50 protein-coding genes and 1 pseudogene (1 of these 51 only partly in view) are annotated in these 56,075 nt (G+C 70.9%); 27 read left to right on the top strand and 24 right to left on the bottom strand.

Features of this window, described 5'->3' with window-relative positions:
* The 4 genes from hpt to DEJ48_RS17540 all read left to right on the top strand — a co-directional run.
* Positions 1-374, top strand: the 3' portion of a protein-coding gene (gene hpt / locus DEJ48_RS17555) for a hypoxanthine phosphoribosyltransferase (protein WP_150175769.1). It extends 187 nt beyond the left edge of the window; the window shows 374 of its 561 coding nt (coding positions 188-561); its start codon lies beyond the left edge, outside the window; its stop codon occupies positions 372-374.
* A gap of 195 nt (positions 375-569) precedes the next feature.
* Complete coding sequence (ftsH, locus tag DEJ48_RS17550; protein WP_150217107.1) at positions 570-2,594, top strand: ATP-dependent zinc metalloprotease FtsH; 2,025 nt, start codon at positions 570-572, stop codon at positions 2,592-2,594.
* A 111-nt stretch (positions 2,595-2,705) separates the two neighbouring features.
* The gene (gene folE, locus DEJ48_RS17545) at positions 2,706-3,311 is read left to right on the top strand and encodes a GTP cyclohydrolase I FolE (protein WP_150217106.1); all 606 of its coding nucleotides are present in this window, start codon (positions 2,706-2,708) and stop codon (positions 3,309-3,311) included.
* Between the two features lie 146 nt (positions 3,312-3,457).
* A complete protein-coding gene (locus DEJ48_RS17540) occupies positions 3,458-4,462 on the top strand; it encodes an aldo/keto reductase (protein WP_150217105.1) in 1,005 nt (334 codons plus the stop codon).
* A 72-nt stretch (positions 4,463-4,534) separates the two neighbouring features.
* Here DEJ48_RS17540 and DEJ48_RS17535 read toward each other — a convergent pair whose 3' ends face one another.
* From DEJ48_RS17535 to DEJ48_RS17510, 6 genes are all read right to left on the bottom strand, one after another.
* Positions 4,535-5,020 (bottom strand): DUF3180 domain-containing protein, encoded by a 486-nt coding sequence (locus tag DEJ48_RS17535; RefSeq protein ID WP_150217104.1) that lies wholly within the window; start codon positions 5,018-5,020, stop codon positions 4,535-4,537.
* A 47-nt stretch (positions 5,021-5,067) separates the two neighbouring features.
* Positions 5,068-5,679 carry a 2-amino-4-hydroxy-6-hydroxymethyldihydropteridine diphosphokinase gene (gene folK / locus DEJ48_RS17530; RefSeq protein WP_150217103.1) on the bottom strand — a complete coding sequence of 204 codons (612 nt, stop codon included), beginning with the start codon at positions 5,677-5,679 and terminating at the stop codon, positions 5,068-5,070.
* Positions 5,676-6,035: a dihydroneopterin aldolase gene (folB, locus tag DEJ48_RS17525; RefSeq protein ID WP_150217102.1), complete on the bottom strand. Its 360-nt coding sequence runs from the start codon at positions 6,033-6,035 to the stop codon at positions 5,676-5,678. The genes folK and folB overlap by 4 nt, the downstream gene beginning before the upstream one ends.
* 155 nt (positions 6,036-6,190) lie before the next feature.
* A complete protein-coding gene (locus DEJ48_RS17520; RefSeq protein ID WP_150217101.1) occupies positions 6,191-6,718 on the bottom strand; it encodes a nuclear transport factor 2 family protein in 528 nt (175 codons plus the stop codon).
* Positions 6,715-7,587, bottom strand: a complete 873-nt coding sequence (folP, locus tag DEJ48_RS17515; protein WP_150217100.1) for a dihydropteroate synthase — start codon at positions 7,585-7,587, stop codon at positions 6,715-6,717. Before folP ends, DEJ48_RS17520 begins: the two co-directional genes overlap by 4 nt.
* 30 nt (positions 7,588-7,617) lie before the next feature.
* Positions 7,618-9,438 (bottom strand): phosphatidylglycerol lysyltransferase domain-containing protein, encoded by a 1,821-nt coding sequence (locus DEJ48_RS17510; protein WP_150217099.1) that lies wholly within the window; start codon positions 9,436-9,438, stop codon positions 7,618-7,620.
* Positions 9,439-9,698: 260 nt separating this feature from the next.
* On the opposite strand from DEJ48_RS17510, the gene DEJ48_RS17505 reads away from it, so the two are divergent.
* Positions 9,699-10,817 carry an alpha/beta hydrolase gene (locus DEJ48_RS17505; RefSeq protein WP_150217098.1) on the top strand — a complete coding sequence of 373 codons (1,119 nt, stop codon included), beginning with the start codon at positions 9,699-9,701 and terminating at the stop codon, positions 10,815-10,817.
* On the opposite strand, the gene DEJ48_RS17500 is transcribed toward DEJ48_RS17505, so the two are convergent.
* On the bottom strand, positions 10,814-11,968 hold the full coding sequence (locus DEJ48_RS17500) for an ABC transporter ATP-binding protein (RefSeq protein WP_150217097.1): 1,155 nt from the start codon (positions 11,966-11,968) through the stop codon (positions 10,814-10,816). The genes DEJ48_RS17505 and DEJ48_RS17500 overlap by 4 nt on opposite strands.
* A gap of 158 nt (positions 11,969-12,126) precedes the next feature.
* Here DEJ48_RS17500 and DEJ48_RS17495 point away from each other — a divergent pair, with 158 nt between their 5' ends.
* From DEJ48_RS17495 to DEJ48_RS17480, 4 genes are all read left to right on the top strand, one after another.
* Positions 12,127-12,855 (top strand): ABC transporter permease, encoded by a 729-nt coding sequence (locus DEJ48_RS17495; protein ID WP_150217096.1) that lies wholly within the window; start codon positions 12,127-12,129, stop codon positions 12,853-12,855.
* A complete protein-coding gene (locus DEJ48_RS17490) occupies positions 12,852-13,514 on the top strand; it encodes an ABC transporter permease (protein WP_150217095.1) in 663 nt (220 codons plus the stop codon). The genes DEJ48_RS17495 and DEJ48_RS17490 overlap by 4 nt, the downstream gene beginning before the upstream one ends.
* An 87-nt stretch (positions 13,515-13,601) precedes the next feature.
* A complete protein-coding gene (locus DEJ48_RS17485) occupies positions 13,602-14,573 on the top strand; it encodes an ABC transporter substrate-binding protein (protein WP_150217094.1) in 972 nt (323 codons plus the stop codon).
* Positions 14,574-14,736: 163 nt separating this feature from the next.
* Positions 14,737-15,855: a hypothetical protein gene (locus tag DEJ48_RS17480; RefSeq protein WP_150217093.1), complete on the top strand. Its 1,119-nt coding sequence runs from the start codon at positions 14,737-14,739 to the stop codon at positions 15,853-15,855.
* Positions 15,856-15,885: 30 nt separating this feature from the next.
* On the opposite strand, the gene DEJ48_RS17475 is transcribed toward DEJ48_RS17480, so the two are convergent.
* Positions 15,886-17,247, bottom strand: a complete 1,362-nt coding sequence (locus tag DEJ48_RS17475) for a PH domain-containing protein (RefSeq protein ID WP_223832485.1) — start codon at positions 17,245-17,247, stop codon at positions 15,886-15,888.
* Between the two features lie 32 nt (positions 17,248-17,279).
* A complete protein-coding gene (locus DEJ48_RS17470) occupies positions 17,280-17,789 on the bottom strand; it encodes a PH domain-containing protein (protein WP_150217091.1) in 510 nt (169 codons plus the stop codon).
* Between the two features lie 55 nt (positions 17,790-17,844).
* Here DEJ48_RS17470 and DEJ48_RS17465 point away from each other — a divergent pair, with 55 nt between their 5' ends.
* Positions 17,845-19,008: an NADH-quinone oxidoreductase subunit D gene (locus tag DEJ48_RS17465; protein ID WP_150217090.1), complete on the top strand. Its 1,164-nt coding sequence runs from the start codon at positions 17,845-17,847 to the stop codon at positions 19,006-19,008.
* Here DEJ48_RS17465 and DEJ48_RS17460 read toward each other — a convergent pair.
* Positions 18,973-20,040: an SAM-dependent methyltransferase gene (locus DEJ48_RS17460; RefSeq protein WP_190537460.1), complete on the bottom strand. Its 1,068-nt coding sequence runs from the start codon at positions 20,038-20,040 to the stop codon at positions 18,973-18,975. The two genes, DEJ48_RS17465 and DEJ48_RS17460, sit on opposite strands and share 36 nt — an antisense overlap.
* A 106-nt stretch (positions 20,041-20,146) precedes the next feature.
* Between DEJ48_RS17460 and DEJ48_RS17455 the strand changes: the two genes are divergently transcribed.
* Together DEJ48_RS17455 and DEJ48_RS17450 are read left to right on the top strand one after the other, a co-directional pair.
* The gene (locus DEJ48_RS17455) at positions 20,147-21,349 is read left to right on the top strand and encodes a sensor histidine kinase (RefSeq protein ID WP_150217088.1); all 1,203 of its coding nucleotides are present in this window, start codon (positions 20,147-20,149) and stop codon (positions 21,347-21,349) included.
* A gap of 35 nt (positions 21,350-21,384) precedes the next feature.
* Positions 21,385-22,056 carry a response regulator transcription factor gene (locus tag DEJ48_RS17450; protein WP_150217087.1) on the top strand — a complete coding sequence of 224 codons (672 nt, stop codon included), beginning with the start codon at positions 21,385-21,387 and terminating at the stop codon, positions 22,054-22,056.
* Positions 22,057-22,100: 44 nt separating this feature from the next.
* Here DEJ48_RS17450 and DEJ48_RS17445 read toward each other — a convergent pair whose 3' ends face one another.
* Positions 22,101-23,207 (bottom strand): DUF5937 family protein, encoded by a 1,107-nt coding sequence (locus DEJ48_RS17445; RefSeq protein WP_150217086.1) that lies wholly within the window; start codon positions 23,205-23,207, stop codon positions 22,101-22,103.
* Positions 23,208-23,451: 244 nt separating this feature from the next.
* Here DEJ48_RS17445 and DEJ48_RS17440 point away from each other — a divergent pair, with 244 nt between their 5' ends.
* Positions 23,452-23,679, top strand: coding sequence for a hypothetical protein (locus tag DEJ48_RS17440; protein ID WP_150217085.1), 228 nt, complete (start codon positions 23,452-23,454; stop codon positions 23,677-23,679).
* On the opposite strand, the gene DEJ48_RS17435 is transcribed toward DEJ48_RS17440, so the two are convergent.
* Positions 23,636-24,811: a threonine aldolase family protein gene (locus tag DEJ48_RS17435; protein WP_150217084.1), complete on the bottom strand. Its 1,176-nt coding sequence runs from the start codon at positions 24,809-24,811 to the stop codon at positions 23,636-23,638. The two genes, DEJ48_RS17440 and DEJ48_RS17435, sit on opposite strands and share 44 nt — an antisense overlap.
* Positions 24,812-24,958: 147 nt before the next feature.
* Here DEJ48_RS17435 and DEJ48_RS17430 point away from each other — a divergent pair, with 147 nt between their 5' ends.
* From DEJ48_RS17430 to DEJ48_RS17385, 10 genes are all read left to right on the top strand, one after another.
* Positions 24,959-25,906 carry a Rossmann-like and DUF2520 domain-containing protein gene (locus DEJ48_RS17430; protein WP_150217083.1) on the top strand — a complete coding sequence of 316 codons (948 nt, stop codon included), beginning with the start codon at positions 24,959-24,961 and terminating at the stop codon, positions 25,904-25,906.
* Positions 25,903-26,907 (top strand): pantoate--beta-alanine ligase, encoded by a 1,005-nt coding sequence (gene panC, locus DEJ48_RS17425; protein ID WP_150217082.1) that lies wholly within the window; start codon positions 25,903-25,905, stop codon positions 26,905-26,907. The genes DEJ48_RS17430 and panC overlap by 4 nt, the downstream gene beginning before the upstream one ends.
* Positions 26,908-26,962: 55 nt before the next feature.
* Entirely contained in the window at positions 26,963-28,678 is a 1,716-nt protein-coding gene (locus DEJ48_RS17420) for an L-aspartate oxidase (RefSeq protein WP_150217081.1), read from the top strand.
* A 2-nt stretch (positions 28,679-28,680) separates the two neighbouring features.
* Complete coding sequence (gene nadC / locus DEJ48_RS17415; protein ID WP_150217080.1) at positions 28,681-29,679, top strand: carboxylating nicotinate-nucleotide diphosphorylase; 999 nt, start codon at positions 28,681-28,683, stop codon at positions 29,677-29,679.
* Positions 29,679-30,485 carry a type III pantothenate kinase gene (locus tag DEJ48_RS17410; protein WP_150217079.1) on the top strand — a complete coding sequence of 269 codons (807 nt, stop codon included), beginning with the start codon at positions 29,679-29,681 and terminating at the stop codon, positions 30,483-30,485. Before nadC ends, DEJ48_RS17410 begins: the two co-directional genes overlap by 1 nt.
* Before the next feature lie 885 nt (positions 30,486-31,370).
* The gene (locus DEJ48_RS17405; RefSeq protein WP_223832082.1) at positions 31,371-32,078 is read left to right on the top strand and encodes a hypothetical protein; all 708 of its coding nucleotides are present in this window, start codon (positions 31,371-31,373) and stop codon (positions 32,076-32,078) included.
* A 14-nt stretch (positions 32,079-32,092) separates the two neighbouring features.
* Positions 32,093-32,272 carry a hypothetical protein gene (locus DEJ48_RS17400; RefSeq protein ID WP_150170627.1) on the top strand — a complete coding sequence of 60 codons (180 nt, stop codon included), beginning with the start codon at positions 32,093-32,095 and terminating at the stop codon, positions 32,270-32,272.
* Between the two features lie 212 nt (positions 32,273-32,484).
* On the top strand, positions 32,485-32,937 hold the full coding sequence (locus DEJ48_RS17395) for a BlaI/MecI/CopY family transcriptional regulator (RefSeq protein ID WP_411757463.1): 453 nt from the start codon (positions 32,485-32,487) through the stop codon (positions 32,935-32,937).
* 10 nt (positions 32,938-32,947) lie between these two features.
* Positions 32,948-33,499: an amino-acid N-acetyltransferase gene (locus DEJ48_RS17390; protein ID WP_150185473.1), complete on the top strand. Its 552-nt coding sequence runs from the start codon at positions 32,948-32,950 to the stop codon at positions 33,497-33,499.
* Between the two features lie 232 nt (positions 33,500-33,731).
* The gene (locus DEJ48_RS17385) at positions 33,732-34,070 is read left to right on the top strand and encodes a histone-like nucleoid-structuring protein Lsr2 (protein ID WP_150217077.1); all 339 of its coding nucleotides are present in this window, start codon (positions 33,732-33,734) and stop codon (positions 34,068-34,070) included.
* Here the strand turns inward: DEJ48_RS17385 and DEJ48_RS17380 are convergent.
* On the bottom strand, positions 34,049-34,639 hold the full coding sequence (locus DEJ48_RS17380; RefSeq protein ID WP_150217076.1) for an SCO3374 family protein: 591 nt from the start codon (positions 34,637-34,639) through the stop codon (positions 34,049-34,051). The genes DEJ48_RS17385 and DEJ48_RS17380 overlap by 22 nt on opposite strands.
* Positions 34,640-35,080: 441 nt before the next feature.
* Between DEJ48_RS17380 and DEJ48_RS17370 the strand changes: the two genes are divergently transcribed.
* Positions 35,081-37,609: an ATP-dependent Clp protease ATP-binding subunit gene (locus tag DEJ48_RS17370; protein ID WP_055564907.1), complete on the top strand. Its 2,529-nt coding sequence runs from the start codon at positions 35,081-35,083 to the stop codon at positions 37,607-37,609.
* 82 nt (positions 37,610-37,691) lie between these two features.
* On the opposite strand, the gene DEJ48_RS17365 is transcribed toward DEJ48_RS17370, so the two are convergent.
* From DEJ48_RS17365 to DEJ48_RS17350, 4 genes are read right to left on the bottom strand one after another with little or no spacing between them, the layout of a single operon-like run.
* Positions 37,692-40,271 carry an NACHT domain-containing protein gene (locus tag DEJ48_RS17365; protein WP_150217075.1) on the bottom strand — a complete coding sequence of 860 codons (2,580 nt, stop codon included), beginning with the start codon at positions 40,269-40,271 and terminating at the stop codon, positions 37,692-37,694.
* Between the two features lie 51 nt (positions 40,272-40,322).
* Positions 40,323-42,875, bottom strand: a complete 2,553-nt coding sequence (locus DEJ48_RS17360) for an NACHT domain-containing protein (protein ID WP_150217074.1) — start codon at positions 42,873-42,875, stop codon at positions 40,323-40,325.
* Positions 42,876-42,914: 39 nt separating this feature from the next.
* A complete protein-coding gene (locus DEJ48_RS17355; RefSeq protein ID WP_150217073.1) occupies positions 42,915-44,003 on the bottom strand; it encodes a YhcG family protein in 1,089 nt (362 codons plus the stop codon).
* Between the two features lie 51 nt (positions 44,004-44,054).
* Positions 44,055-44,255, bottom strand: coding sequence for a DUF397 domain-containing protein (locus tag DEJ48_RS17350; protein ID WP_150217072.1), 201 nt, complete (start codon positions 44,253-44,255; stop codon positions 44,055-44,057).
* Between the two features lie 14 nt (positions 44,256-44,269).
* On the opposite strand from DEJ48_RS17350, the pseudogene DEJ48_RS17345 reads away from it, so the two are divergent.
* A pseudogene (locus DEJ48_RS17345) lies at positions 44,270-44,476 on the top strand (ATP-binding protein); the annotation flags it as partial.
* Here the strand turns inward: DEJ48_RS17345 and DEJ48_RS17340 are convergent.
* Positions 44,466-47,576, bottom strand: a complete 3,111-nt coding sequence (locus DEJ48_RS17340) for an NACHT domain-containing protein (RefSeq protein WP_150217070.1) — start codon at positions 47,574-47,576, stop codon at positions 44,466-44,468. The pseudogene DEJ48_RS17345 and the gene DEJ48_RS17340 overlap by 11 nt on opposite strands.
* Positions 47,577-48,103: 527 nt before the next feature.
* Here DEJ48_RS17340 and DEJ48_RS17335 point away from each other — a divergent pair.
* Positions 48,104-48,760: a M23 family metallopeptidase gene (locus DEJ48_RS17335; protein WP_150217069.1), complete on the top strand. Its 657-nt coding sequence runs from the start codon at positions 48,104-48,106 to the stop codon at positions 48,758-48,760.
* Between the two features lie 22 nt (positions 48,761-48,782).
* Here the strand turns inward: DEJ48_RS17335 and DEJ48_RS17330 are convergent, their stop codons facing one another.
* Positions 48,783-49,376 (bottom strand): TetR/AcrR family transcriptional regulator, encoded by a 594-nt coding sequence (locus DEJ48_RS17330; protein ID WP_150217068.1) that lies wholly within the window; start codon positions 49,374-49,376, stop codon positions 48,783-48,785.
* A gap of 158 nt (positions 49,377-49,534) precedes the next feature.
* Between DEJ48_RS17330 and DEJ48_RS17325 the strand changes: the two genes are divergently transcribed.
* Positions 49,535-51,136: an MDR family MFS transporter gene (locus tag DEJ48_RS17325; RefSeq protein WP_150217067.1), complete on the top strand. Its 1,602-nt coding sequence runs from the start codon at positions 49,535-49,537 to the stop codon at positions 51,134-51,136.
* Between the two features lie 73 nt (positions 51,137-51,209).
* Here the strand turns inward: DEJ48_RS17325 and cseC are convergent, their stop codons facing one another.
* The 5 genes from cseC to DEJ48_RS17300 form a co-directional block, all read right to left on the bottom strand.
* Positions 51,210-52,841, bottom strand: a complete 1,632-nt coding sequence (gene cseC / locus DEJ48_RS17320) for a two-component system sensor histidine kinase CseC (RefSeq protein ID WP_223832081.1) — start codon at positions 52,839-52,841, stop codon at positions 51,210-51,212.
* Positions 52,842-52,854: 13 nt separating this feature from the next.
* Positions 52,855-53,568: a two-component system response regulator CseB gene (gene cseB / locus DEJ48_RS17315; RefSeq protein WP_150217066.1), complete on the bottom strand. Its 714-nt coding sequence runs from the start codon at positions 53,566-53,568 to the stop codon at positions 52,855-52,857.
* A gap of 91 nt (positions 53,569-53,659) precedes the next feature.
* On the bottom strand, positions 53,660-54,262 hold the full coding sequence (locus DEJ48_RS17310) for a hypothetical protein (RefSeq protein WP_223832080.1): 603 nt from the start codon (positions 54,260-54,262) through the stop codon (positions 53,660-53,662).
* 29 nt (positions 54,263-54,291) lie between these two features.
* Positions 54,292-54,831 carry a SigE family RNA polymerase sigma factor gene (locus DEJ48_RS17305; protein ID WP_055567865.1) on the bottom strand — a complete coding sequence of 180 codons (540 nt, stop codon included), beginning with the start codon at positions 54,829-54,831 and terminating at the stop codon, positions 54,292-54,294.
* A 239-nt stretch (positions 54,832-55,070) separates the two neighbouring features.
* Positions 55,071-56,006 carry an A/G-specific adenine glycosylase gene (locus DEJ48_RS17300; RefSeq protein WP_150217064.1) on the bottom strand — a complete coding sequence of 312 codons (936 nt, stop codon included), beginning with the start codon at positions 56,004-56,006 and terminating at the stop codon, positions 55,071-55,073.
* Between the last annotated feature and the right edge of the window lie 69 nt (positions 56,007-56,075).

Raw genomic sequence — 56,075 nt, 5'->3', positions numbered from 1 at the left:
CCACTCCCGTCACGATGGACTGGATGGCCGTGTCGTCGTACGGCGCGGGGACCCAGTCCTCCGGTGTCGTGCGGATCCTCAAGGACCTCGACACCGACATCAAGGGCAAGCACGTCCTGATCGTCGAGGACATCATCGACTCCGGTCTGACGCTGTCCTGGCTGCTCTCCAACCTCGGTTCGCGCGAGCCCGCCTCCCTCGAGGTGTGCACGCTGCTGCGCAAGCCGGAGGCGGCCAAGGTCGCGATCGACGTGAAGTGGATCGGCTTCGACATCCCGAACGAGTTCGTCGTGGGGTACGGCCTCGACTTCGCCGAGAAGTACCGCAACCTGCCGTTCGTCGGAACGCTCGCTCCACACGTCTACGGCGGCTGACGTCTCGCGGCGCGGTGTACGCACCGCGTATGACGCAGGGGAACCCTCACCCGTTTCCCGACGTTGGAGCATGCGAAGGCCGGATTGCCAGCAGTCCCGGGCAGCTTCGGGTCACAATGCTGGGGTACCGTCCGAAGAACAGTCTTTATCAAACTCACTATGGCAGGAGGGACGGGGCGTCATCGCTCCGTATGGATGGACGTGAAGCGATACTTCCGTGGGCCAGTCATGTGGATCGTGCTGGCCGTCCTTGCCGTGGTCGTGTTGATGCAGGTCGTCGGCTCGTCCGGTGGCTACAAGACGGTGGACACCGGCCAGGTCGTCCAGGCGATCAACGACAACAAGGTCGAATCCGCCAAGCTCACCACCGGTGACGAGCAGATCATCAAGGTCGAGCTCAAGGACGGCCAGAAGGTCAAGGACAGCAGCAAGATCCAGGCGAGCTACATCGGCGACCAGGGCGTCGACCTCGCCAAGACCCTGCAGTCCAAGTACCAGACCAAGGACATCCCGGACGGTTATACCGTCTCGCCGTCGAAGCAGAACCCGTTCGTCGGCATCCTGCTCTCCCTGCTCCCCTTCGTCCTCATCGTCGTCGTCTTCCTGTTCCTGATGAACCAGATGCAGGGCGGCGGCTCCCGGGTCATGAACTTCGGGAAGTCCAAGGCGAAGCTCATCACCAAGGACACCCCGAAGACGACGTTCGCCGACGTGGCGGGGTCCGACGAGGCGGTCGAGGAACTCCACGAGATCAAGGAGTTCCTGCAGGAGCCGGCGAAGTTCCAGGCCGTCGGCGCCAAGATCCCCAAGGGCGTGCTGCTCTACGGCCCGCCCGGTACGGGCAAGACGCTCCTCGCGCGCGCCGTCGCCGGTGAGGCCGGAGTCCCGTTCTACTCGATCTCCGGTTCCGACTTCGTCGAGATGTTCGTCGGTGTCGGTGCATCCCGTGTGCGTGACCTCTTCGAGCAGGCCAAGGCGAACGCCCCGGCGATCGTCTTCGTCGACGAGATCGACGCCGTCGGCCGTCACCGCGGTGCCGGTCTCGGCGGTGGCCACGACGAGCGCGAGCAGACGCTGAACCAGCTGCTCGTCGAGATGGACGGCTTCGACGTGAAGGGCGGCGTCATCCTGATCGCCGCCACGAACCGCCCCGACATCCTCGACCCGGCGCTGCTGCGCCCCGGCCGTTTCGACCGGCAGATCGCCGTCGACCGCCCGGACATGCAGGGCCGTCTGGAGATCCTCAAGGTTCACCAGAAGGGCAAGCCGGTCGCCCCGGACGTCGACCTCTCCGCGGTCGCCCGTCGTACGCCGGGCTTCACCGGTGCGGACCTGAGCAACGTCCTCAACGAGGCCGCCCTGCTCACCGCCCGCAGCGACAAGAAGCTGATCGACAACAGCATGCTCGACGAGGCGATCGACCGCGTCGTGGCGGGCCCGCAGAAGCGGACCCGGATCATGTCCGACAAGGAGAAGAAGATCACCGCGTACCACGAGGGCGGACACGCCCTCGTCGCGGCGGCCTCACCGAACTCGGACCCGGTCCACAAGATCACGATCCTGTCCCGCGGCAGAGCCCTGGGTTACACCATGGTCCTGCCCGAAGAGGACAAGTACTCGACCACGCGCAACGAAATGCTCGACCAGCTGGCGTACATGCTGGGTGGACGCGCGGCCGAGGAGCTCGTCTTCCACGACCCGACGACGGGCGCGGCGAACGACATCGAGAAGGCCACGGGCACGGCCCGCGCGATGGTCACGCAGTACGGCATGACCGAGCGGCTCGGCGCGATCAAGTTCGGTGGCGACAACACCGAGCCCTTCCTCGGCCGCGAGATGGGCCACCAGCGCGACTACTCGGAAGAGGTCGCGGCGCTGGTCGACGAAGAGGTCAAGAAGCTCATCGAGACCGCGCACAACGAAGCGTGGGAGATCCTCGTCGAGAACCGCGACGTGCTCGACAACCTGGTCCTCCAGCTCCTGGAGAAGGAGACCCTCGGCAAGGACGAGATCGCCGAGATCTTCTCGACCATCGTGAAGCGCCCGGCCCGCCCCGCGTGGACCGGCTCCTCGCGGCGCACGCCCTCGACCCGCCCGCCGGTGCTCTCCCCCAAGGAGCTGTCGCTGACGAACGGTGCGAACGGCGCGACCCCCGCGGTGACGTCGGGCAGCACGGAGCAGCCCATCGAGGTGGCCCCGGAGGACCGCCCCGAGAGCTGATCCCGCCCGCCTCAGCAGGCCCGGAATGGATGCCGTGCCCCCCTGGTTCTAGCCTGGGGGGCGCGGCTTATTTCGTACGCCCGCGTGAGACGCACAGGAACGAGGCACAAGATGACCGACCCGGTGACGCTGGACGGCGACGGCCTGATCGGCGAGTTCGACGAGAAGCGGGCCGAGAACGCCGTACGCGAGCTGCTTATCGCCGTGGGGGAGGACCCCGACCGGGAAGGGCTGCGGGAGACCCCGGGACGTGTGGCGCGGGCGTACAGGGAGATATTCGCCGGACTCTGGCAGAAGCCCGAGGACGTGCTGACGACGACGTTCGACCTCGGCCACGACGAGATGGTCCTGGTGAAGGACATCGAGGTCACCTCCTGCTGCGAGCACCACCTGGTGCCGTTCCGCGGTGTGGCGCACGTGGGGTACATCCCGGCCACCACCGGCAAGATCACGGGCCTGTCGAAGCTCGCCCGCCTCGTGGACGTGTACGCGCGGCGTCCGCAGGTGCAGGAGCGCATGACGACGCAGATAGCGGACTCGCTGATGGAGATCCTGGAGCCGCGCGGCGTCATCGTCGTCGTGGAGTGCGAGCACATGTGCATGTCGATGCGCGGCATCCGCAAGCCCGGCGCCAAGACCATCACGTCCGCGGTCCGCGGTCAGCTGCGCGACCCCGCGACGCGCAACGAGGCGATGAGCCTGATCATGGCCCGCTGAGCCGGTTGCCGGTTGCCGGTTGCCGGTTGCCGGTCGCCGGATCCGAGCGGGCCGGAGGCCCGCGTTCCGCTCAACTCGCGTGCTCTGTGCGGTTGTTGTGGCTCAAAGTGGTGGACGGTGGGGGCGGTGGCCGAAAGACTGCGTGTATGACGAATACGCACACGCGGTCCCTGCCCACCCGCAAACTCGGCGGCCTGGAGGTCTCCGCCCTCGGCTACGGCGCCATGGTGCTCTCCCCGGGGGTCTACGGAGAGGTCGACGACGAGCGCGGCGAGCGGGCTCTCCTCGCGGCGCTCGACGCGGGCGCCACGATCATCGACACCTCCGACGGGTACGGCGTCGACGGCCACAACGAACAGCTCATCGGCAAGGCCCTGAGAGGCCGCCGCGACCAGGTCGCGATAGCCACCAAGTTCGGCTTCCGGCTCCCGGAGGGCGTGGAGCCGCACCCCTTCCCCATCGGCTACGCCTTCGGCGAGCTGGCCGTCAACGGCGACCCGAAGCACGTACGCGGCTATGCCGAGGCGAGCCTGCGGGGCCTGGAGACGGACTACATCGACCTGTACTACCCGCACTTCCCCGACCCGCAGATCCCCATCGAGGACACCGTCGGGGCGGTCGCCGAGCTGATCAGGGAAGGGCTCGTCCGGCACCTGGGCCTCTCGAACGTGACGGCCGCCCAGCTGCGGGCCGCGCACGCCGTGCACCCGGTGTCGGCCGTGCAGATCGAGTGGTCGATGTGGAAGCCCGCCGAGCCGGAACTCCTCGCGGCGGCACGCGAGCTGGGCGTCGGGCTCGTGCCCTGGTCGCCGCTGGGCGCCGGCTTCCTCACGGGCACGGTCGGCCAGGTCACGGAGGGCGACTTCCGGCAGAACGCCCCGCGGTTCGACGCGGCGAACCTGAAGGCCAACAACGACCGCTTCGCGCCCGTGCGCGGTGTCGCGGAGGAGCTGGACATCACCCCGGCGCAGCTGGCGCTCGCCTGGCTGCTGCACCAGGACCCGAACGTCGTGCCGATCCCCGGCAGCCGTACGCCGAAGCACATCGAGGAGAACCTCGCGGCCGCGCACGTACGGCTGGACGCGGACGTCCTGGCGCGCCTGGAGCGCATCCTGGGCGAGACGGAGGTCGAGGGCGGCACCCTGCTGTAGCGGCCCGCGGAACGGGTGTCCGGGCGTTTCTGCGGGCGGGGCCCGGGCCCGGGGTGTTCCTGTGGGCGGGGCCTAGGCCGCCGCGGTCGTCTCGCCGTTCTCGTCGTCGTCCTCGGGGAGCTTGCAGACCCGCTCCATGAAGAAGGCGGCCGCTATCACCGCGATGCCCATCAGGACCGAAAGCCCCGCGTACACCGCCTGGTCGCGGCGGGGCGGGATGTCGAGGTACTCGAGCAGGAACGCGCCCGTCCCGCCGTACATCCCCGAGATCAGCGCCGCCACCAGGGCGCTCGCCTGGCCGAAGACGACGGCGCGGGCGGCCATCATCGGCTCGACGCCCTTCGCGCCGGGACGCCGCTCGCGCTGGGCCCGCAGCCGGGAACGCAGGGAGAGCGCCGTCGCGAGAAGGACGACGGCGATGACCGCGAGCACGATGGGCGCGGCCAGCGGAACGCGCGGCAGCGAGCCGACGGAGTCCCAGAGGCGGGCGCCCGACCAGGACAGCACTCCGGCCACGAGGAAGAGGCCGACCAGTGTCCTGATGCGCAGTTCCTTCACGGGTGACCCTTCATCGGCTTGCTTTCCTCGACCGCCCTCTCCAACGACTACTCCGGCAGTCGGAGTTCCAGGTCGGCGCGGGGAGCCACGCCGTCCCGGGTGACCGCGGCGAGCAGCTGCGCCACCGGGCCCCGGCCGCCCAGCTGGGCCTCCGGTTCCACATCGTGCCAGGGAGCGAGGACGAAGGCGCGCTCGTGGGCGCGCGGGTGGGGGAGCGTGAGGGTCGGGTCGTCGGAGACCACGTCCGCGTACGCCACGATGTCCACGTCGATGGTGCGCGGGCCCCAGCGCTCGTCCCGCACGCGGTGGAAGGCCTCCTCGACCGCCTGCGCGCGCTCCAGGAGCGAGGCGGGCGGCAGGGTCGTCTTCACCACGACGACCGCGTTGAAGTACGAGGGCTGGGTTCCGGGGTCGACGCCCCAGGGCTCGGTCTCGTACACCGGAGAGACCGCCTTGACCCGCAGGCCGGGGGTGTCCTCCAGGGCGTCGACGGCCCCCTGCAGCGTCTCCAGGCGGTTGCCGAGATTGCTGCCGAGGGAGATCACGGCGCGCTTGGGGTTGGACAGGGTCGAGTCCGCGGCGTCCACCTGCGCGACGACGGAGGTGGGCACCGGCTGGACGGTGGGGTCGCTCTGACCCGCTTTGAAGGGCGCAGTCATACTCGGCTCCGGGTGATGGTGACGGTCACGTCGTCGAACGGGACGGTGATCGGGGCGTCCGGCTTGTGCACGCAGACCTCGACCTCCAGAACTCCGTCGTGCTTGAGACACGCCTGGGCGATGCGCTCCGAGAGCGTCTCGATGAGGTCGACGGGTTCACCCTCGACGACGGCCACGACCTCTTCGGCCACGACTCCGTAGTGCACGGTCTTCGCCAGGTCGTCGTCGGCCGCGGCCGCTCGCGTGTCCAGACCAAGCACCAGGTCCACGATGAAGGTCTGGCCCTCTTCGCGCTCCCGCGGATAGACACCGTGGTGCCCGCGGGCCTTGAGGCCGCGCAGCGCGACACGATCCACGCGAATCACTCCTGCAATCGTCGGTATCGGCAGGCCTGCACCGAGTGCGGTCGGCACACCAGCCTCGATCGAATCTACCTGCGAGCACTGACAGCACTCGCCCGCGGGGCCCGTCGGGCACCACGGCACACACTCGTCGATGGGCGCCTACCCACTCAGGTGGGGGTCTCCTCACCCTCTTCGTCATCGGTTTCCGCGAGGACCGGCGACGCGTGGTGCGACCACAGCTTCCAGCCGTCGGGTGTGCGGCGAAACACATTCGTGGCGACCACGAGCTGGCCCACGAGCGGGCCGAGCTCGCCGCCGCCCTCCGGGGGCGGTCCGCCACTGAGGATGTTCTCCGTGCACGTCACCAGAGCGGTGTCGCCGGCGACACCGACCTTGAGGTCGGTGAGGAAGAACTGAATGTATTCAGTATTCGCCATGATCAAGGCGTAGGACCTGAGGACCTCGCCGCGGCCGGTCAGGACCGGCCAGCCGGGGTGGACGCAGGAGACGGCGTCCCCGGCCGTGTCACCGTCCTCCGAGCCCTCGGCGTCCTCGGCGTCCCCCGATTCCTCCGGGGTGTCCTCGGAGTCCAGCCAGAGGTCGGACACCTCGTCGAAGTCGCCGCGTTCGAGGGCTTCGTAGAAGGCGGTGTTGGCGAGTTGTACCTGCTCGATGTCGGTCCTCGCGGCGGTCACCGAGGGCCGCCAGCCGCGCCGGTCACGGCGCGGGCGACGCGGACCGCGTCGGCGGTCGCCCGCACCTCGTGCACGCGGACCGCCCAGGCGCCCTGGTGGGCGGCGATGGCGGAGACGGCGGCGGTGGCGGCGTCGCGCTCGCGGGCGGGCGGCGGGGCGCCCTCCGGGCCGGCGAGGACGCGGCCGAGGAAGCGCTTGCGGGAGGCGGCGACGAGGATCGGGTGGCCGAGTTCGCGCAGTCGCTCCAGGTGGGCGAGGAGCGACAGGTCGTGCTCGGCCTCCTTGGAGAAGCCGAGGCCCGGGTCGACGACGATGCGCTCGGGGGCGATGCCGCCCTCGATGGCGGCCTGCACGCGTGCGTGGAGCTCGTCGACGACTTCGGAGAGCACGTCCTCGTAGTGCGGCTTGGCGTGGATGTCGGTGAGGAAGCCGCGCCAGTGCATGACCACGAAGGGGGCGTGCGCGGCGGCGACCGCCGGAACCATGCGCGGGTCGGCGAGGCCGCCGCTGACGTCGTTGACGAGGACGGCGCCCGCCGCGAGCGCCTGCTCGGCGACGGTGGCGCGCATCGTGTCCACGGAGACCGTGACACCCTCCGCGGCAAGGCCCCGGACGACGGGCACGACGCGCTTGAGCTCCTCGTCCTCGTCCACGCGGGGTGCGCCGGGGCGGGTGGACTCGCCGCCGACGTCGACGAGGTCGGCGCCCTGCGCGACGAGGTCGATGCCGTGCTTGACGGCGGCCGTCGTGTCGAACCAGCGGCCACCGTCGGAGAAGGAGTCCGGCGTCACGTTCACCACGCCCATGACCGCACAGCGGTCCCACTCCGGCAGCCCCTGGACCGATCCCCGCCCGCGCAACGTACTCATACCACCAGCCTAGGCCCGAAAGCGGCGCGATTACGCCGCCTGGACCTCCCGTTCCGCGGCCCGGTGCGGGCAGGGGCGGCGCTGGGGCGCGCCCCGGCGCAGGAAGCGCGGCAGGGCGAGCGTGACGAAGCCCTCGGCCTGCATCGCGGCGAAGCCGATGCGGGGGAGGTCCTTGCTGGAGCGGTAGACGACGAAGCGGGGCTCCCAGCGGGGGCGGAACTTCGCGTTGAACTTGTACAGGGACTCGATCTGGAACCAGCGGGACAGGAAGACCAGCAGGCCGCGCCAGGCGCGCAGGACCGGGCCGGCGCCGATCTTCTCGCCGCGGGCGAGGGCCGCGCGGAACATGGCGAAGTTGAGGGACACGCGCGCGATGCCGAGCTTCGGGGCCGCCTGCAGGGCGGCGACGATGAGGAGTTCGTTCATGCCGGGGTCGGCCGCGCGGTCGCGGCGCATGAGGTCCAGGGAGACGCCGTCCTTGCCCCACGGGACGAAGTGGAGGACGGCCTTCAGGTCGCCGTAGGGGCCCGGCTCCTCGTCGGCCTTGTGGGCGGTGGCGATCAGACAGTCGCCGTCGCCCGGGTCGCCGATGCGCCCGAGGGCCATCGAGAAGCCGCGCTCGGTGTCGGTGCCGCGCCAGTCCTCGGCGGCCCGCTGGATTCGGGTGAGCTCCTGCTCGCCCAGGTCACGGATGCGCCGTACGCGCGTCTCGTAGCCATTGCGCTCGATCCGCTTGACCATCTGGCGTACGTTTCGCATCGCACGCCCGGACAGGGAGAAATCCGCGACGTCCACCACCGCCTCGTCACCCAGTTCGAGGGCGTCCAGACCGGTCTCCCGCGTCCAGACCTCGCCGCCTGTCTCGGAGCAGCCCATGACAGCCGGTGTCCAGGAGTGGGCCTTCGCCTCGTCCATGAAGCGCTCGATCGCGCCGGGCCAGGCCTCGACGTCGCCGATCGGGTCGCCGCTGGCGAGCATCACTCCGGAGACGACGCGGTAGGTGACGGCGGCCTTGCCGCTGGGGGAGAAGACGACGCCCTTGTCGCGGCGGAGCGCGAAGTGGCCGAGGGAGTCGCGGCCGCCGTGCTTGTCGAGCAGCGCGCGCAGCTTCGTCTCGTCGTCCTCGGTGAGACGCGCGGCCGGGTGCTCGGGGCGGAAGGCCAGGTAGATGGTGGTGAGGGCGGTGAGCATGCCGAGGGCGCCGAGGGAGAAACCGACCGTCCAGGACGTGCGTCCGTAGTAGTCGACCGGGCCTTCGAAGCCGAAGAGTCCGTAGAGGACGTGCTCCAGGCGATCCGTGATGCCGGGGTCACCGATGGTCTTGCCGGGGTGGACGCTGACGATCACCAGGCCCAGCAGAATCGATCCGGCACCGAGGAGGACGAAATTGGCCAGGGCACGCCAGCGGCTGCGCGGGTCGGGCAGCGCGGTGAACTCACTCCGATGGCGCAACAGCAGCGCCAGGAGCGCGACCGAGATCACGACGCCGATGATCGAGTGCCGGTACGCGAACTGCGCCACGGCACCCGCGGGCAGCAGCACCACGGCGGCCCGCCAGGCCCGCCGCTTGTGGCGCCGCAGGCCGTGCGCGAGCAGCAGCAGGAGGATGCCGGAGCTCAGGGCGAGGGCGGCGGCGAAGGGGCCGAGCGCGCCCGGCAGGACCTCGGCGATGGCATGCATGCGGCTGTGCCGGAAGCGGGGGAAGACTCCTGCCGCGACGTTCAGGAGGCCGACGAGGGCGCAGGCTCTGGCGACCAGGGTGGGCACCGCCTCGGGGCGTGGTCCGCGCAGCACTTTGTGCAGCCGACCGTCGCGGTGGCGCACCTCACTGTCCGGAACCCCGCCCGACATTTCCCCATCTATCCTGACAGACATCGCATCCCGTAGTTCTGCGAGAGAGCTTTAATCCGGTGCCAAAAGCGCATCCGGCTACATTGCGCCCTCTAGGACGGTCCTTCAGGGAGACGGGTTCATTCCCGACCGGAAACGGCTGGAAATGCTCTGGCAGGCCCCGACGGGCCCGCGGCACCTCCGCCGGCCGGGCCGTCCAGGGTCCGGTCAAGCCGAGGCACGCGCCCGGCACAGGTTAGAAAGCGCAGGCAGAACTCCCCATGGGTCTCACGAGCAACAAGGTCCTCGCCCTTGCGGTCTTGCTGGCGGTGCTGTTCTTCGTCGGCACGATCTGGCTCTGGCCGCGGCTCGCCCGCCGCAGCTGGAAGGCGATCACGGGCCGTGTCGGGCTGCTCCTCGCCACCCAGGTCGCGGTCTTCGCCTCGGTGGGTCTCGCGGCCAACCAGGCCTTCGGCTTCTACGCCACGTGGGCGGACCTCTTCGGCCAGGAGACGGCTCCCGGAGTGGTGGTGGACCACGACCCGGCCAAAGGAGCGGGACCCGTCAGGGTCGTCGACACCCAGACCGTGAACGTGCCGGGCGGCGGCCGGCCCTCCGTCGGGGGCCAGATCCAGAAGGTCGAGATCGGCGGGCAGGTGTCCGACATCGGCAGCCCCGCCTATGTCTACCTGCCGCCCGAGTACTTCCAGCCGCAGTACAAGGACCGCAAGTTCCCCGCGGCCGTGGTGCTCACCGGCTACCCCGGCACCGCGGAAGCCCTCATCAAGGGCCTGCACTACCCGCAGACCGCGCACAAGCAGGCGGCCGACGGCAAGATGCAGCCGATGATCCTCGTCATGATGCGGCCGACCGTCGCGCCGCCGCGCGACACCGAGTGCGTGGACGTGCCGGGCGGCCCGCAGACCGAGACGTTCTTCGCCAAGGACCTGCCCCAAGCGATATCCGGCCACTACAGGGTGGGCAGCAAGGGACAGAACCTCGGCATCATCGGCGACTCCACCGGCGGCTACTGCGCGCTGAAGCTCGCCATGCACCACCCGGGCACGTACGGCGCCGGAGCGGGCCTGTCCGCGTACTACAAGGCGCCCATCGACGTCACCACGGGAGACCTGTTCCACGGCGACAAGGAGCTCAAGCAGCGCGCCGACCTGGACTGGTACCTCGACCACATGCCGCCGCCCAAGACGTCCCTCCTCGTGACCACCAGCAAGAAGGGCGAGGGCAACTACCACGACACCCTCAAGTTCATCGACAAGGTGAAGGCGCCCACGCGCGTCTCGTCGATCACGCTCGAGAGCGGCGGGCACAACTTCAACACCTGGCGCCGGGAGATCCCGGCGACGCTGGAGTGGATCAGCGGGCGGCTGAGCGCCGACTAGCCGTCTATCGCCGCCACCGTCTCCAACTCGACCTCCGCGCGGGCGATGTCCCGCGCGTCCGCCGCCGTCGAGCGCCGCAGCGCCTCGTGCAGCCGGGCCGGTGTCAGCACGCCCAGGAAGCGGCCCTCGCTGTCCTTGTCGATGACCGCGATCCAGCCCGCGTCGTGCTGCAGCATCGTCGCGAACGCCTGCTTCAGACTCGCGCCGACCGGGAGCCACGCCTCCATGCGGCGGGCGTGCTCGCGCACCGTGCCGCTCCCCGCGCGCGCGTGCTCGGCCGAGAGCCAGCCGTGCAGGTTGTTCTCGGCGTCCAGGACGACGGCCCAGCGCGCGTCGAGCTCCTTGGGCAGCGCGTCGTCGAGATGCACCACGGGCGGCTGTTCCAGGTCGCCCTCCTCGATCGGCGTCACGGAGAGCCGCTTCAGGCCGCGGTCCGCGCCGACGAAGTCCGCCACGTAGTCGTTCGCGGGCGCCCCGAGGACCGTCGACGGAGAGTCGAACTGCTCGATGCGGCCCTCTCCGTAGACCGCGATGCGATCCCCGAGACGGACCGCCTCCTCGATGTCGTGCGTGACGAAGAGCACCGTCTTGCGCACGGCCTGCTGGAGCCGGAGGAACTCGTTCTGCAAGTGCTCGCGTACGACCGGGTCGACCGCCCCGAAGGGCTCGTCCATCAGCAGCACCGGCGGGTCGGCGGCCAGGGCGCGGGCCACGCCGACGCGTTGGCGCTGGCCGCCCGAGAGCTGCTCGGGGTAGCGGTCGCCGAAGACGGCGGGGTCGAGGCCGACCAGGTCGAGGAGTTCGGCGGCGCGCTCGCGGGCCTTGCCGCGCTTGACGCCGAGGAGGTGCGGGACGGTCGCCGTGTTCTCCAGCACCGTCTTGTGCGGGAAGAGGCCGACCTGCTGGATCACATAGCCGATACGGCGCCGCAGTTGCACGGGATCGATTCCGGATATGTCGTCGCCGTCGACGAATATGCGGCCCTCGCTCGGTTCGATGAGCCGGTTCACCATTTTCATCGTCGTCGTCTTGCCGCAGCCGGACGGGCCGACGAGCGTGACCAGTTCGCCCTCGTTGACCTCGAAGGACAGATCGTCGACGGCCGTGGTGCCGTCCGCGTACCGCTTGGTGACGTGCTCGAACCGGATCATGGTTCCCCATTGTGGAGGGCGGCGAGGGGCTTTGCGTGACGGCCGTGTTGCGGCCGTACAACGACTCACTGCGATTGTCGGTGCCTCGCGTTAGGGTCGCCAGACACGGGGGGACGTGTGTACGGCATACGTTCGGGAATTCGGGGGAGGTGGGGCGCGTGGCCGAGCAGAACTGTCTGGTGACGAACGACTGGATCTGCGGGGAATATCTCCGCACCCGCAGCCAGGAGTTGATCGACGCGACCCTTGAGCACGTCGGGATCACCGTCGTCTCCGTGGTGATCGGGGTCGCCGTCGCCCTGCCGCTCGCGCTGCTCGCACGGCGCTTCCGCTTCCTCGCGGGCCCGATCCTCGGCGTGACGACCGTGCTCTACTCGGTCCCTTCGCTGGCCATGTTCTCGCTGCTCCTGCCCTTCTTCGGGCTCTCCGTCTCCCTGGTCGTCACCGGCCTCGTCCTGTACTCGCTGACGGTCCTCGTGCGGAACATCCTGGCCGGCCTCCAGGCCGTCCCCGAGGAGGCCAGGGACGCCGCCAAGGGCATGGGGTACGGCCCGTTGAGGCTGTTGTGGGAGGTGGAGCTGCCGCTCGCGCTGCCCGCGCTGCTCGCCGGTGTGCGCATCGCCACGGTCTCCACGGTCGCCCTGACCACCGTCGGCGCGATCGTGGACTACGGAGGCCTGGGCACCCTCATCCTCGACGGCCTCGACACGACCTTCAAGGCGCAGGTCCTGACGGCGTCGGTGCTCTGCGTGCTCCTCGCCGTGGTCGCCGACCTGCTGCTGCTCGGGCTTCAAAGATGGCTGACCCCGTGGACGAGAGCCCGTCGCACACGGACGAGCCGGGCGTCGCGCGAGGCGGCCGTGACGAAGGTGGCTGAGCCCGCATGAACGCGATCACGGGAGCCTGGGACTGGCTGACCACAGCCGCCAACTGGGAGGGCGAGAGGGGCGTCTGGCACCGCCTCGCCGAGCACCTGTACTTCAGTGGGGTCTGCCTCGCCGTGGCCTGCGCCATCGCGTTGCCCCTTGCGCTGTATCTCGGGCACATAGGCAAGGGCGGCGCTCTGGCCGTCAACATCTCCAACGTCGGCCGCGCGGTGCCCACGCTGGCCCTGCTGATCCTGCTCACGCTCACGCCCCTCGGCGAGCACGGTGACGCGCCGACGCTGATCGCGCTGGTGCTCTTCGCCGTGCCGCCGCTGCTGACCAACGCCTATCTCGGGATGCGGGAGGTCGACCGCGCGGTGGTGGAGGCCGCGCGCGGGATGGGGATGAGCGGCGGCCAGCTGTTCGCGCGGGTCGAGCTGCCGCTCGCGTACCCGCTGATCATGACCGGCATACGGTCCGCGGGGGTGCAGGTCGTCGCGACGGCCACGCTCGCCGCGATGGCGGGCGAGGGCGGTCTCGGCCGGATCATCACGGCCGGGTTCAACCTGCAGAACACCCCGCAAGTGGTGGCGGGCGCCGTCCTCGTGGCGCTGCTCGCGCTCCTCGTGGAGGGGGTCCTTGTGGTGGCGGGGCGGCTCTTCGACCCGATGCGGCGCTGAGGCGCCTTCGGCGGTGGTGGCCGGCGCCGGCGGTCGGCGGCCGTGAGTTCTGGTTCCTTTCTTTCCTTTCGAAATGGTGGTTCACCCATGAACAGCACAACGCGTCGCGCGCGACGGATGGCAGGGGCGGCCGCGGCCGTCGTGGCGCTGACCGCGGGTCTCGCCGCGTGCGGCGGGGACAGCCTGGAGGACGACGGCAAGGGGTCGGACAAGGCGGGCGGTGACAAGAAGGGCTCGCTCGTGGTGGGTTCCGCGCGGTTCACCGAACAGAAGGTGCTCGCCGAGCTCTATGTGGGCGTCCTGGAGAAGGCCGGTTACGACGCGCAGGTCAAGACCGTGCAGAACCGCGAGATCTACAAGCCCGAACTGGAGAAGGGCTCGATCGACGTCGCTCCCGAATACGCGGCGACGCTCACGGAATTCCTCAACCGGGAGAAGAACGGCCCGAAGGCCGAGATGCTCGCCTCCAGTGATACGGATGCCACGGTGGGCGAGCTGAAGAAGCTCGCGGAGCCGAAGGGCCTGAAGGTGCTTCCGGCCGGTGAGGCGGTCGACCAGAACGCGTTCGCGGTCTCCAAGGAATACGCGAAGGAGCACAAGCTCAAGACGCTCTCGGATCTCGGCAAGTCGGGGGAGAAGGTCAAGATCGCGGCGGGCGACGAATGCGAGTCCCGCCCGTTCTGCGCGCCGGGTCTGAAGACGAAGTACGGCATCGACGTCACCGGAATCGACCCCAAGGGCGTCGGCACCACCCAGTCGAAGCAGGCCGTCAAGAACGGCACGGACCAACTGGTGCTGACCACGACGACCGACGCGACCCTGAAGAACTACGACCTCGTCATCCTCGAGGACGACAAGAAGCTGCAGAACGCGGACAACATCCTTCCGGTGGTGAACGCGAAGGACGCCGGCAGCAAGGAGATAGCCGACGCGCTCGGCAAGCTCACCGAGACGCTCACCACGGACGACCTCATCGAACTCAACCGGAAGGTCGACGAGGAGCGTCAGAAGGAAGCGGATGTCGCCACGGAGTATCTGAAGTCGAAGGGCCTCATCTGAAGATGATCAAGAAAAGCGCCGAGAAGTTCCGTGGTCGCGGTGGAAGTTGACCACTGAATCAGAGTGAGGGAGGGGCGGCGGGTTGAGACGAGTTACGGCCGCGATGACTGCTTTTTGCCGGGCGGGGCACCACACTTCGCCTACGCGCGGTAAGTTTCTGGCCATGCCACGTGGACGCCACCGCCATTCCCCACCCCTGCACAGGCTGCTTCCTCCCTCGACGGTCGCAGGCGTTTCGATTCTCAGCGCCGGCGGCGCCTGGATGTTCGCGGAACCGGTCGTGCTCCGCGGGCTCGTCGCGGCCGCGGCCGCCGCTGCCGTCGTCGGCTCGGTCGTCATGCGCCGCTGGGACCAGACGGCCGGCAAGCGCGTCGCCGAGCTCACCCGCGCCCGGGCGAGCGACGAATGGCGCTACGAGGAACGGATAGCCGAGGCCGAATCCGACCTCGACGAGTCCCGCGAGCTGCGGGGCAGGCTCGAGACGAAGCTGCGGGCCAAGCGCGCGGAGCTCGCGGCCCTGCGCAACGAACACGCCGCGCTCCTGCGGCGGTACGCCACCGCGGAGACGGAGCGGGCCAGCGCCCTGGAGGGGCGGCGGCTGCTCGCCATCGAGGCGACGTCTCCGGCGCCGCCCGCGCTGCCGGCCTCCGGTTCCAGTTCCGGTTCCGGTGCCGAGGACCTCGTTCCCGCGGTGCGGGCGGGGGCGCCGGTGCCGTCCGCGCGCAAGGAATCCCCCGCGCCTACGGAGTCTTCCGCGCGTGCGGAATCCGCCCGTACGGAGTCTCCGCGTCCGGAACCGGCCGTACGTAGAGAGGCCCCCGCTGCGCGTGCGCAGGCCTCAGCCAGGCCGGGGGCGTCTCCCACGCCCTCGCTGTTCCTTCGGGCCAACGCCGCGCTCGACCGCATGACTCCTGCCGCGCCGGAAGCGGAGGACGAGTCGCGGGGGAAGCCCGGGGCGGCCGATGGATACGCCGGGCACGAGCGCGCGGTCGCCGTCGCGCCGCCCGCGCAGTCGCGACGGCAGGCTCCCCAGGGCGGATTCGACTTCTTCGGCACGAAGAACGTCGCTCCGGCCGCGCTGGAGTCCGTGCAGAACGAGGACCTCGCCGATGTCGTGGGCGAGGAGGCCCTCGCGGTCCACAAGGCGGAGACCGAGGGCGAGTTCAAGCCCGCGCCCGAGGGCGACGCGGCGCGTGGTGCCGGGCAGGTCATCGACCTGACGGCCCATGACGAGACGGAGCAGATCGACGTGGGGGAGCTGCGCACGGCCCTCCGGGCGTAGCGCTCCGCCCCGAGGGCGGGTCCCTAGGTCTCAGGCCATCCAGCGGTCAGGGATGGCCTCTCTGCGGCCCGTTCGGGAGCGGTCCGCCTGCGCGTGGAGGAGTGCCGCCGCCTCGTCCGAGGGGCGCAGGCGGGCCGCAACCGTCTTGTTGGCCCCCGTGTCCACCCGTACGTCCGCGACGCCCTTGAACCGCTCCCAGGGGCCCTGGGAGAGCCGTACGCTCTGGACCTTCGCGTGCGGGACGAGGGACAGCCGGCGTTTGAGCAGGCCGTGCCGGGCCGCGAAGACCTCGTCGGTGACCGCGAGGCCGTACCCCTTCCACCAGAGCGGCATGCACCACGCCGCACGCGCGGGTGGCCGCACGAGGTCCGTGGCCTCCGGCACGCGCACACCGGGAAGCACCCGCCCGATCACCTCTCCGGCGAGCTCGCGCGGCGCGACCGGCACCAGCACGCTGTTCGCCGAGCCCGCCACGTCCAGCTCCACCCGCACCCAGCCGCGCCGCCGCCACAGCAGCGGCTGCACCACGTGCACCGTCTGCACCCGGCCGGGCGGCACCGTCTCATGGGCCTTGTCGAGCAGCCCGTGGTCGATGCGGATGCCGTCGGGGGATTCACCCACCGTCCAGTCGTACTCCTTGATGAAGCGGCCGCCGCTGCTCGCGAACGCGCCGCCCAGCATGGGGACCGCGGCGCCAAGGACCGTCCACGGACTGTGCGTGCCGAACCAGATGAAGGCGGGCACCACGCTCGCGGCGAGAAGCATCCCCCAGGGAGCGCCGGTGAGCAGCACGGAGAGGGCGAGCATGCGCGGCGGTACGTGCAGCAGGCCCCGCACCGGCGCCTCGCCGACCTCGCGCGCCTCCTCGGGGACGAAACCGGCCGCCCGGGCGAGGAGTTCGGCCCGCAGCTCGGTCGCCTCGCGCTCGCCTAGGTAGGCCAGCTCGTCCTTCTTCTCCGCCCCGACGACGTCCAGCTTGAGCTTGGCGACTCCGGCGATGCGTGCGAGCAGTGGCCGTGTCACGTCGACGGCCTGGAGCCGGTCGAGGCGGATGTGGGCGGTGCGCCGGAAGAACAGCCCGGTACGGATGCGCAGCTCCGTGTCGGTGACCGAGAAGTGCGTGAACCACCAGCTCAGGAAGCCGTACAGCGCGCCGCCGACGACCACGGCGGCGCTGCCGAGGAGCAGGGTGGTGGCGGTCAGCGCGGAGAGTCGCTGCTGCGTGCCGTTCGGGTCGTGGACCGCCCAGCCCACCAGGACGGCGAAGGGCGCCCACGCGCGGCGCAGCGGCGTGACGGGGTGCAGGCGCCGCTCGGGCGCCGCGCCGTCCGTCCCGGGACGGACTTCGCCCGCCGCTTCCCGTACGCCCTCCGCGGCCCCCTCCGCGGGCACGCCCTCCACGGCCCCGTCTCCCCGTACGCCCTTCACAACCCCGCCGATCGGGCCTCGCCGAGCTCCGTCAGCCGGTCGCGCAGCCGCTCGGCCTCCTCGGGGAGCAGCCCCGGGATGCGCGCGTCGGTGGCCGCCGCCGCGGTGTGCAGTTGGACGCTCGCGAGTCCGAAGCGGCGCTCCACGGGGCCCGACGTCACCTCGACGAGCTGCATCCGGCCGTACGGGACGACCGTCTCCTCGCGCCAGAGCACGCCCCGGCTGATGAGCAGGTCGTCGGCCCGCTCCGCGTACCGCCACGAGCGCCAGTTCCGGCCGAGCACCAGCCAGCCCCAGACGACGACGGCGAGCGGCACCAGCGCGAACGTGGCCCAGACAGGGCCCGCGAACAGGCCGAGCAGGATCCCGACGGCCGCCGCGAGCGGCACGAGCCAGACCACCAGCAGGAGCCGCCGCAGCTTCAGCAGCCCCCGCGGCAGTCCGGTCCACACCGGCTCGGTCCGCTCCTGTGCCGGTCCTGCCGGCCCCGCTGTCCCCGTGTCCATGGCTCAAGCGTACGTAGGGCCGCTGACACGGCGGCGCGTGCGAGAGACTGTGGCCATGAGTCCCACGACGGAGACCACCACGGAGACCACGCTCGGCATCGGCGGAGCGGCCGAGAGCACCGACATGGTGCTCAACATCGGCCCTCAGCACCCGTCCACGCACGGCGTGCTCCGCCTCCGCCTGGTCCTGGACGGCGAGCGCATCCAGCACGCGGAGCCGGTGATCGGCTACATGCACCGCGGTGCGGAGAAGCTCTTCGAGGCGCGGGACTACCGGCAGATCGTGATGCTGGCCAACCGCCACGACTGGCTCTCGGCGTTCTCGAACGAGCTGGGCGTCGTCCTGGCCGTGGAGCGGATGCTCGGCATGGAGGTCCCGGAGCGCGCCGTGTGGATGCGCACGCTGCTCGCCGAGCTGAACCGCGTGCTGAACCACCTGATGTTCCTCGGGTCCTACCCGCTCGAACTGGGCGGCATCACCCCGGTGTTCCACGCGTTCCGCGAGCGCGAGGAGCTCCAGAACGTGATGGAGGAGATCTCCGGCGGCCGGATGCACTACATGTTCAACCGCGTGGGCGGTCTCAAGGAGGACCTGCCCGCGGGATGGACCTCCCGCGCGCGGGAGGCGGTCGCGTCGGTGCGGTCGCGCATGGACGTGTACGACCGTCTGGTGCTCGGCAACGAGATCTTCCGGGGACGTACGCGCGGCGTAGGCGTCCTCAGTCCGGAGGCGGTGCACGCCTACGGAGTGAGCGGTCCCATCGCCCGCGCCTCCGGAGTCGACTTCGACCTGCGCCGCGACGAGCCGTACCTGGCGTACGGCGAGCTCCAGGACACGCTGAAGGTCGTCACGCGCGAGGAGGGCGACTGTCTGGCCCGCTTCGAGTGCCTCCTGGAGCAGACCCACAACGCCCTCGCGCTCGCGGACGCCTGCCTGGACCGGATCGCCGAGCTGCCGCAGGGGCCGGTCAACCAGCGGCTGCCGAAGGTCCTCAAGGCCCCGGAGGGGCACACCTACGCGTGGACCGAGAACCCCCTCGGCATCAACGGCTACTACCTCGTCAGCAAGGGCGAGAAGACCCCGTACCGCCTCAAGCTGCGCTCGGCCTCGTACAACAACATCCAGGCGCTGGCCGAGCTGCTTCCGGGCCAGCTGGTCGCGGACATGGTGGCGATCCTGGGGTCACTGTTCTTCGTGGTCGGCGACATCGACAAGTAGGGCGCTGTCGGCCGGCGGGACGTCGTCGGTGAACAGCGTGTCCAGGGCGACGTCCACGGGCTGCAGCAGCCATCCGAAGTCGCCGAGGCCGCCGGGCGCGGTGAGTTCGGCGGCCTCTCCCGCGCGCGTGAGGGCGCGTACGTACGCCGCCGGGTCGCTGGAGGCGAGCGCCAGCGGTGGGCGGCCGCCGCTCACTCCCAGCGCGCCGAGTACGGCCCGCTGGGTGAGCAGCACGGCGCCGTCCGCCGCGCAGGCGTCCAGCGCCACATGCGCCGTGATGTCGCAGCTGCCGTCCGGCACTGGTGCTGTCTCGCGGCCCTCTCTGAAGCCCGTCAGCGTCCCGAAGGGCGGGCGTGTGCCCTTGGTGTGGGCGTAGTCGACGGCGACGGCGAGACCGCGCTTCAGGGTCGCCGCGGCGGCCGCCCACGCCTCGTCCCGGGGGCGCCCGATCTCCGCGCGCAGACCCGGCTCGGGGGCCGGCGGCCACCAGCGTGCCAGCCAGTCCGCGTCCGGCCCCGTCACGGGCCCGCCCGCCGTCTCGGTGCCGTCAGAGTCCACGAGCATCCGGCGGGGCACTCCGTCGGCAGCCACCTCGACGACGTCCAGGGGGACGTTGTCCAGCCACTCGTTGGCGAACAGAAGGCCCGTGACACCCGCCGGGGGAGTGTTCCGCCACTCGATGCGCGGGTCGAGGTCCGCCGGGCGCTCGGCGACGTCCACCGCGTATGCACGCACGCGTGCCGCCACATCGGCGGGGAGTGCGGCGAGGACGGCCGTGGTGAGTTCGCCGCGTCCCGCCCCCATGTCCACGAAGGCCACCTCGTACGGGTGACCGAGTTCCGCGTCCAGGAGGGTCAGCAGACGCGCCACGGCGTCCGCGTAGAGGGGCGAGGCGTGCACGGACGTCCGGAAGTGGGCGGCGGGGCCCTCGGGGCGGCGGTAGAAGCCCTGAGGGCCGTACAGGGCGGCCTCCGTGGCCTCGCGCCAGCCGCGCGGGGCGGCCGTTCCTAGCACTTCCTTGTCGTTCGTCACAGACCGCAGGCTAAGCGGGCCTCCACCTTGGGGAGTACATGTACCTGCTACGGATCGGACCTTCGGTTGACCCGAGGGCGCCGATGGCCTGCCTACGCTGGGTTACGTGCAGCGCCTCTATGACTTCCTCCGCAGACACCCGACATGGGTCGACGGCTTCTGGGCCTTCGTCCTGCTCGGGATCTCCGGGATCGGTCTGGTGTCCATGTCCGAGGGCGGCGGCCGCGGGCCGCGGATCCTCTCGATCCCCATCGCCATCGGGCTCTCCCTGGTCGTGACGCTGCGCCGACGCGCCACCGAGAAGATGCTGGTGCTCACCGCGGTCATCGGTTTCCTGCAGCTCGTCCTCGACGTGGAGACGATGCCCGCGAACTTCGCGATGCTGGTGATCGTCTACACCGCCGCGGCCGACGGACCGCGCTGGGCCTCGCGCTTCGCGCTGATCGGCGGCCTGTGCGCGGCCCCGCTGGCGATGATGCGCTGGCCCACGCAGGACACCACCACCTTCGGGCTCGTCTTCTTCACGATGTTCCAGATCGTGCCCTTCGTGCTCGCCTGGGTCCTCGGCGACTCCATCCGCACCCGCCGGGCGTACTTCGCACAGCTGGAGGAGCGCGCCGACCGGCTGGAGAAGGAGCGCGAGGCGCAGGCGAAGGTCGCCGTGGCGGCCGAGCGGGCCCGCATCGCCCGCGAGCTGCACGACGTCGTGGCGCACAACGTCTCGGTGATGGTGGTCCAGGCCGACGGCGCCGCGTACGTCCTTGACGCCGCCCCCGACCAGGCGAGGAAGGCCCTGGAGACCATCTCCGGCACCGGCCGCCAGGCGCTGGCGGAGATGCGCAGGCTGCTCGGTGTGCTGCGCACCGGGGAGCCCGAGGAGAGCGGCGAGTACGTCCCGCAGCCCGACGTCGAGCAGCTCGACGAACTCATCGAGCAGGTCCGCACGGCCGGCCTGCCCGTCGACTACAAGGTGGAGGGCACCCCGCGCCCGCTGCCCAGCGGCGTGGAGCTCACCGCGTACCGCATCGTGCAGGAGGCCCTCACCAACACCCGCAAGCACGGCGGTGAGAACGCCGGGGCGAGCGTGCGCCTGGTGTACTTCGACGACGGCCTGGGGCTGCTGGTCGAGGACGACGGCAAGGGCGCCCCGCACGAGCTGTACGAGGACGGCGGGGCCGACGGCAGCGGGCACGGCCTGATCGGCATGCGCGAGCGGGTCGGCATGGTCGGCGGCACGCTCGACGCGGGGCCGCGTCCCGGCGGCGGCTTCCGGATCAGTGCGCTGCTGCCGCTGAAACCCGCACACTGAGCACGTCACCCCACAGCCCTTTGGAAGGACCCTTGATGTCGATCCGCGTGATGCTCGTCGACGACCAGGTGCTGCTGCGCACCGGGTTCCGGATGGTGCTCGCCGCCCAGCCGGACATGGAGGTCGTCGCGGAGGCGGGCGACGGCGTGGAGGCCCTGGAGGTGCTGCGCGGGACCGAGGTCGACGTGGTGCTGATGGACGTCCGCATGCCGAAGCTGGACGGCGTGGAGACGACCCGGCGCATCTGCCAGGACGAGAACCCGCCGAAGGTGCTGATCCTGACCACGTTCGACCTCGACGAGTACGCCTTCTCGGGGCTGAAGGCCGGGGCGTCCGGCTTCATGCTCAAGGACGTGCCCCCGGGGGAGCTGCTCGCCGCGATCCGTTCCGTGCACAGCGGTGACGCGGTGGTCGCGCCGTCCACCACGCGCCGGCTCCTCGACCGCTTCGCGCCGATGCTGCCGAACGCCGGCGGCCAGCCGCAGCACAAGCACCTGGAGCGCCTCACGGACCGCGAGCGCGAGGTCATGGTGCTGGTCGCCCAGGGCCTTTCGAACGGCGAGATCGCGGCGCGGCTCGTCCTGTCGGAGGCGACCGTGAAGACACACGTCGGGCGCATCCTGACCAAGCTGGACCTGCGGGACCGGGTGCAGGTGGTGGTCCTCGCGTACGAGACGGGGCTCGTGCGGGCCGGGGGCGCTTCCTAGGGCCTACGAGCCCCGAGACGGGGGGACGAGCCCCGAGACGGGGCCTAGCGCAGCACGCCCTCGATGAAGTCGCTGCCCAGGCGGGACACGACGCCGATGTCCAGCTGGTGCTGGACATAGCGACCCCGGCGGCGCGTGGTGATCAGGTCCGCCTTCTTCAGGACGCTCAGGTGCCGGGATATCTCCGGCGCCGTCATGCCATGCGCGTCGGCCAGCTCACTCGTGGTGTACGCCCCGCGCGCGAGGTGGCGGCACAGGCGCATCCGCACCGGGTGGGCGAGCGCGGACATGCGGCGGGTCAGCTGCTCCACGGTGGGCGGGGAGGTGAGGCCGGGAGCGCTGATCGGGTACGTGATCGACGCCTGCCAGCCCCTGCGGTGCAGCACCCACAGGTGCGGCCAGCCGAGGCTGGTCGGGACGATCGCCAGGCCGCCGGAGCCGGTGGTGGTCCGGCCGTCGGCCATCTTGTCCACGGTGATGACCTGACCGCTCTCGTCCAGGGACACCGCTCCGGAGATGGCCTTCAGGGCCTCCGCGAGCCCCTTGCGCCGCAGCAGCTCGGTCTTGTGCCGGGCGTCGGCGGCCAGTTGGTGGTGCACGCGGGCCCAGGTGTCGGCGAAGAAGGCCTCGTCGCAGTCCTCCAGGAGTGTGCGGAACCACGCGCGGACGACCGGCGGGTCCTCCAGGAGGCGCTTGGTGAAGCGCACCTGGTGCGGGCCGCGCGCGGCCGCCAGGTCCAGGGCGCGCCGCTGGACGACGGGGTCGGAGAGGAGCTTGCGGTTCGGCTCCGAGTACGTCGACTGGCAGGTGAACTCCAGGGCGGCGTCCACGAACTGTTCATCGCTCAGCTTGTCCAGCTGGTCGAGCTCCTCGGCGAGCGTGGCTCCCGGCAGCGCGCTCTGCCCCGGCAGTGCAGCGAACGGCGCGAAGACGTCGGAGAACGTCGTGCGCCACAGGAAGTCGGCCTCGCAGAGGCGGTCCGCGAGGCAGGGGTCCAGACGCGTGGACACGGCCGTCACCCAGCCCTGCAGCCCCGGGTGGTGGCCCGGCTCGGACAGGGCGTGCAGCGACATGCCCAGTTCGGACAGGGGCGAGGGCACGACGTGGATCCGCTCCTGGGCAAGGCCGCTGATGTCGATGCTCACGCTCATGGCCCCATGGTGCACCTCCCCACTGACAGCGCGGCCGTCGATTGACGAGCGCCGTCAATCGGCGCGACGCGGGCGGTGCGGCGGGAGCAGGCTTGTGGTCATCGGGAGGCACGGCAGCGCCGCCGTCGCCGAGCCCGCCCCTCACCCCACCCGTCCCTGTCGACTCCCCGTCGACGACCGAGCCGAGGCACGACCGGCCCAACAATGTCCGTTAAGTACTATTTACACCGAGAGGGTATTCGTCATGAGCGTCACCCAGCAGTTCCTCCTCGACTCCTACCGCGCCGCACAGCACGGCGGACCGACGCCGCCCGCGCCCGGACAGCACGACTGGCAGGCCGTCCGCGAGGTCCGCGACTACGGCCGCTTCCGCGCGGTCCTCGCGGAACGCCCGGCCCGTGGCAGGGTCCGCGCCGCCCTGGCCCGCCTCACGCGGGGATCCGGCGTACGAACTCCGCGACCGCTTCCCTGACGTCATGGGCCGTCCACTTGAGGCCCTCCTCGGTCACGGTGACCTCCGTGACCGAGAGGCCGGGCGGCCCGTCAGGGAACCAGCGACCGAAGAGCAGCGTGCCGGTCTCCTCGGCCTGCCCGAGGCAGGCCTCGTTCAGTACGTCGGGGGCGTACGGCAGCCACACCTGGAACTGGTGGGTGTGCGGGGGCTCCGGGTGCACGCGCGACCAGGGCACGCCCGCGGCCGCGAACCCCTCGCGCAGCGCGTCGGCGACCACGCGCGCGTGGGCGACGTACTCCGGCAGCCGGGGCAGCGTGTGCTTCAGGCCGAGGAGGGCCGAGACCGCGACGGGGAACTGCTGGAACAGCTGCCCTCCGTAGCGGTGGCGCCACACCCTCGCCTCCTCGACGAGCGTGCGCGGGCCGGCCAGCGCGGCGCCGCTCAGCCCCTCCAGGGACTTGTAGAACGACACGTACACGGAGTCGGCGAGGCCGGCGATCTCCGCGAGACCGCGGCCGAATCGTGGTGTGCACTCCCACAGGCGGGCGCCGTCGAAGTGCACCACCGCGTCCCTCTCGCGGGCCGCCGCCACGACCGCCTCCAGCTCCTCCCACTCCGGCAGGACGAAACCGGCGTCCCGGAGCGGCAGTTCGAGCATCAGCGTCCCGAACGGCTCCTCGAAGTCCCGTACCTCGTCCGCCGTCGGCAGCCGCGGCCCGTCCGTCGGATGCACCGTCCGCAATCCGCTGACCACGGAGAACGCGGACCCTTCGTGCACTTCGGGATGCGCCTTGGGGTGCAGCGCCACGGTCGCGTTCCCCGTACGGCCCGCCCAGCAGCGCAACGCCACCTGCTGCGCCATCGTGCCGGTAGGGAAGAACGCGGCGTCCTCCTTGCCGAGCAGCCGCGCGACCTCGCCCTCCAGGGCGGCGACGACGGCGTTGCCGTACACATCGGTGGGGTCCTCGGGGCCGACCACCTCGGGAGCCGCGGCCGCCAGCGCCGACAGGCGCTCGGTGAGGGGGATGCTCAGGACGGAACGGTGCAGGGTCCGGGCGGCTCCCGCGGCGGCGGCACGGCGGCGGGCCGACTGGATCTCCTCCGCGTCCCGCGGCTCCGGCTGCTCTTCTACTGCGCTTTCAGAGGGCATCCTCCGAGCATGGCCCGTTCACCGTTCACCGGTCATATGAATAACCACAGGCTGTGGACAGCGGAGGACGCGGCGCCAACCGATCGCGTTAACATGACGAGAAATCGTCCGGTACCCCGAGCGGACTGGAACGGAAGGCGCCGCCGCGTGAACGCATCGCATCAGCCAGACCCGCGGGACCGCCCCGCGAGGCTCACCGTGGGAGTCGTGGGAGCGGGCCGGGTGGGACCCGCGCTCGCCGCGTCGTTGCAGCTCGCGGGGCACCGTCCGGTGGCCGCGTCCGGCGTGTCCGACACGTCGGTGCGGCGGGCCGCCGCCCTGCTCCCCGACGTCCCCCTCGTCCCGCCCGCCGAGGTACTCGAACGGGCCGACCTGGTGCTCCTGACCGTCCCCGACGACGCCCTTCCCGGCCTCGTCGAGGGCCTCGCCGAGACCGGCGCGGTGCGCCCGGGCCAGCTGCTCGTCCACACCTCCGGGCGGTACGGCACACAGGTCCTCGAACCCGCCCTGCGCGCCGGGGCCCTGCCGCTCGCGCTGCACCCCGCCATGACGTTCACCGGCACCGCCGTCGACGTGCAGCGCCTCGCGGGATGCTCCTTCGGAGTGACCGCACCCGAGGAGCTGCGGCTCGCCGCCGAGGCCCTGGTCATCGAGATGGGCGGCGAGCCCGAGTGGATCGCCGAGGAGAACCGCCCGCTCTACCACGCGGCCCTCGCCCTGGGCGCGAACCACCTGGTCACGCTGGTCGCCGAGTCCATGGAGCTGCTCCGCGACGCGGGCGTCGCGGCCCCCGACCGCATGCTCGGCCCGCTGCTCGGCGCCGCCCTGGACAACGCGCTCCGCTCGGGCGACGCGGCGCTCACCGGGCCCGTCGCGCGCGGCGACGCGGGCACCGTCGCCGCCCATGTCGCCGAGTTGCGCAAGCACGCCCCGCAGACCGTCGCGGGGTACCTCGCGATGGCCCGCGCCACCGCCGACCGCGCCCTCGCCCACGGCCTGCTCAAGCCGGAGCTCGCCGAGGACCTCCTCGGCGTGCTGGCCAACGGCGCGCAGGGCACCACAGGATCCGGCGGCGCCGAAGGGGGCACCCGATGAGCGCCACGCTCCTGCACACCGCCGAACCGCTCCGCACGCGCGTGCGTGCGGGCCGCCGGGCCGTCGTCATGACCATGGGCGCCCTGCACGACGGGCACGCCTCCCTGGTCCGCGCCGCACGCCGCGTCGCAGGACCGGAGGGCGAGGTCGTCGTCACGGTCTTCGTGAACCCGCTCCAGTTCGGCGCGGGCGAGGACCTCGACCGCTACCCGCGCACCCTCGAAGCGGACATCAAGATCGCCGAACAGGCCGGTGCGGACATCGTGTTCGCCCCCTCCGTGGACGAGGTCTACCCCGGCGGCGAACCCCAGGTCCGCGTCGGAGCGGGCCCCATGGGCACCGTTCTCGAAGGCGCCACCCGCCCCGGGCACTTCGACGGCATGCTCACCGTCGTCGCCAAGCTGCTGCATCTCACCGCGCCCGACGTGGCCCTCTTCGGGCAGAAGGATGCCCAGCAGCTCGCCCTGATCCGCCGCATGGTCCGCGACCTCGACTTCCCCGTGGAGATCGTCGGCGTCCCCACCGTCCGCGAGGACGACGGCCTGGCCCTCTCCAGCCGCAACCGCTACCTCGCCCCGGCCGAACGGCGCACCGCCCTCGCCCTCTCCCAGGCCCTCTTCGCCGGCCGCGACCGGCACGCCGCCCAGGAGGCGCTGCGCGCCCGCGCCGCCAGCGCCCCCGCCTCACGCGCGCGTGCCGTCGCCCTGAGCGAGATCGGCGAGTCCCGCGCGGCGGCCGACGCGCACGCCGTGGCGGAGTCCGCGGCGCCCTCCGCGACCGGCGGACCCGCCGCCGTCGTCGCCGCGGCCCGCCTCGTCCTCGACGAGGCCGCCCGCCTCGTCCCCCCGCTGGAGCTGGACTACGTGACGCTGGTGGACCCCGCCGACTTCACCGAGGTCCGCCCCGGCCACCACGGCGAGGCCGTCCTCGCCGTGGCCGCCAGGGTCGGCTCGACGCGGCTCATCGACAACATCCCGCTGACGTTCGGAGCCTCCGTATGAGCGCGCACCGTACGGCCCCGACCGCAGCAGCCGTCCACGCGAACGGAGTCCCCGCATGAGCGCCACCGGCATACGGCTGCACGCGCCCGCCCCCGGCTGGTCCCTCGACGCCGACATCGTGGTCGTCGGCTCCGGAGTGGCCGGACTGACGGCCGCCCTGCGCGGCGCGGCAGCCGGCCTCAGGACCGTCGTGGTGACCAAGGCCCGCCTGGACGCGGGCTCCACCCGCTGGGCGCAGGGCGGCGTCGCCGCGGCGCTCGGCGAGGGCGACACCCCCGAACAGCACCTGGACGACACGCTCGTGGCGGGCGTGGGGCTCTGCGACGAGGAGGCCGTGCGCACCCTCGTCACCGAGGGCCCCGGGGCCGTACGCCGCCTCATCGAGACCGGCGCCCTCTTCGACAAGGACGCCGATGGCGTCATCGAGCTGGCCCGCGAGGGCGGCCACCACCGCCGCCGCATCGTGCACGCGGGCGGCGACGCGACCGGTGCGGAGATCTCCCGCGCCCTCGTCGACGCGGTCCGCGCACGCGGCATCCCGACGGTCGAGAACGCGCTGGTCCTCGACCTCCTCACCGACGCCGACGGCCACACCGCGGGTGTCTCCCTGCACGTCATGGGGGAGGGCCAGCACGACGGCGTGGGCGCCGTCCACGCCCCCGCGGTCGTCCTCGCCACCGGCGGCATGGGTCAGGTCTTCGCCGCGACCACGAACCCGTCCGTCTCCACGGGAGACGGCGTCGCACTCGCCCTGCGCGCGGGCGCCGAGGTCTCCGACCTCGAATTCGTGCAGTTCCACCCCACGGTGCTCTTCCTCGGCGCGGACGCCGAGGGTCAGCAGCCGCTGGTCTCCGAGGCCGTACGGGGCGAGGGCGCGCACCTCGTGGACGCCGACGGCGTGCGCTTCATGGTCGGGCAGCACGAGCTGGCCGAGCTGGCGCCCCGCGACATCGTCGCCAAGGGCATCACGCGCCGCATGCAGGAAAAGGGCACCGACCACATGTTCCTGGACGCCAGGCACTTCGGCGCCGACATGTGGGAGAACCGCTTCCCGACGATCCTCGCGGCCTGCCGCGCGCACGGCATCGACCCGGTCACCGAGCCCATCCCGATCGCCCCCGCCGCGCACTACGCCTCCGGGGGCGTCCGCACCGACCCGCACGGCCGCACCACCGTCCCGGGGCTCTACGCCTGCGGGGAGGTCGCCTGCACCGGTGTGCACGGAGCCAACCGCCTGGCCTCCAACTCCCTCCTCGAAGGCCTCGTCTACGCCGAGCGCATCGCCGACGACATCGTGGCCCGCCACGCGGAAAACACCCTCCACGCGCGCGTGCCCGCCCCCGTCACCCGGCCCGGAACCCCGACGCACCCCCTCCTGCCTGCCGAGGCCCGCTTCGCCATCCAGCGCGTCATGAGCGAAGGCGCCGGAGTCCTGCGCTCCGCCTCCTCCCTCACCGAGGCCGCCGCGCGCCTCGCCCGCATCCACGCCGAGGCGGCGGGCGCGCTCGCCGAGCACGGCAAGACGGCCGAGCCCGGCGTCGACACCTGGGAGACCACCAACCTCCTGTGCGTCGCCCGCGTCCTGGTGGCCGCCGCCCAGCGCCGCGAGGAGACCCGCGGCTGCCACTGGCGCGAGGACCACGCCGACCGCGACGACGCGGCCTGGCGGCGCCACATCGTCGTACGCCTCAATCCGGACAGGACCCTGGCGGCGCGCACGACCGAGACCCACGACTTCCCTCCGACCCGTCCCAGTCCCCAGGAGCAGTGACCGTGAGCACCCCCGACGACCTCCCCCTCGCCGCCCCCTCAGCCGCAGACGGTGGCTGCGGCGACGCCTGCGGCTGCGGCGGTGACGACGCCTACGACCCCATGGAGTGCGGCCTCGACCCCGCGCTCGTACAGCTCCTCGCCGAGGCCGGACTCGATCCCGTGCAGATCGAGGACATCGCGCACATGGCCATCGAGGAGGACCTGGCGGGCGGGGTGGACGTCACCACGGCCGCCACCATCCCCGAGGACGCCGTCGCCACCGCGGACTTCGCGGCGCGCGAGGCGGGCACCGTCGCGGGTCTCCGCGTCGCCGAAGCCATCATCTCCGTGGTGTGCGAGGAGGAGTTCGAGGTCGAGCGGCACGTCGAGGACGGCGACCGCGTCGCGGCCGGTGACGTCCTGCTCAGCGTCACGACCCGCACCCGCGACCTGCTCACCGCCGAGCGCAGCGCGCTCAACATCCTGTGCCGCCTCTCCGGCATCGCGACCGCCACGCGCGCGTGGGCGGACGTTCTGGAGGGCACCAAGGCGAAGGTCCGCGACACCCGCAAGACGACGCCGGGGTACCGCGCCCTTGAGAAGTACGCGGTCCGCATGGGCGGCGGCGTCAACCACCGCATGTCGCTCGCCGACGCGGCCCTGGTCAAGGACAACCACGTGGTCGCCGCGGGCGGCGTCGCGCAGGCCTTCAAGGCCGTACGCGAGCAGTTCCCCGGCCTGGCCATCGAGGTCGAGGTCGACACGCTCCACCAGCTGCGCGAGGTCGTCGACGCGGGCGCCGACCTGATCCTCCTGGACAACTTCACGCCCGGCGAGACGGCGGAGGCCGTCGCCCTCGTCGACGGCCGCGCGTTCCTGGAGTCCTCGGGCCGCCTCACCCTGGAGAACGCCCGGGCGTACGCGGAGACGGGCGTCGACTACCTCGCGGTGGGCGCCCTCACCCACTCGTCCCCGATCCTCGACATCGGACTCGACCTGCGAGAAGCGGTGCGCGACTGATGCTGCTGACCATCGACGTAGGCAACACGCACACCGTCCTCGGCCTCTTCGACGGCGAGGACATCGTCGAGCACTGGCGCATCTCCACGGACGCGCGCCGCACCGCCGACGAACTGGCCGTGCTCCTGCACGGCCTGATGGGCATGCACCCCCTGCTCGGCGACGAGCTCGGCGACGGCATCGACGGCATCGCCATCTGCTCGACCGTCCCCTCGGTCCTGCACGAGCTGCGGGAGGTCACCCGCCGCTACTACGGAGACGTCCCCGCCGTCCTCGTCGAGCCCGGCATCAAGACCGGCGTCCCGATCCTCATGGACAACCCCAAGGAGGTCGGCGCCGACCGCATCATCAACGCGGTGGCGGCGGTCGAGCTCTACGGGGGCCCGGCGATCGTCGTCGACTTCGGCACCGCCACGACCTTCGACGCGGTGTCCGCGCGGGGGGAGTACGCGGGCGGGGTCATCGCTCCCGGCATCGAGATCTCCGTGGAGGCTCTCGGCGTACGAGGCGCTCAGCTCCGGAAGATCGAACTGGCCCGGCCCCGCAGCGTCATCGGCAAGAACACGGTGGAGGCCATGCAGGCGGGCATCCTGTACGGGTTCGCGGGGCAGGTCGACGGGGTCGTGAACCGGATGGCCCGCGAACTGGCGGGCGCGGGCGGCGACCCCGACGACGTCACGGTTATCGCCACGGGTGGGCTCGCGCCGATGGTCCTCGGCGAGGCCTCCGTCATCGACGAGCACGAACCGTGGCTGACGCTGATCGGGCTTCGGCTCGTCTACGAGCGGAACGTTGCCCGTAGCTGACCGATTGCCGCCGATTGGCGACCGGCCTGTGTGCACTGTGCCTCCGCTTCTGCAAGAGTCTGCGCTGGACGGGGACTTGAGTGGGTGTGGGGTGGGCTGGGGCGGATGAGGCACGTGAAACGACTGTCGGTGGGCGTTGTGGCGCTGGGGGCGGTGCTTGTGGGCTCCGCGCCGGTGGCCCACGCGGCGGCGCCGTCCTCGGCCTCCCTTGCGGGGGCCGGGGCGGGGGTTCTTCCCTGGCTCGCGGTCGTGGCGGTTGCTGCGCTCGGCATCGGTGCGGTCGCCTATGCGCTGGCTCGTCGCCGCGCGGATTGACCTCCGGTCGGGTGGGTGTGCGCCCGGCACCGTCCTGCCTGGGTAGGAGCACCGACCCCGCCGCTGCGCGGCGGATCACTCCCACCCGCCCACCCGTTCGCCCCGCACCGTCCTTTCCGGGTAGGGGCGCCGAACCCGCCGCTTCGCGGCGGATGGTCCCCACCCGCCCACCCGTTTGCCCCGCACCGTCCTGCGGGAGTAGGGGCCCGGGGGCCTCAGTGCCTCGTGCGGAGGTGGGCGGTGGAACTTCCAGCGCCCGCCGGGCAAGAGGGGTGCTGTGGGGGCGGGAGTGGGCGGGTTGTGCCCCCACCGGGGCGAGGGTGGTTTGGGCCCGTCCCCGCCGGGCCGCAGCCGCGTACGAGACGGGAGGGGACGTGGGGGTATGTGCGCACGGAGCACCGAGCGGACCGAGGCGGTCGGAGACATTCCACGTGGCGCAGGGATGGCGAGTACGGACATACCCCCGCGGCCCCGCACCCAAGAACGAGCAACAGGCGCAGACCCCCACAAGGCGACCCGCCCGGATTGGCGTTAAGCCGATTTTGTCCGGTTGGCGCGTATCGTCAGTCCATGCCCACGCCATACGGATCCCGGGGCGGCATGGCCTTCAGTGCGGACGAGCTTCGTGTGCTCCGTCGTGCCCTGGGCCTCGCCCTGCACCCCAGCCCCGTCCGCGACGAGGACGTCCAGGACTGCCTCCGGCTCGCCGAATCGGTCGACGAGGCGGTGCGCGAGGGCGCCAGGCTGCGCGCCTTCCTCGTGGCCGACCTCGCCCGCTACCGCGCCGCCCTCCCCGGCACCGCCTCCGGCTACCTCGCACTCCTCGACGACGTCCTGAGCGCCGGCTACCAGCCGACCGCCGACGACCTCGCCTCTCTGCGCGCCCTGCGTGGCAACCCCACCGCGGCCGCCCTGCTCGACCGCTGCCGCGCCATCGCCGAGCGAGCCGTACGCGCCCGCCTCGCGGGCCGAGCCGTCCCCGCGGCCCCCGCGTCCCCCCTCTCCATCCCGGCCTCACGCACCCACCTCCTCGCCCTACCGGGAGGGCGCGACGGCACGGGAGTCACGGAAGTCACGGAAGTCACGGGAGCCATGGGAGTCACGGGCGCCGCGCCCTCTCCTCGGCAGCCCGCCGAACGTCCGGCCGCCGCCCCACCGCCCCGCCCCGTCCCCACCCCGGCCGAGGTGTTCCCGCCCAAGCGGAGGCCCGAGACGCCCGGGACGCCCGGAGCACCCGCCGCACCCGCGGACCCGCCGCACCAGCTCGTCGCGGGCTAGCTACTCTGGAGGGCATGGACTACGTTTCCGCGCTCGTGCCCCCCGTAGTGATGGCCGTGTTCTTCACTGGGCTCATCGTGACGATCGTGAAGACCCAGGGCGGCGCCAACAAGGCCAAGGAGGACGCGGCCGTCGACGCCGCGATCTCCCGCGCCGAAGCCGTCCGGCAGACCCCGAAGACCGGCAGCGCCTGACCCGCACCGCAGCCCGGCAGCACCTCGCCCCGCCCCGGGGCCACGGCGTACGACTCACGCGCTCACGCGCGTTTCGAGTCGTACGCCCTTTTTGTTGCAGAAGTTGTGGAAATTGGGGGTACGCCACGTCCCTCACGCATCACGCCAATAGTGACGTCTCCCACTATTGTTCTGCTGTGCCTCGTCCATTGGGAGAACTCGAAGACTCAGTCATGACGCGGGTGTGGAAGTGGAACCGCCCCGTGACCGTTCGAGAAGTCCTGGAAGACCTTCAGGAGGAACGGTCCATCGCGTACACCACCGTGATGACCGTTTTGGACAATCTCCATCAGAAGGGCTGGGTGCGACGCGAAGCGGAAGGCCGCGCCTATCGATATGAGGCGGTCTCCACTCGTGCCGCCTACGCAGCCGCACTGATGAACGAAGCCTGGTCGCAGAGCGACAACCCCGCCGCCGCGCTCGTCGCCTTCTTCGGGATGATGTCGGCGGAACAGCGGGAAGCGCTGAGCGACGCCATGCGTATCGTCCAAGGCCCGGAAGTCGTACAACGCCCCGAAGTCGTACAACGCCCCGAAGTCGCGCAACGCTCCGAAGTCGCGCAACGCCCCGAAGTAGTCTCGCCCCCCGAGAACCCCGCCTCCGTCGAGCGCGGCGCAGAGCGATAGCGTCCGCTTCATGCCAGCAGAGGTCCCCGAACGCAACGAACTCAGCGAACTCAGCGCAAAAGCAGTCTCCGTCCGGAGGGCTCGAACCTCCGATGTGCCGGGCGTCCGCCGCCTCCTCGACTCCTACGTCCGCGAGCGGATCCTCCTGGACAAAGCGACGGTGACGCTTTACGAGGACATCCAGGAGTTCTGGGTGGCGGAACGCGACGACAACGCGGAGTTGGTCGGCTGCGGCGCCCTGCACGTCATGTGGGAAGACCTCGCGGAAGTGCGCACACTGGCAGTGAATCCCGAGGTCAGGGGTGCCGGAGTGGGGCATCAGCTGTTGGGCAAGTTGCTGCAGACCGCCGGGTGGCTCGGCGTCCGCAAGGTTTTCTGTCTCACCTTCGAAGTCGACTTCTTCGCGAAGCACGGCTTCGTGGAGATCGGCGAGACTCCGGTCGACGGAGATGTCTACAGCGAGCTCCTGCGTTCCTATGACGAGGGCGTCGCCGAGTTCCTCGGCCTCGAACGAGTGAAACCGAACACCTTGGGCAACAGCCGGATGCTTCTGCATCTGTGATCGTCACGCGGTATTCCCGACCGTCCCCTGCCCAGGTGGGCTATGTCCGAAACGCGCACGTTTCCAGGGTTCTAGGGGTGCCTGGTCTCTCCCAGGGGTTTGTGTTTTTCCAGCAAAAGCGGTTTGCTTTCCGACGTACTGCAGTACTGCATATAACAGGGGCCGGTGAATCGACGGCGCGTGTCGTGCGGCTTGCGGCCCGGTCTCACAGTTATCGATGAAAGGAAATCCGGTGGCACAGAAGGTTCAGGTCCTTCTTGTCGATGACCTCGACGGTGGCGAGGCAGACGAGACCGTGACGTTTGCGCTGGACGGCAAGTCCTACGAGATCGACCTCACCACGGCCAACGCGGACAAGCTCCGTGGCGCCCTTGAGGACTTCGTCAAGGCCGGCCGGCGTACCGGTGGCCGCGGTTCGGGCGGTCGCGGCAAGGCGCGTGCCGCCTCGACCGGCGGCGGCCAGGACACGGCCGCGATCCGTGCCTGGGCGAAGGAGAACGGTTTCGAGGTCAACGACCGCGGCCGCGTTCCCGCGTCCATTCGCGAGGCCTACGAAAAGGCCAACGGCTGACGGCTGCGTCGCCGCAGCCGGACCCGGTGGCACTGCGTCGCCGCCGTGTCCACGAGACGTACGAGACCGGAGCCCACGGCGGGATCGCTGTGGTGCGCAGTCCCTCCGCCCCCCACCCCGGGCAGGGACGGGAGCGCGGGCAGCGTCGGCTCCACCTCACAGCCGGGCTCCGGGGGTCGCAGCCAGACGGCGGCCCCCCGCGAGCCGGACCATCCCGGGGGCGTCGGTGCGACGATCCGCCCGCCCGCCCCGACCGCGGTGAGCCCGAGGGGGATGTGTCCCCACTCCAGCCAGTCGAGCAGACCGGGCAGCTCGTCCGCGCTGCCGGCGCTGACCAGGAGGCGCATCGTTTCCCCGCGCAGTGCCACCGGAGCCTTCGGCCCGAGGTGGCGCAGCACCGCGAAACCCGCCTCCGCGGGAAGTTCCAGGACGTCGAAGCGCAGCCCCGTCAGGAGCCGCGTGGGTCCGGGCTCGGGGGCGGTCGCCCAGCCGAGCTCGTTCTCGTACCACTGCCGCACCGGGTCGCTCTGCTCGACCGGTACCCGGGGCTGAGGAACTGTGGGGGCCATGTCGGGGCAACAGCCGGGACGGCGCATGGGTTACGCACTGTGGTGGCATGAATGCGGTGCGTGCCCGGAAAGAGGGCGTAAGGGCGTGTTCCGCGGCGCAAGGGTGTTCGCCCGTAGCTGAGGGAACCGGGGCGCGCCGCATGGAGTGTCAGTCCTTACGGGTAAGACATCCCTAGTGGGGAGGGGCGACACGCGGTCCCGGGCGCCACACGTTCGCCATCGGCGTAGTGCTGGTGGGGGTAACTGCCTGGCCTGCGGGAACATCGTCTCGCACCATCGGGTTGGAGCAGTTGTCGGCGTTCGGGGTCAGGAGATCCTCCGAGTTGGGGTCCGGGTGTCGGCAGTTGGAATGAGCGGTCCCCGCTTGCGGGACTAAGCTGCGGAAGGACAGGGAGGGGACCGACCCCTTTACTGCCTGACCGCTCTGAGGAGCGATTAACGATGTTCGAGAGGTTCACCGACCGCGCGCGGCGGGTTGTCGTCCTGGCTCAGGAAGAAGCCCGGATGCTCAACCACAACTACATCGGCACCGAGCACATCCTCCTGGGCTTGATCCACGAGGGCGAGGGTGTCGCCGCTAAGGCCCTGGAGAGCCTCGGGATTTCGCTCGAGGCGGTCCGCCAGCAGGTGGAGGAGATCATCGGGCAGGGCCAGCAGGCTCCGTCCGGTCACATTCCCTTCACCCCCCGTGCCAAGAAGGTCCTGGAGCTTTCGCTCCGCGAGGCCCTTCAGCTGGGCCACAACTACATCGGCACGGAGCACATCCTGCTCGGCCTGATCCGTGAGGGCGAGGGCGTCGCCGCCCAGGTCCTGGTCAAGCTGGGCGCCGATCTCAACCGGGTGCGGCAGCAGGTCATCCAGCTGCTCTCCGGATACCAGGGCAAGGAGACCGCCACCGCCGGCGGTCCTGCCGAGGGCACGCCCTCCACGTCCCTGGTCCTCGACCAGTTCGGCCGGAACCTCACCCAGGCCGCTCGTGAGTCCAAGCTCGACCCGGTCATCGGGCGCGAGAAGGAGATCGAGCGGGTCATGCAGGTGCTGTCCCGCCGTACGAAGAACAACCCGGTCCTGATCGGTGAGCCCGGCGTCGGCAAGACCGCCGTCGTCGAGGGGCTCGCCCAGGCCATCGTCAAGGGCGAGGTGCCCGAGACCCTCAAGGACAAGCACCTCTACACCCTGGACCTCGGCGCGCTGGTCGCAGGCTCCCGCTACCGCGGTGACTTCGAGGAGCGCCTGAAGAAGGTCCTCAAGGAGATCCGCACCCGCGGCGACATCATCCTGTTCATCGACGAGCTCCACACCCTGGTGGGTGCGGGTGCCGCCGAGGGCGCGATCGACGCCGCCAGCATCCTCAAGCCGATGCTGGCCCGCGGTGAGCTGCAGACCATCGGTGCGACGACGCTCGACGAGTACCGCAAGCACCTGGAGAAGGACGCCGCGCTCGAGCGCCGCTTCCAGCCCATCCAGGTCGCGGAGCCGTCGCTGCCGCACACCATCGAGATCCTCAAGGGCCTCCGCGACCGGTACGAGGCGCACCACCGCGTCTCCATCACGGACGAGGCGCTGGTGCAGGCCGCCACGCTGGCCGACCGGTACATCTCGGACCGCTTCCTGCCGGACAAGGCGATCGACCTGATCGACGAGGCCGGTTCCCGGATGCGCATCCGCCGGATGACCGCGCCGCCGGACCTCCGCGAGTTCGACGAGAAGATCGCGGGCGTCCGCCGCGACAAGGAGTCCGCGATCGACTCGCAGGACTTCGAGAAGGCCGCCTCCCTCCGCGACAAGGAGAAGCAGCTCCTGGCCGCCAAGGCCAAGCGGGAGAAGGAGTGGAAGGCCGGCGACATGGACGTCGTCGCCGAGGTCGACGGCGAGCTGATCGCCGAGGTCCTGGCCACGGCGACCGGCATTCCGGTCTTCAAGCTCACGGAGGAGGAGTCCTCCCGCCTGCTGCGCATGGAGGACGAGCTCCACAAGCGCGTCATCGGCCAGAAGGACGCCGTCAAGGCGCTCTCGAAGGCGATCCGGCGTACGCGTGCGGGTCTGAAGGACCCGAAGCGTCCCGGTGGCTCGTTCATCTTCGCCGGCCCGTCCGGTGTCGGTAAGACCGAGCTGTCCAAGGCGCTCGCCGAGTTCCTCTTCGGCGACGAGGACGCGCTGATCTCCCTCGACATGTCGGAGTTCAGCGAGAAGCACACGGTCTCGCGTCTCTTCGGTTCGCCCCCCGGCTACGTGGGCTACGAAGAGGGCGGCCAGCTGACCGAGAAGGTCCGTCGCAAGCCGTTCTCCGTCGTCCTCTTCGACGAGGTCGAGAAGGCCCACCCGGACATCTTCAACTCGCTCCTGCAGATCCTGGAGGACGGTCGCCTGACCGACTCCCAGGGCCGCGTCGTGGACTTCAAGAACACGGTCATCATCATGACGACCAACCTTGGAACCCGTGACATCTCGAAGGGCTTCAACCTGGGCTTCGCGGCCCAGGGCGACACGAAGTCCAACTACGAGCGGATGAAGAACAAGGTCAGCGACGAGCTGAAGCAGCACTTCCGCCCGGAGTTCCTGAACCGCGTGGACGACGTCGTCGTCTTCCCGCAGCTCAGCCAGGACGACATCCTCCAGATCGTCGACCTGATGATCACCAAGGTGGACGAGCGCCTGAAGGACCGGGACATGGGCATCGAGCTCTCCCAGTCCGCGAAGGAGCTCCTCTCGAAGAAGGGCTACGACCCGGTGCTCGGCGCGCGTCCGCTGCGACGCACGATCCAGCGCGAGGTCGAGGACACCCTCTCCGAGAAGATCCTCTTCGGCGAGCTGCGCCCCGGCCACATCGTGGTCGTCGACACGGAGGGCGAGGGCGACAACGCCACGTTCACCTTCCGCGGCGAGGAGAAGGCGGCGCTGCCCGACGTGCCGCCGATCGAGTCGGCCGCCGGTGGCGGCGCGGGCCCGAACCTGAGCAAGGACGCGTGACGCTCGCGCCGGGCTGAACGTTCGAAGGGGCTGCCCCGAACCGTTTCGTACGGTTCGGGGCAGCCCCTTTCGCGTACGGCGGTCAGGCCGTGATCGTCACGCCCTCCGGTACGTTCCGTACGCGCGGCAGGCGCGGGTTGACGCGCAGGACGCGCAGGCCGGGGAAGCGGGACAGCCACGACATGTCAGGGTCGGGCAGCTCCGCGTTGACCCACAGGTGGGTGAGCCGTCCGGGGACGAGGCCCGCGAGGAGTTCGTCGGTGTGCATGACGCCCGCCACCTGGATGCGGGGCCGCCCGCCGAGACCGCGCAGGGCGGCCAGCTCGGCGGCGTCGGACACCGGGAAGTACAGGCCCACCGGATCCAGGTGGGCGATGATCTCGCGCGCGTACCGCTCGGTGTCGAAGTGCCGCCAGGGGCGGGCCAGCTCGGTGCGGATGGCGAGGGAGGAGCGGCCGCGCAGCCGGGCGAGGTAGTCGATCGCCGCGTCCTCCTGGACGCGGGTCGCCGTGATGGCGAGGAGCAGCGCCTGCTGGTCGCCGGGCACCTGCTCGGGGTCCGGCAGCTGCTCCAGGACGATGGGTCCGACCCAGCCGAGGCTGCGGGCACCCTGCTCCGTCGTGGGCCGCAGCAGGTTCTTCGTGCGCCGGTGGACGAGTTCCTGGACGGCCGGATCGAGCTCGCTGACGTGCTCCAGGCAGGCCGCGGCCATCAGGCGCCGGTGGTTGACGTGCGGCCTGCGCAGGCCGGGGGCGGCGGCGAGCAGGCGCTCCAGGAAGGCGGCGCACTCGTCGGGGCGCGCGTGGGCGGCGGACATGCGGATGACCTCCTCCCACTCCGGCTGATGGGCGTGGTCGACGAGGGAGTTGAGCCGTCCGCGGGCCACGATCTCCTTCGCGGCCAGGTAGTCCTGGAACGTGCGGTGGATGAAGTCGACGGAGACGCCCGCCTGCTCGCGCAGCAGCCCCGTGCGGTGCAGCAGATGCCGGAAGATCTTCTCGCCGTCGCCCGCGGCACGCGCGGAGGGGATGGCGGGCAGGGCACCGTTCAGGACGTCGATGACGCGGGAGCGCGGCAGCTCCGACAGACCCTCGTCGAGCATGGCGTGGGCGAGCTTGCGCAGGAGCAGCTCGCGGGCGCCCTGCTGGAGCCGTACGTCGTCGGCGTACAGCACGTCCCTCTCCGGGTCGCGGCGCTGCAGAAGCATCTCCAGGGCGGCGTCGTAGAGCTCCTTGCGGCCCTTGGGCAGAGAGCCGGAGCGGTCCCGGTTGAGGGCGCATATGAGGCCGCACATCAGGGGATTGGTGGCGAGGCGCCGCAGCTCGCGATAGATCCGCACGGAGTGCAACAACCGCTGCTCGTACTCCTTGAGGGCGTCCCGGTCCCGCTGCTCCCTGCACTGCTCGTCGCCCATGGCCGCGGTGTGCCAGTCGCGGATGAAGTGGGTGACCTGGTCGCGGGACATGGGGGCCAGCGACAGCTCAGTGAACCCCTCCTCGGCGAGGCGTTCCTGCGAGAGCCAGCCGTCCTCGACGGCGGAGGGCCGCGAGGTGACCAGGCAGGCGGTGCCGGAGAAGATGCGCAGGAGCCGGCGGAGCTGGTCGCGCAGGGCGCCGCGGGTCTCCTCGGGCGCCTCGTCGATCCCGTCGACGAGGAGCAGGGCGCGACCCGCGAGGAGGGTCCGTACGACCCACCCCTCGGGCGCCTGGTCGGCCAGCGGATGCCGCACGGCGTGCAGGAAGTCGTCGGGCGTGGGAAACCCTTCCCGGGCGAAGCGGCGTACGGGAAGGACGAACGGCACGCGCGCGCCGTCCCGGGCCGCCTCCACGGCCAGCCACTGCACGAGCGTCGTCTTCCCGGAGCCCGCGACACCGCGCAGCAGCACCCGCTCGTGCCCTTCCAGGGCGCGGTCGGCGAGCAGCACTGTGCGCTGCTGCCCGCCGCCGGTTCCGGTGGCCGGTCCACCGCTGCTCTCCTCCGCCTGGAGGCTGAGGTAGGTGTCCTCCAGGGGCCACCGGTCGGGCGCGTTGGCGAAGTCGACGCCCACGATGGTCAGCCACCCGTGCTGCCGCACGACTTCTTGGGCATACGCGACCTCGAACTCCGCGTCCTCGCGGGACGGTTCGTTCCGTCGGGCCGCGGCCGCCACCTCGGCGTCGTTGAGGTCGACGAGCTGGCGGACGCGGCTGGCGCGCTCGGGCATGTGGCGCTGGATGTACGGCGAGCGGCGCACGAAGTGGTGCAGCACGTGCAGACAGACGGCGACGAGCAGCTCGTCGTGGAACCAGGCGGCGTCGGGGCTCAGCCCGCGGTCCGCGCCCTGCACGGCGCCGCGCAGGCGTCGCGCGTAGTCCTGCGGTCCGAGGCGCACGGCGTCGGCGTCGGTGAGGTCGAGCTCGCCGATGGCGAGGAGGGTGCGGGTCAGCACGTCGGCGACGGCGGGCAGTTCGGGGGTCGGTGCGGTGTGCCGCTCGGCGGCGAGCTGGATGAACTCGGCGGCGGTGCGGTGGACGTGGTCCGGGTCGGTGGTGGCGTCGGGGCCGCGCCAGGTGGTGAGGGCGGCGATCAGGTCGGGGGTGGTGGGAGGTCGGGACGGGGTGCGGAAGAACCGTTGTACGAGGGGCATGGTGCGGGCCGAGGGGGTGCGTACTACGGGCTCCATGGGCATCGGGGTCCCTGGGGGGTCGGGTCTAGCCGTGGAGCCAAGGATAGGTCAACTACTGCGTAACGTAGGGGCGTTGAGTCGGACGCCAGTAGGGACTTGCCGCGCTGTGTCCGCGTCCACCACCGTGTCCACCTCCACGTCGGTGAGATGTGGGAAGGCTGAGAGCCAGGCGAGTCCCTCGACGGGGTGGGGCGCTTCCAACGAGAGTCGGATGAGCTGCGCGGGCACGAGGAGTTCCACGAGCTCCTCGACCCGGTAGGCGCCGACGACATGGATGTCCGGCCACCCTCCGATGGAGCGCAGGGCCTGGAGATCCTCGGGGCCGTGTACGTAGACCATTGGGCGCAGGGACAGGTGCGCGAGGATCTCCCGCAGGTACAGCTCGCGGTCGAAGGTCGGCCAGGACGAGGACAGGACCGTCTGGACCCACAGATCGTGGTGGTCGCGAAAGCGGCTCAGGAAGTGCAGGGCCGACGCACTGCCGACCTTGGCAGCCACCAACACCAGCAGGTGGGCGTCGTCGCCTGCCCGGTCGGGCCCGGGCAGCAGCGGCAGCACCAGGTCGCCGCCCACCTCTGCCAAGGTGTAGGCATCCTGCCGCGACCTGGGCGGAATCAGCGACTGTACGCCCCCTTCCACCTGCTGCCGCACGGCGGGCGCCAACTCGGCCGCGTACGGCAGCGCGGCCGCCGCAAGCAGCTTCCCCCGCGCCGTCCCGCCGCCCACCAGCCGCTGAAGCATCCGTTCCGCCTCCTTGGGCCGCGCATGCGCGACCGCCAGCAGGATGACGTCCTCCCACTCTGTCCGGTCCGCGTTGTTCAGGAGCAGGTCGAAGTCCAGCTCCTGTACGGCGAGACGGGCGCCCAAGTAGTCCTGGAACGTGCGGTGCAGGAAGTGCACGCGTCCCTGAGCGGGCTCGCGCAGGAGCCCCGACCTCAGGAGCAGCCACCCGTACACGTCCTCGCCGCTGCCGTCGAGGTTCATCGCGGGGGCGGCCTCCCCGAGTATGTGCACCGCCTCTGAACGGTCCATCTCGGCGCGGCTGTTGCGGATCAGCCACCACGCGAGCTTCTGCAGAAGCTGTACTTGCGTGGCGAACGGCAGCCGTGTCATGGCCCTGACGTCCCGCTCGACGTCCCTGCGTTCGAGAAGCATTGTCAGAGCGGCCTCGTACAGGGACTTCCTGTCCTGCGGCAGGAAGCCGCGCCGCTCGCGGTGGAGCGCGCAGAGCATCCCGCACATCAGTGGGTTCGTGGCGAGCCGGTTCAGCTCGGAGGCGCCCCGCACGGCCTCAAGCAGCGCGGTCCCGATGCCCTCGTCGGCGTCTGCCGCACGGTGCCAGCGACGTACGAACGTCCCGACGTCGTCGCGGGTCATCGGCGACAGCGTGAGCTCGGCGAAGCCGGTGGTGTCCAGCCAGCGGTCCGGGACGGCGGAGGGGCGGGTCGTGATGAGCCACAGGTTGCCGGGGAAGGTGCGTGTCAGGTCGCGCAGCCAGCGCTTGGCGGACTCGCGCCGGTCCTCGGAGATCTCGTCGAGCCCGTCCACGAGGAGGACACCGCGCCCCGCCCGCAGTACGCGGTCCACCCATCCGGACGGCTGCCCTCCGGCGACCAGACACCCGACAGCGGACAGGAAGTCGGCCGGAATAGGGAGTTCGGACCCCGGCCGTACGATCCGCCGCATCGGCAGCACGAACGGCACACGCCCGATGAGGTGGGTCAGCCCGTGCTCGTACGTCCGGTCGGCCGCCGTCACGGCGAGCCACTGCACCAGCGTCGTCTTGCCGGACCCTGCGACGCCGCGCAGCAGCACGTGGTCGTGCTGGGCGAGGACCTGCTCGGCGGCGACCTGCGTCGCGCCCTCCCCGGGGCGGTCCCTGGTCGCCTCCAGGCTGAGGTAGGCCGTGTCGAGAGGCCACTCGCTGGTGCCTGAGTAGACGTCGAGGCCGTAGATGGTGAGGGTGCCGTGGTGCGAGGCGATGTACGACGCGTACTGCGCCTCGAACGCGGCGTCCTCGGCGGATTGCGACGGCAGTCGTTCGAGGAGTACGTCGACGGCTTTGACCAGCTGTGCGAGCTGACGGCTCTGTTGCGTCTGCTGGCGGGCGATGTACGTCGACCGCTGCGTGAAGAAGTTCAGGATGTGCAGGGACGCGGTGTGCAGCAGCCGGTCGAGGAACAGCTCGGCGTCGCGGCTGAGCGCGAAGGTCGCGACGGTCACGGCCGACTGCGAGCGGAGGGTCCGTGCGAATTCGTCGGGGCCGAGTGCGACGGCTTCGTAGTCCTCGATGGTGAGGGTGCCGAGGGCGGCGAGGGAGCGGGCGAGGGCGGTCCGCACGGCGACGGCTTCGCCGGCGTCCACGGGGAGTTCGCCGGGTCCGGCGGCTTTGAGCGCTCTGCGGACGAGTTCGTCCGCGATCTTCTCGACGTCCTTCGGGGTGACGTCCTGCTTCTCGCCCTTGAACGAGACGAGCCCTGAGATCCGCACGGGTTTGGTGACCAGCGCGGCGCCCGGCTGGTCCTTCACGAAGAGCTTCTTCACGAGGGGCGCGACCGCGCTGGACGCGAGTCGGGCGCTGAGGGCGCTGGGGTCGACCATAGGTCGAGGTTAGGTCAACGGGCCTATAAGGAGGCGGAGTTAAGGGCTTCCGAGTCCCTCGGCCTCCGCCCGCTCGATGCCGTCGATGGCTTCCTGGACGACCCGGGACAGGTCCTCTTCGGAGGGGATCAGCTCGCGCTCCGCCGGGGCGAGCGTGGAGTAGGAGGCGACTGCCATGGGGTTGTTGCTGGCGTCGAGGGCCAGCTGAACGGCTGCCTTGTTGTGGCGGGCTCCGATGAGGAAGCCGATGGTCGCGTCGTCCCGTTCCGGCTCGCGCACCATCTGGTCGACCACGCTCACGTAGAAGTTGAGCTTGCCGACGTGCTCGGGGCGCACGTCCTTCGTCTTGAGCTCGAAGACGAAGTAGCGGTGGAGCTTGAGATGATAGAAGAGCAGGTCGATACGGAACTCGTCGCCCCCGATGACGACGGGGTACTGGCGCCCCACGAAGGCGAAGCCGACGCCGAGCTCCGTGAGGAACCGGATCATCCCGTCGACGATGGCGGTCTCCAGTTCACGCTCGGCGTGATGCTTGTCGAGTCCGAGGAAGTCGAGGCGGTACGGGTCCCGGACCAGCTCCTTGAGCGCGTTGGAGCCGTCCGGCACGGTCGCGGCGAAGTTGTTGGCGGCGGCGCCTTGGGTGAGGTGCAGCCCTTGCTGGATAAAGCGGTCCAGGATCGCGCGGGACCAGCCGTTGCGGACGGCTTGGGTGACGTAGAAGTCCAGCTCCGACGGGGTGTCCAGCTTGGTCATGAGGACGGTGATGTGTCCCCAGGGCAATTGTCCAACAGGCTGTTGGATAATTGGGCCCGGCCAGGTCCGAGCCATCTTGTGCATGTACATCAGGTTGCTCCGGGAGAACCCGCGCTGGTTCGGGAAGGCCGCCTTCAGGTCAGTGGCCAGGCGGGCGACGACCTTTGTGCCCCATCCCTCCTGCGCCTGCCGGTCAAGGATGAGATGCCCGATCTCCCAGTACAGCTGCACCAGTTCGGTGTTGACGGCCCGTTGGGCACGGGTCCGTGCGCAGGACACGGCCCCCTTGATCTCGCTCAGGAGGTCGCCGTACCAGGAGGGCAGGCCGTTCTGCTGGGCGGGGATCTCTGCTCTGGCCTCGGTGTTCTTGCTCATGGCGCCGACGATCGCGCAGGGCACCTTGCCTTGGGCGAGTTTGGGATCACGTCACCCGAACGTGTGGTCGGACGAGGTGAGGGTGCGTATGAGGGCGGCGAAGGCGGTGGGGCTGGTGGTGAGCGTGGTGGCCGGGGCGTCGCTCTCTTGGAGGTGGATCCGACCGGTGGGGTGTGCGGCCACGTAGACGCAGTTGGCGCCGGCTCCCTCGCTGAAGGAGGACTCACCTCCGAGCTGGTGACCAACGTGCATCAGCACACGAAGAGCGACGTCACTTGAGAGCCGCCGTCGCCACCACCCACGTACGCATCGCCGCGTACGACGACGGCGGCGATCAACTGCCCAATCCCCGCAGGCCCGATGCGGACGAGGAAGGCGGTCGGGGGCTCTTCCTCGTGACCGCGCTGTCGGACGTGTGCGGGGTGACGCCCGCGAGTGCGGGCAAAGGCGTGTGGTTTCAGCTCAATCGGTGAGCGGGCCGTAGACGTGTACGTCGATGCGGTCGGGGAGGTCGTCCAGGCCTACCGCCGCCGCGGGGACCGTCAGTTCCGTCAGGCTCGGGTGGTGGGCCAGGGCGGAGACGTCGATGGGGGCGTGCCGGTCGAGGCTGTCTTCGGGACGGTTCTGCAGGAACAGGCGCCTGAGCTCCGGCGCGAGCGCGGCGATGCGAGAGGCGGCCGCTGTCCACGACGCGTCGGGGCGGAGCTGCAGGTCGACCAGACCCGGCAGCGTCAGGTCCAGCGGGGCGAGCGTCATGGCGTACGCCGGCAGGTGCAGGGCGAGGGGGCCCGGCAGGGCGGCGAACACCTCCCAGTCCGTCGCGGCCAGGCTCTCGTCGTCGTCGAACGTCACCCGCTCCAGCGTCGGCCACCGGGTCGCGAGGTGCAGGTCGGTGAGGGAGGCCCGGGATTCCACGAGGCCGAGGAACCGCAAGGGGGCCTCGGCGGGGAACGGCGCCAGGCTCCACGGCTCGTACGCGCCTACGACGCTGAGTCCGTCCAGGTGGCGGAGAGCGCTCAGCGCCTCCGCTGTCAGCAGGGTCGGCGGGAACCTGTTGAGCAGCAGGAAGGTTGGCTCGCAGGCCGCTATGAAGCGGGAGGCCACGGCCGGGGTGACGCCCGGTCTGATGTCCAGTTTCCGCGGGCGCAGGCCCAGCCGTTCGAGCTCGGCGATCTGCTCGTCGGTGCGCAGGGTGAAGTGGATGTCCGTGCCGTCGAGCTGCGCGATGATCTGCTCCGCGTACGCGCGGCGGTCGTACCGTTGCCACCCCCACATCAGCTGGCTGCGGACCCCAAGACTCCGGTGCCGGGCGAACCGGGCGAGGAAGGGGATCGCCGCGTCCGAGTCCACGCGCGTCCCGGTGATCGTCACGTGCGTGGCCTCGTCGTCCGTCAGGCCGTCCGGACCCGGCAACAGGTCGAGCACCATCGGCCCGACCTTCGCCAGCGCCTTCGCGTCCGCCACGTCGCGCGGAGGGATCAGCGCCGCCGTCCGCCGCTCCACCTCCTCCCGCACCGCGGGCGCCAGCTCCGCCGCGTGCTCCAGGCAGGCCGCCGCGAGGAGATGGATGCGTTTGCGGGCCGCCTCGTCCGGGTGGCGGTCTCCGTGCGCGAGCAGGTCGCCGAGGATCTCCGCCCGTTCACGCGGCCGCGCCTGCGCCACCGCCATGCGGATGACGTCCGCCCACTGGTCGTCCGCCGCGTGCCGGGCGAGTACGCCGAAGTCGCCCTCGTCGACCGCCGCCCGCGCCCCCAGGAAGTCCTGGAACGTGCGGTGGACGAAGTCGACCGTGCCGGGTCCGGGTTCACGCAGCAGCCCGCTGCGGTGCAGGAAGTGGGTGTAGACGGCCCGCGCGTCGCCGAGCGGGGCCAGCTCCGGAACGGCCGGCAGCGCGTCCGCGATGATGGATTCCGCCCGCGAACGGTCCATCACCGCACGGCCGTTGCGGATCAGCCAGTACGCGAGCCGCTGGAGCAACTGGAGTTGCGGCTCCTCCCGCAACTCCGGGACCGCCATGTGGCGCTCACGATCCCGCCGTACCAGCAGCATGGACAGAGCTGCCGTGTACAGATCCTTGCGGCCCAGTGGCAGGAAGCCCCGCCGGTCCCTGTGCAGGGCGCAGATCAGGCCGCACATGAGCGGGTTGGTGGCCAGCCGCCCCAGATCCGGCTTCGACCGCACTGCCTCCAGGAGCTGACCCTCGTACGCGACGAGTTCCGTGTCCTCCTCCGGCACCCCCGTGGCCGCCGCGGTGTGCCAGCGCTCGATGAACGCCGCCACCTCCTCCTGCCGCATCGCGGAGAGCGTCAGCTCCGTGAAGCCCTCCTCGGTGAGCCAGTCCTCGCGTACGGCCGACGGGCGGGACGTCACCAGCCAGCGGTTGCCGGGGAACGCGTCGATGAGGTCGCTGAGCCAGGCCCGGGTCCGGTCGCGCTCGGCGTCCGGGATCTCGTCGATGCCGTCGATCAGGACGAGGGCGCGGCCGGCGGTGAGGACGCGCGCCTCCCACCCCTGGGGCTGGGTGCCGGCGAGCGGGCAGCCGACGGCGGCCAGGAAGTCCGCGGGGGCGGGGAGGCGCTCGCCGTGGCGGGTGAGGGTGCGCAGGGGGAGTACGTAGGGGACGCGGTCGTCGAGGTACGTCATGGACGACTCGGCGTCGACGGGGCCTGCCACGACCCCGCGGGCCGCGCTCACCGCCAGCCACTGCACCAGCGTGGTCTTGCCGGAGCCCGCCTCGCCCCGCAGGAGGACCCGGTCATGGGTGGCGAGGGCCTGATCCGCGGGGAGCGGCGGCGTGTGCTCGACGACCTCCACCTCCTCCGCGTGGTACTCCGCCCCCGACAGGAAGCGCGCCGTCGTCACCCGCCCCGGCTCCACCGCCTCCAGCGACATGTACGCCGCGTCCAACGGCCACCGCCCCGGTGAGCCCGCCAGATCGATGCCGAAGATCGTCAGCTTGGAGTGCTTCTTCGCCACGTACGCGAGATAGCGCCGCTCGAAGGTCAAGTCCTCCGCCCCGGCGGACGGATTCCGGGCGATCAGCGCGTCGACCTTCGCGATCAGCTCGGCCTGGCCCCGGCTCTGCGCGACCAGTGTCGCCGCGACGAACGTGGAGCGCTGCGTGAAGAACTGCAGGATGTGCAGGCACGCCCACTCGGTGACCGAGTCGAGGTAGAGGGCGGCGTCGGCGGAGAGGCCGGACGCCGAGGCGTCGCCGGTCAGGGTGCGGGCCAGTTCGCGGTGGCCGAGCCGGACCGCCTGGACGTCGTCCATGTCGAGGTCGCCCAGCGAGAGGAGCGACCGGGTCAGGGCGTCGACGACCGCCTCGGCCTCGTCCGGCGGGAAGGGGCGCTCGCCGGGGGAGGCGAGGGAAGCCGCCACGAGCCGCTCCGCGAGACGCCGCACGTCCCGTCCGCCCAGCGTGCGCCGCTCCCCCCTGAACGACACGAGAGAGGAGAGCCTGACCGGCTTCTCCACCAGGCCCGCGCCGGGGCCCTCCCGCACGAAGAGCTTCTTGATCAGAGGAGCGACGGCGCTCGATGCCAGGCGGGTGCCGATGACCGCGGGATCCATGGGCGTGAGCGTAGTGGGGGTCACATTCGCGGCGGGGTGGATCTCGGGGGCCGGTGACATGCCGCACAGGCGATTTGACCGGTACTAGGCGGAATAGTGGATACGTCCGGGACCTTCCCCGGGACCTTCGGCCCGCAGCCCCCGGGACCTTGGGCGCGCCCGGGCCCCGGGCGTGGCGTCCTGGTGCGGGCGCGGGTCGGGAGCGGCTCCGACGTGCGGTTAAACGCGTCAAGTCGGACGAAGTTCCGTTACAGGGCCGTGGGGTAATTGTCCGTATTTGGGGGTGTCAAGCGGGTTAAATCTCTGCCTCCTGCTACGGCTTTGGGTAGTAGATGGGCGTTTTGGGACCCGGGGCGGGTGGGGGTTACCAAGGGATGGCCGACCCGGCGAAGCGTGGTCAGCGGGCGATCCGCCCGCCCCGCCTGCCGGGTCCGTTCATGCCCCCCTCGGTCGTACGCGCCAGGCGTCGCCGCAGTCGTTCGACGCAGTCGTCATCGCAGTCGTCACACACCCCGGAGGACATCCCCATGTCGAAGCGCACCAAGTCCCACCGTCCCGGCCCGTCGTTCTTCCGTACCCGCGTGGCCTTCGTCGTCGCGGGTGTCGGAGTCTCGACGGCCCTCGGCGCGGGGGTCTCGGTCGCCGCCGGTGACACCAAGAGCGGTGGTGCGCTGCCCGGCGTCGCCGTGAACTCCGTCCAGGCCCAGGCCGCCGCCCAGGCGAAGAAGGCCGCGGACGTCAAGAAGGCCGCCGCCGCCAAGGCCGCGGCCTGGGTCGACCCGGTCAAGAACTACACGCTCTCCGCGACCTTCGGCCTCGGCGGCACCATGTGGTCCCACAAGCACTCCGGCCAGGACTTCGCCGTGCCGGTCGGCACGTCGGTCGGGGCCGTGCACGGCGGCACCGTCGTCAAGGCGGGCCCGAACGGCGCCGGTGACGGCCCCGCGTACGGCAACGCCGTCGTGATCAAGCACAGCAACGGCACGTACTCCCAGTACGCGCACCTCTCGCAGGTCGACGTCCGGGTGGGCCAGGCCGTGGGCACCGGCCAGCGCATCGCCCTCTCCGGCAACACCGGCAACTCCAGCGGCCCTCACCTGCACTTCGAGATCCGTACGACGCCGAACTACGGCACGGCCGTCGACCCGGTCAAGTTCCTCGCGTCGGTGGGCGTGAAGGTCTGACGGACCACGCTTCCACAAGTACTCAGGCGCCCGTGTGCGCCCGTGTCACCAGATCGATGGCGACCTCCAGGATGGCCTTGCGCTTCTCCTCGGGGTCGCCTTCGGCGTCCTTGAGCACGAACATCCCGCCGTGCATGGTGAACAGCGCGCTGAAGCAGCGCACCTGGTCGGACATCGGCGCTTCGGGGTCCTTGAGGATCTCGTAGATCCCGAGCATGCGGTCCTTGAAGCTCTCGCCGGTCTTCAGGTCGCGCATCGTCGCCTGGTTCTCCTGCATGAAGCGGAAGAGCGGCGCCGCGTGGACGAGGATCTCGCTGTACCGGGTGAGGGTCTGCTGCTTGGTCTCCAGGGAGACCGGTCGCGGCTGCTCGTGGCCCCAGGCGATCAGCTCGTCGATGGGCCTGGTGAGGTCATCGAAGATGCTGGTCAGGATGTCTTCCTTGGTCTTGAAGTGGTAGTAGAGCGCCGCCTTCGTGACCTCCAGACGCTCGGAGATCTCGCGCAGCGACGTCTTCTCGTACCCCTGCTCGGCGAAGAGTTCGAGAGCCACGTCCTGGATCCGTTGGCGCGTGTTCCCGCGGCGCTGCTGCTTGCTCGTGCCTGTGCCCGTACCCATCGGGGTGCTCCTCGGCTCCACTGAACTGGCTCCACTGACCTTCTGAAGAACTTACTTGACGACCGGCTAGTTACGGGTCTACCTTCCCCAGTGTAATCAACTAGCCGGGCGGCAAGTAAGTATCGGGGAGCCCGGCATCGTACGGGGAGTGGGGAAACATGCCGGAGAAACCGACCGGGGCCGTCCTGGAGAAGGCGGAGCCGCAGCCGCGCAGCGTGCGCGTCGTGCTGATGGCACTGATGATCACGATGCTGCTCGCCATGCTCGACAACATGATCGTGGGCCCCGCGATGCCGACGATCGTCGGCGACCTCGGCGGCATGGAGCACTTGTCGTGGGTCGTGACCGCCTACACCCTGGCGACCGCGGCCTCCACCCCCATCTGGGGCAAGCTCGGTGACATGTACGGGCGGAAGGGCTCCTTCCTCACCGCCATCGTCATCTTCCTGGCCGGCTCGGTGCTGAGCGGCATGGCGCAGAGCATGGGCCAGCTCATCGGGTTCCGGGCCATCCAGGGCCTCGGCGCGGGCGGTCTCATGGTCGGCGTCATGGCGATCATCGGTGACCTGGTGCCGCCGCGTGACCGCGGCAAGTACATGGGCATGATGACCGGCGTCATGGCGGTCGCGATGATCGGCGGACCGCTGGTCGGCGGCTCCATCACCGACCACTTCGGCTGGCGCTGGGCCTTCTACATCAACCTGCCGCTGGGCGCCGTCGCCCTCGCCATGGTGACCTCCGTCCTGCACCTGCCCAAGAAGAAGGCGCAGGGACGCATCGACTACCTCGGCGCCGCCCTGCTCACCGTGGGCATCAGCGCGCTCGTGCTCGTCACCACGTGGGGCGGTTCGGAGTACGCCTGGGGCTCGGCCGTGATCATGGAGCTCATCGGCATCGGCGTCGCCTCGCTCGTCGGCTTCCTCTTCGTACAGAAGAAGGCCGCGGAACCGGTCATGCCGCTGCACATCTTCGGCAACCGCAACTTCTCGCTGATGGCTCTGATCGGCTTCATCACCGGCTTCGTGATGTTCGGCGCGATGCTGTTCCTGCCGCTCTTCCAGCAGTCGGTGCAGGGCGCGTCCGCGACCAACTCGGGGCTGCTGCTCCTGCCGATGCTGCTCTCGATGATGGCCGTCTCGATGGTCGCCGGCCGCGTCACCACCTCGACCGGCAAGTACCGCCTCTTCCCGATCGCGGGCACGATCCTCATGGTCACCGGCTTCTACCTGCTGTCCCAGATGGACACCGGCACCTCCCGCCTCACCTCGGGCCTGTACATGGCGGTGCTCGGCGCCGGCATGGGCTTCCTGATGCAGATCACGATGCTGGTCGCGCAGAACAGCGTCGAGATGAAGGACATGGGCGTCGCCTCGTCCTCCGCCACGCTCTTCCGTACGCTCGGCTCCTCCTTCGGCGTCGCGATCATGGGCGCGCTCTTCAACAACCGCGTCCACGACGTGATGGCCGAGCGCGCGGGCAGGCTCGGCGGCGAGGTCACCGAGACGTCCGCACAGCTGGACGCCGAACACCTGAGGATGCTGCCCGAGGCCGTCCGGGACGCCTACCAGCACGCGGTGTCGGCCGGTACGCACTCGGCCTTCCTGCTCGGCGCCGCCATCAGCGTCGTGGCCCTGATCGCGGCGTTCTTCGTGAAGGAGGTCCCGCTGCGCGGCTCGGGCCCCGCGGACAAGCCTGCCGGGAACGCGGACGGGGACTCCGCGCGGGAGGCCGGACGGACGACGGTCGCGGAGCCGGTCTGATCCCGCCCCCGCCCCGGCGGACGACGGCCCCCGACGCATCGCGCGCCGGGGGCCGTCGTACGTATCCCCTTGCTTACAGGTTGTCGGGGAGCTTCAGCACCGGGTAGCTGCCCGTGTTCGTGGGCGCGTGCTCCGGCAGCCACAGCACCGCGACCGCGCCCTCGGACGGCACCTCGGGAGCCGCGCCCGCGGGGCGTACGTTGCGGAAGGTGAGCCGCGCGCCCAGCACCCGCGCCTGGCCCGCCGCGATCGTCAGACCCAGGCCGTGCCCGTGGCCCGCACGGTCCGTGCTGCCCGTGCGGAAACGGCTCGGGCCCTCGTCCAGGAGCGCTTCGGGGAAGCCGGGCCCGTGATCGCGCACCCGGACCACGCGGCCCTCGACGCTGACCTCGATGGGTGGCTTGCCGTGCTTGGCCGCGTTGGCGACGAGGTTGCCGAGGATGCGTTCCAGGCGGCGCGGGTCGGTGGTGACCTCCGACTCGTGCACCACCGTCACCGTCACGTCCGTGGACAGGACGGCCATCCGCCGGGACACGAACTCGCCCAGCGTGATGTCCTGCAGCTCCGCGCGCTCGGCGGCGGAATCAAGACGCGCCACTTCGAGCACGTCCTCGACGAGCGTGCGCATCGCCTGCGCACGGTCCCTGACCAGCTCGGTCGGCCGGCCCGGCGGCAGCAGCTCGGCGGCCGTGAGGAGTCCGGTCACCGGCGTGCGCAGCTCGTGCGCGATGTCCGCGGTGACGCGCCGCTCGGCCTCCAGGCGCTGCTTGAGGGCGTCGGCCATGGCGTCCACGGCGCTCGCCACGTCGTCGGTCTCGTCCTTCACGACACCGCCGATCGCCTCGCGGACGCTCACGTCCGTCTGGCCCTGCGCGACCTCGCTCGCCGCCGTCGCCGCCTTGCGCAGCCGCCGCGACAGCTGCCCGCCGATCAGCACGCCGAGGGCGCAGCCGCCGAAGACGACCGCGATCGAACCGATGACGAGCGCCTGGTCGAGGTCCTTCATCACGGTGGCGCTGCGGTCGGTGAAGCGGGAGTGCAGCGACAGGACGTGGCCGTCCGCGAGCGGCACGGCGGCCCAGATGTCGGGGACGCCGTCGGGCTTCTGCTCCACGTAGGTGGCGCGGCGGCCGGTGAGGACCTTCTGCCGCAGCTCCTGCGGCAGCTCGGGGTCGTCGACCTTCGTGCCGAACTGCAGCGTCTGGCGCTGGGACGCGGAGGAGTAGAGGCGCAGCGCGAACTGGATGCGCTCGTCCTGTACGTCGCGCGCGTTGTCGAGCATCGAGACGCGCGCGGCGTTGTGCACGACGAGGCTCAGGGCGATCGCGACGAGCGCGCCGACCAGGGCGATCGCGGCCGCGATCTTCCAGCGCACGCCGGTACGCAACTGCACACCGCGGCGGCGCAGCCGCCCGCCGAAGCGCCGGTGGACCGGGACGCGGGGGGTTCCGCCGGACCGGAGGTCTTCGCCGGACGGGGAGGCCGTCCCGCCGGGCCGGGAGCCGCCGTCGGACCGGGAGCCGTTGTCGGACCGGGAGGTCCCGCCGAACCGAGAACCGCCGTCTGGCCGGGCGCCGCCGCCGGACCTGGCAGTCCCGCCGGACCAGAGGCCTTCGTCCGGCCGGAAGCCGTCGTCGGGCCGGGGAGTCCCGGCGGGACGGAACGCCTCGCGGACACGGTCGATCGCCCTGCGCCCCCCGTTCATATGCGCGGTCCCCTCATGCCTTGAGCTTGTAACCGAAGCCGCGGACCGTCTCGATGCGATCCTGGCCCACCTTCGTGCGCAGCCGCTGCACATGGACGTCGACGACGCGGGTGTCGCCGCCCCAGCCGTAGTCCCACACGCGCTCCAGGAGCTTGTCGCGGGAGAGGACCGTGCCGGGCGCGGACGAGAATTCGAGCAGCAGGCGCATCTCGGTCGGCGTCAGCGCCACCGGCGCCCCGCCGCGGTGGACCTCCATGCCGACCGTGTCGATCTCCAGGTCGCCGAAGGTCAGCACCCCGCCGTCCTCGGCCCCGCCGTCCTCCTGGCCGGAGCCCGCCGAACCGGGGCCGCTGGCGTGCCCGAAGCGGCGCAGGACGGCGCGGATGCGGGCGACGAGGACGGCGCCGTCGAACGGCTTGGTCACGTAGTCGTCGGCGCCCGCCTCCAGGCCCAGCACCACGTCGATGGAGTCCGCACGGGCCGACAGCATGATCACCGGGACGGTGGACTCCTCGCGGATGCGGCGGCACAGCGAGACGCCGTCCATGCCGGGCACCATCACGTCGAGCAGCGCGATGTCCGGCCGGTCGGCGCGGAAGGCCTCAAGGCCCGCGAGGCCGTCCGGCATGGCGGTCACGGCGAAACCGTCGCGCTCCAGGGCGAGCTGGGTGGCCTCACGGATGACGTCGTCGTCCTCGACGAACAGGACGTGGGTCTGCTCTGCCATCGGGTGCTCTCAGTCCTTCTCGGTGCGTCGGGTGCGGTGGATGCGTCCGGTGCGTCCGGCGGGGCGGGTGCACCACGGGGTCGTGGGGGCGTCAGTCGACGGACGGCTCGGTCGGGCCGTCGCCCACCGCGTTTCCGAAGTCGTTGCGCGTACGCCCCGACTCCGTGAAACGGTTCGCCGACCAGCGGTACGTGATCACTTCCTCGCCGGAGGGATAGGCCACCGAGTCGCCCGACTCGTACAACTGCTTCGTCACGACCAGGTCGCCCCGGTCGATCTCGGCATAGACGGAGGCGGGCTCCTCGGCCTGGAAGACATTCTCGTACTTATCGCCCTGGGCGCGATAGACGTAACTGCCGATCCCCACGGCATCACCGCAGGTCAGCACGTTCACCACAACATCCGACGCGGATCCCCCGGTCAGGTTCCCGTATGACACGTCGACGGGGTACGCCTTGCCCACGCACGGCTTCAGATCCCGCTTGATCGACGGACTGACCTTGGGGTCCTCCTTGACGAGCCGCACCGCGTCGATCTTCTTCGCGGGCACGGACGCCGAGGGCGAGGGGGACGGCGCGGTGGAGACGACGGGCTCGCTGCGGGCCGGGCCCTCGTCGCGCGCACCGGAACCGCCCGTCGAACAGGCGGTGAGCAAAAGGCCGAGGGCGGCGAACCCGGCCGTCGCCGCGCTCACCGCCTGCACGCTGTGTCCGACCCGAGGGCCTAGGCCGCGCAACTCTCCCGCTCCTCACGTTCGAGCGCGCGCGCGTCCAGGTCACGGCTCTCCAGCTCCTGACGGAGCCTGGCGAGCGCCCGGTGCAGCGTGCTCTTGACCGTTCCGGCCGACATGCCGAGGGCGGCGGCCGTCTCCTCTGTGGACATCTGCTCCCAGTGTCGCAGCACGACCACGCTGCGCTGCTTGGGTGCGAGCACCTTCATGATGTCCATCAGCAGCGCGCGGTCCGCGTGCTGCTCCGTGGAGTCTTCCACGCTCGCGTCGGGCAGCTGCTCGGTGGGCACCTCTTCGAGCTTGCGGGCGCGCCACCACTCGGTGCGGGTGTTGATCATGACGCGGCGCAGGTAGGCGTCCGCGAGCCGCTTGTCGGCTATGCCGTCCCAGCGGCCGTACGTCCGCACGAGAGCGGTCTGCAGCAGGTCCTGGGCGTCCACGGGGTCCGGGACCAGGCGCCGGGCGCTGCGCAGTAGAGCATCCTGCCGAGTGCGGACGTACTCTTCGAACTCGAGCACCTCGCCGTGCGCCATATCAAACCGCCTCCGTTCCGTCCCCATTGCCGACCGCCGTCCCTGCTGTGCGGTACAGGTAAGAAGCTACGGAGGGGTTGTCACGAGGTTGTGCGGAGCAGCCAGCGGCGGACGCACGGCTGTACGTAGGTTGTGTAACAGAAGTAGGGCTCGAGTAAATGCCTGCGTTTACCAGGGTCCCAGGCGCCCCGGCCATCGGGTCGAAGGCGGACAGGCCGGAGAAACCGTAAGGGATCTGGTCAGGTCAGAGGCAACCGATACAAACCGTCCGGCAGCGGCTCCACGAGACCGTCCGCGACCAGACCGTCCAGCGCGCGGGCCCGCTGCACCGGCTCGTCCCACACCCGGTCGAGCACGGTCTGCGGCACGGGCGTCACGGCCTCCCGCAGCACGGCGAGCAGCTTGCCCCGCACCTGCCGGTCCGTCCCCGCGTACGTCTGACCGCGGCGGGCCGGGCCCTCGTGCGCGGGCTTCCCCGCCGTACGCCACGCGCACAGCGCCGCGATCGGGCACCGCTCACAGCTCTCGTTCTTCGCCGTGCAGACCAGCGCGCCCAGCTCCATGGAGGCGGCCGCCCAACGGGACGCCGTCTCCTCCTCCTCGGGGAGGAGCGCACGGGCGAGCTTGCGCTCCGCCGCGGTCGTCGCGTTCGGCGGGTACTGCACGCCGGTCACGGCCCGCGCGAAGACGCGGCGCACGTTGGTGTCGAGCACGGCGTGCCGCTGCCCGTACGCGAACGAGGCCACGGCGGCCGCCGTGTACTCCCCGATGCCGGGCAGCGCCAGCAGCTGGGCGTGCTGCCGCGGTACGTCGCCGCCGTGCCGTTCCGTTATGGCGACGGCCGCGCCGTGCAGCCGCAGGGCGCGGCGCGGATACCCGAGCCGCCCCCAGGCGCGGACGGCTTCGCCCGGCGCCTCCTTGGCGAGGTCGGCGGGGCGGGGCCAGCGGGCGAGCCACTGCTCGTACACGGGCAGGACGCGGCTGACGGGCGTCTGCTGGAGCATGAACTCACTGACCATCACGCCCCACGGCCCGGCGTCCTCACGACGCCACGGCAGATCACGGGCATGCGTGTCGAACCACGCGATGACGGGACGGTGCAGGGACTCGCCTGCGGGCTCGGGGGCGTCCCCGGGGGCGGGGCTGTTCGGCAGGGGCTTCGTGGGCGCAGTCATGGCACGTCCGATCCTGCCACGGGGGCGGCGGGGCGCGGGACAACCGCGCGGCTGGCGCCCCGGGTTTCC

Source organism: Streptomyces venezuelae (assembly GCF_008642315.1).
In the GTDB taxonomy this organism is placed as follows: Bacteria; Actinomycetota; Actinomycetes; order Streptomycetales; family Streptomycetaceae; genus Streptomyces; species Streptomyces venezuelae_D.
Note: the sequence above shows the minus strand (reverse complement) of the source record. Positions and strands in the feature narration are given on the sequence as shown.

What these genes read in the sequence shown, in the direction of transcription:
- DEJ48_RS17390 (WP_150185473.1), top strand. Translation starts at nt 32,948, where the DNA reads ATGCCAGCAGAGGTCCCCGAACGCAACGAACTCAGCGAACTCAGCGCA.
- cseC (WP_223832081.1), bottom strand. Translation starts at nt 52,841, where the DNA reads ATGAACGGGGGGCGCAGGGCGATCGACCGTGTCCGCGAGGCGTTCCGT.
- DEJ48_RS17335 (WP_150217069.1), top strand. Translation starts at nt 48,104, where the DNA reads ATGTCGAAGCGCACCAAGTCCCACCGTCCCGGCCCGTCGTTCTTCCGT.
- DEJ48_RS17450 (WP_150217087.1), top strand. Translation starts at nt 21,385, where the DNA reads ATGTCGATCCGCGTGATGCTCGTCGACGACCAGGTGCTGCTGCGCACC.
- cseB (WP_150217066.1), bottom strand. Translation starts at nt 53,568, where the DNA reads ATGGCAGAGCAGACCCACGTCCTGTTCGTCGAGGACGACGACGTCATC.
- folP (WP_150217100.1), bottom strand. Translation starts at nt 7,587, where the DNA reads ATGAGTACGTTGCGCGGGCGGGGATCGGTCCAGGGGCTGCCGGAGTGG.
- DEJ48_RS17340 (WP_150217070.1), bottom strand. Translation starts at nt 47,576, where the DNA reads ATGGATCCCGCGGTCATCGGCACCCGCCTGGCATCGAGCGCCGTCGCT.
- DEJ48_RS17405 (WP_223832082.1), top strand. Translation starts at nt 31,371, where the DNA reads ATGCCCACGCCATACGGATCCCGGGGCGGCATGGCCTTCAGTGCGGAC.
- DEJ48_RS17480 (WP_150217093.1), top strand. Translation starts at nt 14,737, where the DNA reads ATGCCACGTGGACGCCACCGCCATTCCCCACCCCTGCACAGGCTGCTT.
- DEJ48_RS17330 (WP_150217068.1), bottom strand. Translation starts at nt 49,376, where the DNA reads ATGGGTACGGGCACAGGCACGAGCAAGCAGCAGCGCCGCGGGAACACG.
- DEJ48_RS17380 (WP_150217076.1), bottom strand. Translation starts at nt 34,639, where the DNA reads ATGGCCCCCACAGTTCCTCAGCCCCGGGTACCGGTCGAGCAGAGCGAC.
- DEJ48_RS17365 (WP_150217075.1), bottom strand. Translation starts at nt 40,271, where the DNA reads ATGGAGCCCGTAGTACGCACCCCCTCGGCCCGCACCATGCCCCTCGTA.
- DEJ48_RS17350 (WP_150217072.1), bottom strand. Translation starts at nt 44,255, where the DNA reads ATGCACGTTGGTCACCAGCTCGGAGGTGAGTCCTCCTTCAGCGAGGGA.
- DEJ48_RS17305 (WP_055567865.1), bottom strand. Translation starts at nt 54,831, where the DNA reads ATGGCGCACGGCGAGGTGCTCGAGTTCGAAGAGTACGTCCGCACTCGG.
- folK (WP_150217103.1), bottom strand. Translation starts at nt 5,679, where the DNA reads ATGACTGCGCCCTTCAAAGCGGGTCAGAGCGACCCCACCGTCCAGCCG.
- DEJ48_RS17485 (WP_150217094.1), top strand. Translation starts at nt 13,602, where the DNA reads ATGAACAGCACAACGCGTCGCGCGCGACGGATGGCAGGGGCGGCCGCG.
- DEJ48_RS17440 (WP_150217085.1), top strand. Translation starts at nt 23,452, where the DNA reads ATGAGCGTCACCCAGCAGTTCCTCCTCGACTCCTACCGCGCCGCACAG.
- DEJ48_RS17505 (WP_150217098.1), top strand. Translation starts at nt 9,699, where the DNA reads ATGGGTCTCACGAGCAACAAGGTCCTCGCCCTTGCGGTCTTGCTGGCG.
- DEJ48_RS17325 (WP_150217067.1), top strand. Translation starts at nt 49,535, where the DNA reads ATGCCGGAGAAACCGACCGGGGCCGTCCTGGAGAAGGCGGAGCCGCAG.
- DEJ48_RS17370 (WP_055564907.1), top strand. Translation starts at nt 35,081, where the DNA reads ATGTTCGAGAGGTTCACCGACCGCGCGCGGCGGGTTGTCGTCCTGGCT.
- DEJ48_RS17445 (WP_150217086.1), bottom strand. Translation starts at nt 23,207, where the DNA reads ATGAGCGTGAGCATCGACATCAGCGGCCTTGCCCAGGAGCGGATCCAC.
- DEJ48_RS17510 (WP_150217099.1), bottom strand. Translation starts at nt 9,438, where the DNA reads ATGTCGGGCGGGGTTCCGGACAGTGAGGTGCGCCACCGCGACGGTCGG.
- DEJ48_RS17470 (WP_150217091.1), bottom strand. Translation starts at nt 17,789, where the DNA reads ATGGACACGGGGACAGCGGGGCCGGCAGGACCGGCACAGGAGCGGACC.
- DEJ48_RS17300 (WP_150217064.1), bottom strand. Translation starts at nt 56,006, where the DNA reads ATGACTGCGCCCACGAAGCCCCTGCCGAACAGCCCCGCCCCCGGGGAC.
- DEJ48_RS17355 (WP_150217073.1), bottom strand. Translation starts at nt 44,003, where the DNA reads ATGAGCAAGAACACCGAGGCCAGAGCAGAGATCCCCGCCCAGCAGAAC.
- DEJ48_RS17435 (WP_150217084.1), bottom strand. Translation starts at nt 24,811, where the DNA reads ATGCCCTCTGAAAGCGCAGTAGAAGAGCAGCCGGAGCCGCGGGACGCG.
- DEJ48_RS17465 (WP_150217090.1), top strand. Translation starts at nt 17,845, where the DNA reads ATGAGTCCCACGACGGAGACCACCACGGAGACCACGCTCGGCATCGGC.
- folE (WP_150217106.1), top strand. Translation starts at nt 2,706, where the DNA reads ATGACCGACCCGGTGACGCTGGACGGCGACGGCCTGATCGGCGAGTTC.
- DEJ48_RS17490 (WP_150217095.1), top strand. Translation starts at nt 12,852, where the DNA reads ATGAACGCGATCACGGGAGCCTGGGACTGGCTGACCACAGCCGCCAAC.
- DEJ48_RS17360 (WP_150217074.1), bottom strand. Translation starts at nt 42,875, where the DNA reads ATGGTCGACCCCAGCGCCCTCAGCGCCCGACTCGCGTCCAGCGCGGTC.
- DEJ48_RS17400 (WP_150170627.1), top strand. Translation starts at nt 32,093, where the DNA reads ATGGACTACGTTTCCGCGCTCGTGCCCCCCGTAGTGATGGCCGTGTTC.
- panC (WP_150217082.1), top strand. Translation starts at nt 25,903, where the DNA reads ATGAGCGCCACGCTCCTGCACACCGCCGAACCGCTCCGCACGCGCGTG.
- ftsH (WP_150217107.1), top strand. Translation starts at nt 570, where the DNA reads ATGGACGTGAAGCGATACTTCCGTGGGCCAGTCATGTGGATCGTGCTG.
- DEJ48_RS17500 (WP_150217097.1), bottom strand. Translation starts at nt 11,968, where the DNA reads ATGATCCGGTTCGAGCACGTCACCAAGCGGTACGCGGACGGCACCACG.
- DEJ48_RS17395 (WP_411757463.1), top strand. Translation starts at nt 32,485, where the DNA reads ATGACGCGGGTGTGGAAGTGGAACCGCCCCGTGACCGTTCGAGAAGTC.
- DEJ48_RS17540 (WP_150217105.1), top strand. Translation starts at nt 3,458, where the DNA reads ATGACGAATACGCACACGCGGTCCCTGCCCACCCGCAAACTCGGCGGC.
- DEJ48_RS17410 (WP_150217079.1), top strand. Translation starts at nt 29,679, where the DNA reads ATGCTGCTGACCATCGACGTAGGCAACACGCACACCGTCCTCGGCCTC.
- DEJ48_RS17420 (WP_150217081.1), top strand. Translation starts at nt 26,963, where the DNA reads ATGAGCGCCACCGGCATACGGCTGCACGCGCCCGCCCCCGGCTGGTCC.